Annotated in this window: 39 protein-coding genes, 1 other RNA gene and 2 pseudogenes (1 of these 42 cut by a window edge); 31 read left to right on the top strand and 11 right to left on the bottom strand. The window is 41.4% G+C overall.

Features of this window, described 5'->3' with window-relative positions; genetic code table 11:
- Positions 1–140 precede the first annotated feature (140 nt).
- The 4 genes from rpiA to ssrS all read right to left on the bottom strand — a co-directional run bounded on the left by rpiA (position 141) and on the right by ssrS (position 2,628).
- Positions 141–800, bottom strand: a complete 660-nt coding sequence (gene rpiA / locus HII16_RS01530) for a ribose-5-phosphate isomerase RpiA (RefSeq protein ID WP_169126824.1) — start codon at positions 798–800, stop codon at positions 141–143.
- Between the two features lie 81 nt (positions 801–881).
- On the bottom strand, positions 882–1,490 hold the full coding sequence (locus tag HII16_RS01525; RefSeq protein WP_169126822.1) for a 5-formyltetrahydrofolate cyclo-ligase: 609 nt from the start codon (positions 1,488–1,490) through the stop codon (positions 882–884).
- A 78-nt stretch (positions 1,491–1,568) separates the two neighbouring features.
- Complete coding sequence (gene elbB / locus HII16_RS01520; RefSeq protein ID WP_169126820.1) at positions 1,569–2,222, bottom strand: isoprenoid biosynthesis glyoxalase ElbB; 654 nt, start codon at positions 2,220–2,222, stop codon at positions 1,569–1,571.
- Between the two features lie 223 nt (positions 2,223–2,445).
- A non-coding RNA gene (gene ssrS, locus HII16_RS01515) (6S RNA) lies at positions 2,446–2,628 on the bottom strand.
- Between the two features lie 325 nt (positions 2,629–2,953).
- Here ssrS and HII16_RS01510 point away from each other — a divergent pair.
- From HII16_RS01510 to HII16_RS01460, 11 genes are all read left to right on the top strand, one after another.
- Positions 2,954–3,523: a UPF0149 family protein gene (locus HII16_RS01510; protein WP_169126818.1), complete on the top strand. Its 570-nt coding sequence runs from the start codon at positions 2,954–2,956 to the stop codon at positions 3,521–3,523.
- Positions 3,524–3,563: 40 nt separating this feature from the next.
- Positions 3,564–4,892 carry a Xaa-Pro aminopeptidase gene (pepP, locus tag HII16_RS01505; RefSeq protein WP_248289467.1) on the top strand — a complete coding sequence of 443 codons (1,329 nt, stop codon included), beginning with the start codon at positions 3,564–3,566 and terminating at the stop codon, positions 4,890–4,892.
- A 70-nt stretch (positions 4,893–4,962) separates the two neighbouring features.
- Positions 4,963–6,273, top strand: a complete 1,311-nt coding sequence (ubiH, locus tag HII16_RS01500) for a 2-octaprenyl-6-methoxyphenyl hydroxylase (protein ID WP_348981372.1) — start codon at positions 4,963–4,965, stop codon at positions 6,271–6,273.
- An 83-nt stretch (positions 6,274–6,356) separates the two neighbouring features.
- Entirely contained in the window at positions 6,357–7,586 is a 1,230-nt protein-coding gene (locus HII16_RS01495) for an FAD-dependent monooxygenase (protein ID WP_169126816.1), read from the top strand.
- A gap of 574 nt (positions 7,587–8,160) precedes the next feature.
- Positions 8,161–9,639 carry an efflux transporter outer membrane subunit gene (locus tag HII16_RS01490; RefSeq protein ID WP_169126814.1) on the top strand — a complete coding sequence of 493 codons (1,479 nt, stop codon included), beginning with the start codon at positions 8,161–8,163 and terminating at the stop codon, positions 9,637–9,639.
- Positions 9,640–9,661: 22 nt separating this feature from the next.
- The gene (locus HII16_RS01485) at positions 9,662–10,936 is read left to right on the top strand and encodes an efflux RND transporter periplasmic adaptor subunit (RefSeq protein ID WP_169126812.1); all 1,275 of its coding nucleotides are present in this window, start codon (positions 9,662–9,664) and stop codon (positions 10,934–10,936) included.
- 24 nt (positions 10,937–10,960) lie between these two features.
- Positions 10,961–14,059: an efflux RND transporter permease subunit gene (locus tag HII16_RS01480; protein WP_169126810.1), complete on the top strand. Its 3,099-nt coding sequence runs from the start codon at positions 10,961–10,963 to the stop codon at positions 14,057–14,059.
- A 336-nt stretch (positions 14,060–14,395) separates the two neighbouring features.
- Positions 14,396–15,481 carry a glycine cleavage system aminomethyltransferase GcvT gene (gene gcvT / locus HII16_RS01475; RefSeq protein WP_169126808.1) on the top strand — a complete coding sequence of 362 codons (1,086 nt, stop codon included), beginning with the start codon at positions 14,396–14,398 and terminating at the stop codon, positions 15,479–15,481.
- Positions 15,482–15,684: 203 nt separating this feature from the next.
- Positions 15,685–16,074 (top strand): glycine cleavage system protein GcvH, encoded by a 390-nt coding sequence (gene gcvH / locus HII16_RS01470; protein ID WP_169126806.1) that lies wholly within the window; start codon positions 15,685–15,687, stop codon positions 16,072–16,074.
- Positions 16,075–16,165: 91 nt separating this feature from the next.
- Positions 16,166–19,060: an aminomethyl-transferring glycine dehydrogenase gene (gene gcvP, locus HII16_RS01465; protein WP_169126804.1), complete on the top strand. Its 2,895-nt coding sequence runs from the start codon at positions 16,166–16,168 to the stop codon at positions 19,058–19,060.
- Between the two features lie 145 nt (positions 19,061–19,205).
- Entirely contained in the window at positions 19,206–20,477 is a 1,272-nt protein-coding gene (locus tag HII16_RS01460; protein WP_169126802.1) for an NADH:flavin oxidoreductase/NADH oxidase family protein, read from the top strand.
- A gap of 80 nt (positions 20,478–20,557) precedes the next feature.
- Here the strand turns inward: HII16_RS01460 and HII16_RS01455 are convergent, their stop codons facing one another.
- The 4 genes and pseudogenes from HII16_RS01455 to HII16_RS01440 form a co-directional block, all read right to left on the bottom strand.
- Positions 20,558–22,639 (bottom strand): S9 family peptidase, encoded by a 2,082-nt coding sequence (locus tag HII16_RS01455; RefSeq protein ID WP_169127261.1) that lies wholly within the window; start codon positions 22,637–22,639, stop codon positions 20,558–20,560.
- A gap of 167 nt (positions 22,640–22,806) precedes the next feature.
- A pseudogene (locus tag HII16_RS01450) lies at positions 22,807–23,415 on the bottom strand (MarC family protein).
- A gap of 191 nt (positions 23,416–23,606) precedes the next feature.
- The gene (locus tag HII16_RS01445) at positions 23,607–24,755 is read right to left on the bottom strand and encodes an iron-containing alcohol dehydrogenase (RefSeq protein WP_169126800.1); all 1,149 of its coding nucleotides are present in this window, start codon (positions 24,753–24,755) and stop codon (positions 23,607–23,609) included.
- Positions 24,756–24,857: 102 nt separating this feature from the next.
- A complete protein-coding gene (locus HII16_RS01440) occupies positions 24,858–25,280 on the bottom strand; it encodes a DUF4174 domain-containing protein (RefSeq protein WP_169126798.1) in 423 nt (140 codons plus the stop codon).
- A 157-nt stretch (positions 25,281–25,437) separates the two neighbouring features.
- On the opposite strand from HII16_RS01440, the gene HII16_RS01435 reads away from it, so the two are divergent.
- Both HII16_RS01435 and HII16_RS01430 read left to right on the top strand, forming a co-directional pair.
- Positions 25,438–27,516, top strand: coding sequence for a thioredoxin family protein (locus HII16_RS01435; protein WP_169126786.1), 2,079 nt, complete (start codon positions 25,438–25,440; stop codon positions 27,514–27,516).
- Positions 27,503–28,111, top strand: coding sequence for a redoxin domain-containing protein (locus HII16_RS01430; protein WP_169126784.1), 609 nt, complete (start codon positions 27,503–27,505; stop codon positions 28,109–28,111). Before HII16_RS01435 ends, HII16_RS01430 begins: the two co-directional genes overlap by 14 nt.
- 84 nt (positions 28,112–28,195) lie before the next feature.
- Here the strand turns inward: HII16_RS01430 and HII16_RS01425 are convergent, their stop codons facing one another.
- The 3 genes and pseudogenes from HII16_RS01425 to HII16_RS01415 all read right to left on the bottom strand — a co-directional run bounded on the left by HII16_RS01425 (position 28,196) and on the right by HII16_RS01415 (position 32,694).
- A complete protein-coding gene (locus HII16_RS01425; protein WP_169126782.1) occupies positions 28,196–29,272 on the bottom strand; it encodes an alkene reductase in 1,077 nt (358 codons plus the stop codon).
- A 134-nt stretch (positions 29,273–29,406) separates the two neighbouring features.
- A pseudogene (locus tag HII16_RS01420) lies at positions 29,407–31,358 on the bottom strand (BCCT family transporter).
- 106 nt (positions 31,359–31,464) lie between these two features.
- The gene (locus HII16_RS01415) at positions 31,465–32,694 is read right to left on the bottom strand and encodes a low temperature requirement protein A (protein WP_169126780.1); all 1,230 of its coding nucleotides are present in this window, start codon (positions 32,692–32,694) and stop codon (positions 31,465–31,467) included.
- A 181-nt stretch (positions 32,695–32,875) separates the two neighbouring features.
- Here HII16_RS01415 and arsB point away from each other — a divergent pair, with 181 nt between their 5' ends.
- From arsB to galU, 18 genes are all read left to right on the top strand, one after another.
- Entirely contained in the window at positions 32,876–33,892 is a 1,017-nt protein-coding gene (gene arsB / locus HII16_RS01410; RefSeq protein WP_169126778.1) for an ACR3 family arsenite efflux transporter, read from the top strand.
- A 986-nt stretch (positions 33,893–34,878) separates the two neighbouring features.
- Positions 34,879–35,676, top strand: a complete 798-nt coding sequence (locus tag HII16_RS01405; RefSeq protein WP_169126776.1) for an ABC transporter permease — start codon at positions 34,879–34,881, stop codon at positions 35,674–35,676.
- Positions 35,673–36,344, top strand: coding sequence for an ABC transporter ATP-binding protein (locus HII16_RS01400; RefSeq protein WP_169126774.1), 672 nt, complete (start codon positions 35,673–35,675; stop codon positions 36,342–36,344). The genes HII16_RS01405 and HII16_RS01400 overlap by 4 nt, the downstream gene beginning before the upstream one ends.
- Positions 36,328–37,527, top strand: coding sequence for a lipopolysaccharide biosynthesis protein (locus HII16_RS01395; RefSeq protein WP_169126772.1), 1,200 nt, complete (start codon positions 36,328–36,330; stop codon positions 37,525–37,527). Before HII16_RS01400 ends, HII16_RS01395 begins: the two co-directional genes overlap by 17 nt.
- A complete protein-coding gene (locus tag HII16_RS01390) occupies positions 37,524–39,173 on the top strand; it encodes a polysaccharide biosynthesis/export family protein (RefSeq protein ID WP_169126770.1) in 1,650 nt (549 codons plus the stop codon). Before HII16_RS01395 ends, HII16_RS01390 begins: the two co-directional genes overlap by 4 nt.
- Before the next feature lie 17 nt (positions 39,174–39,190).
- A complete protein-coding gene (locus HII16_RS01385; RefSeq protein WP_169126768.1) occupies positions 39,191–40,528 on the top strand; it encodes a hypothetical protein in 1,338 nt (445 codons plus the stop codon).
- Between the two features lie 11 nt (positions 40,529–40,539).
- The gene (locus tag HII16_RS01380; protein WP_169126766.1) at positions 40,540–42,600 is read left to right on the top strand and encodes a hypothetical protein; all 2,061 of its coding nucleotides are present in this window, start codon (positions 40,540–40,542) and stop codon (positions 42,598–42,600) included.
- Between the two features lie 54 nt (positions 42,601–42,654).
- Entirely contained in the window at positions 42,655–44,823 is a 2,169-nt protein-coding gene (locus HII16_RS01375) for a glycosyltransferase (RefSeq protein ID WP_169126765.1), read from the top strand.
- An 8-nt stretch (positions 44,824–44,831) separates the two neighbouring features.
- On the top strand, positions 44,832–46,724 hold the full coding sequence (locus HII16_RS01370) for a hypothetical protein (protein ID WP_169126764.1): 1,893 nt from the start codon (positions 44,832–44,834) through the stop codon (positions 46,722–46,724).
- A 27-nt stretch (positions 46,725–46,751) separates the two neighbouring features.
- A complete protein-coding gene (locus tag HII16_RS01365) occupies positions 46,752–47,129 on the top strand; it encodes a capsular biosynthesis protein (protein WP_169126763.1) in 378 nt (125 codons plus the stop codon).
- A 30-nt stretch (positions 47,130–47,159) separates the two neighbouring features.
- Positions 47,160–48,737 carry a hypothetical protein gene (locus tag HII16_RS01360; protein WP_169126762.1) on the top strand — a complete coding sequence of 526 codons (1,578 nt, stop codon included), beginning with the start codon at positions 47,160–47,162 and terminating at the stop codon, positions 48,735–48,737.
- Positions 48,738–49,493 carry a capsular biosynthesis protein gene (locus tag HII16_RS01355; protein WP_169126761.1) on the top strand — a complete coding sequence of 252 codons (756 nt, stop codon included), beginning with the start codon at positions 48,738–48,740 and terminating at the stop codon, positions 49,491–49,493. It begins immediately after the preceding gene.
- An 8-nt stretch (positions 49,494–49,501) separates the two neighbouring features.
- Entirely contained in the window at positions 49,502–50,668 is a 1,167-nt protein-coding gene (locus HII16_RS01350) for a nucleotide sugar dehydrogenase (protein ID WP_169126760.1), read from the top strand.
- A 53-nt stretch (positions 50,669–50,721) separates the two neighbouring features.
- Positions 50,722–52,140 carry a glycosyltransferase family 2 protein gene (locus HII16_RS01345; protein WP_169126751.1) on the top strand — a complete coding sequence of 473 codons (1,419 nt, stop codon included), beginning with the start codon at positions 50,722–50,724 and terminating at the stop codon, positions 52,138–52,140.
- A gap of 14 nt (positions 52,141–52,154) precedes the next feature.
- The gene (locus tag HII16_RS01340) at positions 52,155–54,173 is read left to right on the top strand and encodes a glycosyltransferase (protein ID WP_169126749.1); all 2,019 of its coding nucleotides are present in this window, start codon (positions 52,155–52,157) and stop codon (positions 54,171–54,173) included.
- Between the two features lie 85 nt (positions 54,174–54,258).
- Complete coding sequence (locus HII16_RS01335; protein ID WP_169126747.1) at positions 54,259–56,208, top strand: capsular polysaccharide biosynthesis protein; 1,950 nt, start codon at positions 54,259–54,261, stop codon at positions 56,206–56,208.
- A 10-nt stretch (positions 56,209–56,218) separates the two neighbouring features.
- Positions 56,219–57,436, top strand: a complete 1,218-nt coding sequence (locus HII16_RS01330) for a capsular biosynthesis protein (RefSeq protein WP_169126745.1) — start codon at positions 56,219–56,221, stop codon at positions 57,434–57,436.
- A gap of 16 nt (positions 57,437–57,452) precedes the next feature.
- A protein-coding gene (gene galU / locus HII16_RS01325) for a UTP--glucose-1-phosphate uridylyltransferase GalU (RefSeq protein ID WP_169126743.1) crosses the window boundary here: on the top strand, positions 57,453–57,671 show its beginning. 693 nt of this gene lie beyond the right edge of the window; the window shows 219 of its 912 coding nt (coding positions 1–219); the start codon lies at positions 57,453–57,455; the stop codon falls past the right edge of the window.

Below are 57,671 nucleotides of genomic sequence, written 5' to 3'. Positions count from 1 at the left end.
AATTAAATTCGATTTTGTTCGCTATCTGTTTATTCTTATTGTGTTTGTTAATCACCGCTAAGGCCCACTAGCAAAATCATATTTGGCCATAAAAAAGGTCGACATAGTCGACCTTAACACCTTAGCAACGCTGTAAGAGCTTAGTATTTGACGACTTTGGCGCCTTCGCTTGTACCAAGCACTAAGATATCCGCGGCTCGATGGGCAAACAAACCATTGGTTACGACACCTACAATGGCGTTAATGCTTTGCTCTAATCCTTTAGGATCGACGATGCTCATATTATGGACATCAAGGATGACATTGCCGTTATCAGTGACAACCCCTTGGCGATACACCGGATCGCCACCTAATTTAACCAATTCACGGGCAACATAACTGCGCGCCATTGGAATCACTTCAACCGGTAACGGGAAATCGCCTAACACACCAACTTGTTTTGATTCGTCACAAATACAGACAAATGTTTTGGCGACGGCAGCAACTATTTTTTCTCGGGTGAGGGCGGCGCCGCCCCCTTTGATCATGTGCATGTGCTCATTGATTTCGTCGGCACCATCAACGTAAACCGATAAATCGTCAACACTGTTGAGGTCAAACACGTCAATGCCATACTCGCGCATACGCTGGGTTGATGCTTCTGAACTCGAAACAGCACCTTTGATAGTGTTCTTGATTGTCGCCAGAGCGTCGATAAAGTGGTTAACGGTTGAACCTGTACCAACGCCAACAATCGAATCTGCTTCAACAAAGTCTAGGGCTTTAATCGCTGCGGCTTTTTTCATTTCATCTTGAGTCATCTGCTTTCCCAACTAGCATTATGTTTTATGGCCTAAATTATAACCTTGGTGTTCGCCAGCGTCATTAAAAAACTGTCAGGGTTATACATAAATGATTTCTGGTAACGGGATATCCCAATGTTCGCTTGGCACAGACTCTATTTGTTGGCATTGATGGGCAACACCAATTGGGTAGGGGCGACAAGCGTTTTGCTGTGTTTCGCCATTAGCCTGCTGCCATTGTTGGTGCCAGTTCTGCAACGTACGATCATAAAAGCCGCCCCCCATGCCCATGCGATTACCGGACAAATCGAACGCCACTAATGGCGTCAAAATAATGTCTAACTGGCTAATCGGTAACACGGCGTTTACCGCCAGTTTTGGCTCTGGGATTTGGTATTTATTATTCACCAGTGTGGTGTTTGGCCGATAATGCAAAAACAATAAATGCCCTTCAGAGAAAGGGTGCAATACGGGTAAATACAATTGCTTACCTTGTTGCCAACACCATTTAATAAAATCGTCTAAATTTAATTCGCCGTCAGCGGCAAGGTAAAGGGCGATGCTATCGGCTTGCTTGATACGGGGGTGTTGTTTGAGTGTATCGGCAATTGTTGCCTGCGCAATCGCTTGCTGCGCCGTGCTTAACGCTTGACGACGAGCCCGAATGAGACGTCTTATCTGTTGCCTGTCATTAGTCGTACTGGTCATCGATTCAATTGATCTCAATTCAACGGGTTATTCAATCTAGGGCATTGCTTCTGGTTTATATAAGCTGGCGTTATAACACTAGCTTAGCTCAAACACTTTCTTGACCAGTTTACTAATGCCTGCATTGGCTTGTGTGATACTTCCGGCCAACATGTACGCTGGTGTCGATACTACCTTGTGTCGTTCATCGACAATAAACTCATCAACCGGGCAATTAACATGCTCACCGCCCATGCTGTTAATAGCGGACGCGGTGTCCTCGTCATTACCTATGGTTAATTTTGTACCTTGTTGGTATATTTTCGGGATCAGGGCCGGTGAAATACAAATATAACCAACCGCTTTGCCGGCGTTAGCAAAGGCTTTACAGGCGCTTTTGACATCATCATTTAAGCGACATTCTGCGCCAGTAACGGCAAAATCAGATAGGTTTTTTGCCGCGCCAAAGCCGCCGGGTAAAATAAGCGCATCAAAGTCATTTGCATCTAACTCGGCTAAATCTTTGATTTCTCCACGGGTAATGCGGGCGGCTTCGGTCAATACATTGCGAGACTCATTCTCTGCGACCTCACCTGTTCGGTGATTAATGACATGCATTTGCGCAATGTTTGGTGCGAAACACTGGTATTTACCGCCTTGTAATTCGACATGCAATAGGGTTAAAACCGCCTCATGAATTTCGGCGCCGTCAAATACGCCACAGCCACTTAATATGATCGCGATATGTTTCATCGTTTGCCTCTTTTATTCATCTGTGTTGACTTTAACTAACGTCAGCTTAGCTAAATTAACTCTATCTTAGGGGATTTCGCGTTATTGATTATGGCTTATATTACACCGAATAACTGAGATGGTAACCGTAAATTTAGTCGCAATAATCGGGCCGCTTTGGCGCAGGCACGCCGCCTGTTGGTTGTGATTGAATTTATAAAAGATTGTCTTAGATAAGAGGTGGAAGCTCCCCAAGATGCCGTTTCCAACGTCAGCCCTTGAACACCGTGTGCTCAAGGCGGAGACCGTGTATTCACCGTAGGCTTCCCAATCGAAATGGGCATGCTCAATAGCAAGTACGGGGCCCCCTTAGGTAAGAATTATCGGCTCAGGGACATAGTTGAATTAACCAACACCCCAGGGAACATAACATCACCTGTAACCCTACAGCTGATATATTTAATTATACACAGACCGGAAGGTTTCCCAACCCATCCGTTGTATAAAAATGTAATGCGCGAGCATTTCATAAAAAACCGGCAGCCAATGGATAAATCAAGTTGATTGCAGACGGCGCGAACTTTACGGAAAATCATATTAACTTTCAATAGCTTTTTGCTATAAGTAATTAATTATTGGTGATATGGAGGAAAACGTGGTCAACACTGGTCGAAATGCAGCGCAAGTGGTAGTATTTGCCTACATTGCAATATTTTTCGGAATCCCACGGGTTGGGTGATAAGCACAAATATATGAGTGACAGCAATTCCTTAGATTTTCCTTCTGTTCAAAACGCACTTGGTGGTGAGAACTTTTCTGCGCATGCCTCAGAAATTCACGGTTTATTGACCGGTGTTATTGCCGCTGGCTTTGCTTATGAAGACGACAGTTACCTAACGTTTGTTAGTGACTTTTTCAATAATGGTGAAGGGTTGGGCAAAACCTTAAAAGACCTAATCAAGACCATGTACAGTGATATCTGGCAAGCGGTATTAGATGACAATTTTGGCTTTCAGTTATTGATCCCCGATGATGACGAATCGTTAATTGAACGTGGTCAGGCGTTAGGCCATTGGGTGCAAGGCTTTAACTTAGGCTTTGGTTTACAGCAAAAAGACAATAAAACCTTCTCTGAAGATGTGAAAGAAATCATTAACGATTTTGCCAACATTGCTAACTTGTCCACTGATTTGGAAGAGGACGAAGATACTGAAAACGCCTATTTTGAATTGATGGAATACGTGCGTATTTCAAGTCTGTTGTGCTTTGCTGAACTTGGTGCCAAACCGTCTCAGCGTAGCCCAAATAAAACATTACATTAGTTCGAGTCATTCGAACCAAAGAGTCAAACGAGATTTCCTGATGATGAAACATACACGCATTGAGGTGACGGAATTTGTTGAACGTCGCCAACGTGTTTTGGCAAAAATGCCAGACAATTCAGTCGCCGTTATTCCTGCCAACAAAGAAGTCACCCGTTCTCGAGATACAGAGTTTTTATTCTGTCAGGACAAAGACTTTTATTACTTAACTGGTTTCCATGAGCCTGACGCGTTATTGGTGTTAGTCAAAGGTGATGAGACTGAGTCGATTTTATTTTGTCGAGATAAAGATCCAGCGCAAGAGGTGTGGCATGGTCGTCGCGTCGGTGCGGAAAAAGCACAAGAAGCATTTAAACTCGATCATACCTATACGCTCGATGAGCTTGAGCAAGTGTTGCCTATGTATATTAATGGCACAGAGTATTTGTTGTTCGCACAGGGCGCTGACAAAGAGTTCGATAGCATGGTATTTGCCATTCTAGACATTTTACGCGCTGGCTTTAAACAAGGCTTTAGCGCACCGGGTACGTTGATTGATATTCGCCCAATCATACATGAAATGCGTTTATTCAAATCAGCCGCTGAAATCAACATCATGCGCGAAGCCAATGTTATTTCCGGTAATGCCCACAGCAGAGCAATGACATTTGCTAAACACGGTACCTTTGAGTATCAGGTTGAAGCCGAAATTCTTCATGAATTTGCTAGCAATGGTGCCCGCGCAGCGGCCTATGGTTCGATTGTCGGCGGTGGAGAAAATGCAACGATTTTGCACTATACCGACAACGATGAAGTGTTGATTGATGAAGAGCTGTTATTGATTGACGCTGGCGCCGAACTAAGTGGCTATGCTGCTGATATTACTCGTACTTTCCCTGTAAGTGGTAAGTTTACGGCAGAGCAAAAAGCTTTGTATAATGTCGTACTTGAGGCACAAAATGCAACCATCGCGGCGATAAAACCAGGCAATAACTTTGCGCAACTGAATAACATCGCTTGTGAGGTATTAACCCGTGGTTTGTATGATTTAGGTTTATTGTCAGGCGACTTGCAGCAACTTATCGAAGAGAAAGCGTGTAAACAATACTTTATCCATGGCCTTGGCCATTGGCTTGGACTTGATGTGCACGATGTTGGCGACTACCAAATGGATGAACACAAGAATCAATTACGTGCATTTGAACCGGGTATGGTTATGACCATTGAACCAGGCTTGTACATTGATGCTGAAGCTGAGGTTGGTGAGAATTATCAAGGCTTGGGTATTCGTATTGAAGATAATATTTTAGTGACCGCAGATGGTCACGAGAACCTAACCGTTAATGTTCCTAAAACGGTGGACGAAATCGAAGCACTCATGGCTGGTTAGTGAGTCAATGGCAAACATTATTGGCTATGAAACAATCGTGCCTGTGAATCAAGCAAAGGGATAAAGCATAGTGCAACAAAGCGAACACTTTGATGTAATTATTTCCGGTGGTGGTTTAGCTGGTGCCAGTATGGCACTGGCCTTGGCTGGTTTGCGTAATAGCCAAGGTGAGCCGTTGTCGATAGCGGTTATTGAAGCTGGTCGCATTGTAGAAAACCTCCTCAGTAGCTTTGATGCCAGAGTCATCGCATTAGCCAATGGCAGCGCTGCGTATTTACAGCAACTCGATGCATGGCCAGAAATAAAGCCACATGCAATGGCGATCAATAATATCCATATTTCAGATCGTGGCCATTATGGTAAAGCTCGATTATACAGTGATGATTACGACACCGACGCATTGGGTTTTGTGGTTGAGATGCAAGCCATAGGTAATGGCTTATATAAAGCCTTACGCCCTTATAACAATGTGCGCTTTATCGCCGAACACCGCATCACCGAAATAACTTGGCAAAAAAATCAAGTGGATGTTGAGCTACAACATCAAGCGGTTGCCGAACAGCTCGATAAATCGCAAAGTAGCAACACGCTATCTAAATCACAATATTCTAACGCTGATTGTTTGAACGATGCTTCAGCGACACAGACGCTAGGTCAACATATCAGCGCTCACCTATTGCTTGCTTGTGACGGGGGGCAATCCGTATGTCGACGAAAAGCGGCGATAGACTCAAGCCAATATGATTACCAACAAGTGGCAATTATTGCCAATGTCAAGTGTGATAAACCTCATAATGGTAGGGCATTTGAGCGATTTACCGACAGCGGACCATTAGCTATGTTGCCAATGACCGAAGACCGCTGTTCTTTGGTTTGGACGGTAAAACCTGATCAGGTTGAACAATTTCTGGCGTTAGATGACAACGGCTTTGCCGCACAATTACAGCAACATTTTGGTGGCTGGCTAGGCAGTATTGGTAAAGTGGGTAAACGCTTTAGCTTTCCGTTAAAACTTATCCGCGCTAATTCATCAATATATCATCGCATGGCCTTGGTGGGCAATGCTTCTCATACCTTGCACCCTATTGCAGGACAAGGGTTTAACCTTGGTGTACGTGACGTTAAACAGATGGCGTCATTAATTGCAAAGGCACTGGCAGCGGGGCAGGATATTGGTAACTTTGCCCTGTTGCAAGAATATTCACAGCACAGGCAAAAAGACCATGATCAAGTGATTTCCCTGACCGACTCAATGGTGCATTTGTTTTCCAATGATTATTTACCGTTAGCCATTGGTCGTGGCATTGGCTTGAAAGTATTGAATTACCTGTCGCCATTGAAGCAACAGCTGGCAAGAAAAACCATGGGACATATTGATTAAACTCGATATAGGCGCCATTGCAAGCCAACGAATTTTATTGGCTATTTAACAAACTAAACGATAACAAGGGGCTTGAGCAATAGATGCAACATTTTGATATCACCATCGTCGGCGGTGGAATGGTTGGTTTAAGTGCCGCTTTGGCTATTCGTAAAGTTTGCCGCTTAAGTGTTGCTGTTATTGATCCAAGTCCATTGGCTGATATTGGAGACGAACCTGGCTTACGAGTCAGTGCGATAAACGATGCCAGTGAAAATTTATTGCGTCAACTCGATGTGTGGCCACTGATCAAGCAGCAACGCCATCAAGCCTATAATCATATGCATGTTTGGGACAAAGATGGTTACGGTCATCTCGATTTTGATGTCAGCGATATGCCTGCGTTGGCAAAAGATAAGACCGATATCGGTCATATTATTGAAAACGATATTATTCGTCAGGCACTGTGGCAAAAAGTATCGCAAGACTCAGGTATCGCGATCATAGAAGATCGTATCAGCAGCATGGGAATGGGCGAGTCTGAGGTATTCCTTAGCCTAGAGAAGCAAGGACCACTACTTAGTAAATTGCTGATTGCCGCTGATGGCGCTAATTCTTGGGTGCGTAAACAACTCGATATTGCCGTCACGTTTCGTGATTATGATCATCACGCACTAGTGGCGACGGTGTCTGTAGAGCAAGGTCATCAAAATACCGCTTGGCAAGTATTTTTAGATTCCGGTCCATTGGCCTTTTTGCCTTTATATGAACAAACCATGTGTTCGATTGTTTGGTCGTTACCGCCTGAAAAAGCTAAGCAATTTACAGAATGTGATCGGGATAGTTTCAACAAGGCGATAACCGCCGCAAGCGATGGCAAATTAGGTCGAGTCAAACTTTTAAGCGAGCGTATTTTTTTCCCGTTAACCATGCGATTAGCGCGAGAATTTGTTAAACAACGAGCCATTTTTATTGGCGATGCGGCGCATACCATCCACCCATTGGCAGGACAAGGGGTTAACTTGGGGTTAGTTGATGTCGCTGCGTTGGCGCAAACTTTAGAGCAGATCTTAGCCCAAGGAAAGGATCTTGATGACAACAAGCTGTGGCAAGCATTTAGTCGCTGGCGCAAATCTGATGCCAGTGAAATGATGGCGGCAATGGAAGCGATAAAGCAAGGCTTTGCGGTACAAGACAAACTGCCAAAGATAATCCGCGGTGTGGGCATGTCGCTATTAAACCAGTTTGCACCGGTGAAACAACAGATGATAAAACACGCTATGGGACAACGCAGTGACTTGCCGAATTTGTGCCGGTACAAGCAGGATCTATAAACTAAGATGGGACGCGCTGTCGATAACTTGGCAGACAAATATAGCCACCCGTCAGCCTTACCAATAAAGCGCTACGGATACCCAAGTCTTCTCTAATGCACATCAGCCCGCATAAATGCACATAAACCCTCTTGAGTTCATTAGAACCCAACTGATTCTGCTGATTAATATCACCTCTGGCTTAGTGCCAGAAAGGATTAGTTGTAGCCGCGTACTGCGACTGAATCGTCTTCGTCTGTATAGAACATTGTCAATACCTCGCTATAAATAGCGTTATACATTTGAAAAATTTTACCAAGTCATTCGGCTGCTAATTAACGTCTCGATATAGAAGCTTACTGGCCGCCAAAGAATCACGTCGGTATAAAGCAAATAATAGGTCATAATCGGGGTCAATGCATTGTTGATTAAGTGTTAATTTGTTATTGATTGTAACCGGCTAAAATGATGGTGATCCAAGGTCTAATGCTGAGCGTTTATTGGCTACTGTAAAGCTGTGTAAATATCTTTGTTTATTTGTCACAGCGTCGTAAAATACATATTGAAAATAACTTAGCGCTGATCTTATAAATACATGTTAAAAACAAAAAACAGCCTGCTTCGCACTGGCGTCAGTGCCGCGTTGCTAATAATGGTAGCCGGGTGTCAGACGCCTAGTGCGATAGATCAGAGTAGTGAACAACTCGACTTACCTGAACAGTATTATTTTTACCAAAATACGGCGGTTGAACAGGCTGAACAAGAAAGCCTGCTGACTTTAAATTACTGGCTGGCAGAGCTTGATAATCAAACGATTGACGAGATGATTAATAAAGCGATTGCAAATAATCGCCAATTACAAATACGTCGCTTTGAGTTGGCTAAGGCAGAACAACAACTGATCATCAGTGGTGCCAGCGATTGGCCAGAATTGTCGCTAAATGTTGCTCAGTCGCGCAGTAAAAATATTATCAATGATAACAGCAGCATTAATAACAATGCCGAAATAAGCCTAGATTTTAGTTATGAGCTAGACGTCTGGGGCAAGTTGTCGGATCAACAAAAGCAAAGTCAGCTTAATTTTAAAATTGCCCAGGCCAACTATTCGCAAGCGTTAGCGGATCTCAGTGCAGAGATCGTTGCCGGTTGGTACCGCTTAGCCGAAGCGCAACAATTGCTTGAGTTATACGCTGAACGAGCTCAAAATCTAAAGAATAATCTAGAGCAAATTAAATCGTCCTACCGCTTGGGCCTAAACCAAGCACTGGATGTGTATTTGACGCAAAACGATGTGAGCAGTGAGTTGGCTCGTTTGGCTGAGCAAAACCAACAAGTGACTGAGGCCAGTAGGACTTTGCAATTGTTACTGGGTGAATACCCATCAGCGGCACTGAGCTCAGATGTGCAACTGCCGTCGGTGCAAATTTCCGCATACGCTGGCGTACCGTCAGAGCTTATCTCTCGTCGTCATGATTTAAACGCCAGATGGTATAGTTTATTGGCCGCCGATGCAGGACTTGCTGTGGCACATAAAAACCGGTTTCCACGTATCGCATTAACCGCCAGTACGGGTGATAGCTCTGATCAATTGGATAATCTACTCGACGGAGGCTCTCTAGCGTGGTCTATTATCGGGAATATCAGTCAACCAATATTTAATGCTGGTCGCTTAGAAGCACTAGAAGAGCAAGCCTTGTTAGATGTTAAGATCACCGAACAACAATACTTAGACGACGTGTTTCAAGCGTTCAGCGATATTGAAAACGGTGTGCATCGTCATCAAACCTTGTTATCTCGATTTGATCATTTTCAATATGCTCGCGAAAATGCGGTGGCTGCTGAAAAGCTGGCATTTGATCAATACCTCAAAGGTATCGTCGACTACACCACGGTATTGGAATCACAACGCCGAGCGTTTGATGCACAAACTCAGTTAATCCAGTTGAAAGCGCAACTGTTACAAAACCAGGTTGCATTAGCGCTGTCACTGGGCGGGTATGACGCCGAACAAATTACTAATGAACGGCCAAGCCCAGGCAGTAATGCCGTCGTAACCAATAGCAACGCAAACTAAATTTTACGCCGAGAATGCACAAATGAAAAAGATTGTTTTACCCCTTATGATTCTGATTGGTTTTATTGCTATCGCGGTTATGGTGCTCAGTAATCCACCGGGTTCGCAACGCTCAGGCAAGCCCCAGGTGGCGCAACTTAAGGTTGAGGCTCGTCAACTTCAAGCACAAGATTATGCCATTAGTGTGAGCAGCTACGGTGTGGTGAAACCGCGCACACAAAGCATGTTGTTTCCGCAAGTGTCAGGGCAAATAGTTGCTATAGATGACAGTTTTCGTGATGGTGGCTTTTTTGAAAAGGGCGACGTCTTAGTGCGCATTGATGATAGAGATTATCGCGCTGAAATGAAAATAGCTGAGTCGAATCTGCTGTCGGCGGAACAGGCGTTAAGCGAAGAAAAGGCTCGGGTGCAACAAGCGGAGCAAGATTGGACTCGCTTAGGTAACAGTGATCAAGCGCCTGATTTGGTCTTGCGTAAACCACAATTAATGGCGGCAGAAGCACAAGTCTATGCAGCCAAAGCCAGCTTAGATAAAGCTCGCTTAGCCCTCGAGCGTACTCGTATTATCGCTCCTTATACTGGGCGAATATTGAAAAAACAGGTCGATATTGGCCAAGTCGTCTCCTCTGGCAGCCAATTGGCAGAAATGTATGCTGTTGATTACGTTGAAATTAGATTGCCTATCAAGAACAGTGATTTGCAATATATGGTCCTTCCTGAAAGCAGTCGCTTGCAAAGTGCGTCGTTAAAAGACCAGCCACTGGTGCATTTTACCTCTGACCTTGTTGCCCAAAGTCAGTGGCAGGGTAAAGTCGTTCGAACCGAAGGCGCGTTTGATAGCCAGTCGCAGCAGCTTTTTGTCGTTGCCCAAATAGATGATCCTTACGGCCGTCGAATGGACGACAGTTTGCCAATTAAAATTGGTCAATATGTATCGGCAAGCATCGCCGGAAAAACCATAAAAGAGGCGCTGGTGATCCCTAATCGCGCCATTTATCAAGGCAGTTATGTGTATTTAGTGGAGCAGGGTAAACTAAAACGTCAGACAGTAAGCATTGCATGGCAAAACGATCAACAAGCGGTGATTGCATCAGGCTTGCGTGCAGGGCAAATGTTAGTGACGACGCCATTAGGGCAAGTAAACTCAGGCACCTTGGTTTCGATACTAAACAAACAGCCAGATACACAACAGCCGTTAGAATCGATTGCCAAAGGCAATGGTGATGCAATGCAAAAAACAGCTAAAGATAAAAAGGGCAACGTCATCGATGGTCTACAAGATGACTTTGGCACTTAGGGTACAAGGTAAGGAGTTTATATTATGATAGCCTGGTTTGCCCGTAATCATGTCGCCGCTAATTTGTTGATGCTGTCCATTTTGCTGGCCGGTATATTGTCGATCAATACCCGTATCCCATTAGAGGTATTCCCGTCATTTGAATTTGACGTGGTTAATGTTCAAGTGTCTTTGCGAGGTTCAACACCAGAGGATGTTGAACAGGGGGTTGCGATACGTATTGAAGAGGCTGTGCAAGATCTTGACGGTATTGAAAAGATCAGCAGTACATCTACTGAAGGTCACGCTGCTGTGCGTATTGAAGCACAAAATGGTTATGATGTGCGGGAATTACTCGCTGATGTAAAGTCTCGCGTCGATGCCATTAATACTTTTCCAGTCGATGCGGAAAAAGCCGTCGTATCCATGCTGCAACGCAAACGTGAAGTCATTGCGGTTACTGTCGCCTCCGAATATGGCGAACGAGAAATTCGTGAATTTGCTGAAACGGTGCGCGATGAGTTGTTGCGATTGCCGCAAGTCACCCAGCTATCGCTAGATGCGGTGCGTAATTATGAAATCTCTATTAGTGTTAATCAAAGCAAGCTGCAACAGTATCAATTGACCTTGTCGGAAATCTCCAGCGCTATCAGTAACAGTTCTGTTGATATGTCTGCCGGCAACATACGCACCGATGGTGGTGATGTGTTAGTACGCAGTAAGAATCAAGCCTATCGTAAAGATGACTTTGAAAACATCGTTATACGCACCAATACCGATGGCACACGTTTGCTGGTAAAAGACATCGCTATTGTTAACGATGGCTTTGATGAAAAGCCGATTCGAGCGCGTTTTAATGGTCAACAAGGAGCCTTGATTGAAATTTATCGAATTGGTAATCAAAGTGCCATTGATGTGGCCGACGCGGTAAAAAACTATATTGAGGTTAAGCAACAAAGCTTACCTGAAGGGTTTAGCATCAGTTATTGGGATGATGACTCGCAGATCGTAAAAAACCGATTAAACACCTTGATTAGCAACGCCCTACAAGGTGGTTTCCTAGTGTTGTTATTGTTGACGTTATTTTTACGTCCAACCATCGCGTTTTGGGTATCGCTTGGCATTCCTATTAGTTTTATGGGCGCGTTTATCTTCATGCCGTTTTTGGGCGTGACCCTTAATGTGATGAGTCTGTTTGGCTTTATTGTGGTGCTTGGCATTGTTGTAGATGATGCGATTGTTACCGGAGAAAATATTTACCGTCACAGTCAATCTGGAGCTAAGTCAGGTATTGAAGCGGCGATTAAAGGCACACAAGAAGTCGCGACGCCAGTTACCTTTGGTATCTTAACCACGGTTGCCGCGTTTTTACCGTTAGCGTTTGTTGATGGTATGCGTGGCGCTATTTTCGCGCAAATTCCAGCGATAGTTATCCCGGTATTACTGTTTTCTTTAATCGAGTCAAAGTTTGTGTTACCGGCGCATTTATCAAAATTGCGTTTGCGTCATGAAAAACAAGGTCAGTCGCGCTTTAGCGTATGGCAACAAAAGTTCGCCGATGGCTTTGAGAATGCAATTTTGCGTTACTACAAACCGGTTTTAGCAAAAGCACTCAACAATAAAGGTGTCACCTTGTCGTTGTTTGTGGGCGGTTTTGTATTGATTTTGTCTTTCATCGTCAGCGGTTGGATGAAGTTTGTATTCTTCCCTCGCATTCCGAGCGAAACGGTTCGAGCGAATGTAAACATGCCAATCGGCAGCAGTTTTGATGTGGTGGATAACTATACCGTGCGTATGGCAGATGCTGCGAAACAATTGCAAGACACGTACCGTGATGAAAATGGTGACAGCCTGATCCTGAATATTTTAGCCATTACCAAAGGCAGTGAATCACGAGTTCGTTTTGAAACCATTCCCGCTGAAAAGAACCAAACCGGTGTCGATTCACGTCAGTTACTGGCTGAATGGCGTGGTTTGATTGGTGAGTTACCAGGTGCAGAAAGTTCAACGTTTCGTGCTGAGATTGGCCGTGGTGGTGATCCTATAGATATTCAAATCAGTGCAACCGATTTGACTCTGCTTGAACAGGCTTCAGAAGATATAAAGAAGAATTTGGCGAACTACCCGACGGTGTTTGAAATCAGTGATACCCTGTCTAATGGTAAACAAGAATTGCAGTTGGAATTAACCAAGCAAGGACACGCATTAGGCATGTCAGTATCACAATTGACTCGTCAAGTTCGTAATGCGTTTTTTGGTGCTGAAGTACAACGTATTCAACGCGGTCGTGATGACATTCGCGTCATGTTGCGATTTCCATTAGAGGAACGCGCATCGGTTGCTAATCTTGCTGATATGCTGGTTAGCACGCCGGTGGGCGATAAAGTGCCATTGTCACATGTGGCCCGATTAATACCAGGTAAGAGCCCATCATCAATTAATCGCATTGATCGATATCGTACCGTGAATGTTACTGCTGATGTCGAAAAAGATAACACCAATATGACAGTATTAAACGCTGAGTTAAAACTGTTTTTAGACAATCTGGTACAGCAATATCCCGGTTTGAACTATACCCTTGAAGGTGAAGCTCGTGAGCAATCCGATTCGTTTGGTAGCTTGTTTTGGGGGCTGATCTTAGTGTTCTTTGCCATTTATTGCTTATTGGCGATCCCGTTTAAGTCTTACTTGCAGCCAATTATAGTTATGTCAGTGATACCGTTTGGAGCCATTGGCGCTATTATTGGCCACTGGATTATGGGCATGCAATTGACCATGATGAGCTTGCTTGGTTTGATGGCGTTAATTGGCGTGGTAGTCAATGACTCCTTAGTGTTGGTGGACTTTATCAACAAACGCCGCACCGAAGTGGGCAATGTGATGCAGGCGGTATTAGAAGCAGGTCAAGCCCGTTTTAGACCCGTTATGCTAACCTCATTGACGACCTTTATTGGCTTGATGCCATTATTGTTTGAAACCCAAACCCAAGCTCAATTCCTTATCCCTATGGCTGTGTCACTTGGTTTTGGCATTATTTTTGCGACCTTTATCACCTTAGTATTGGTGCCGGTAAATTATCTTATCGTCGAGGGGTTAAAGCGTCGTTTAGGTATTAAACCACTGATGCTGAATCAACCCGCTTAGCATTAGTGGTGTTAAACCAATATATAACGGTGTTCAGTCTAACTGAGCACCGTTTTTTTATGTTGATAATCATAACATCGGAAAATTACGATTAATCTGAATTAAATGTTGCATAGTTGTGCTTGGTAAAATTTAATTCGGGTGGTGTGGTTATTGTTGTGTTTTGTTTTAACTTTGACCATTTTAAAATTGATCGCACAGCTACTTTTGCGTATAATTTGCGACAAAATTTTTTAATGCTTTGGTAGCTGTAAGTTACCTGCTTCGTTTGTGTGGTGAGGCGTCACTTTAAAAACTTTATAAGACGCTTGTAACCTCTTGATAAAAGTGAATATTATGACAAACAAAACCGTTCTTCATGCCAAGCACCTTGAAGCTGGCGCCAAAATGGTGGATTTCCACGGTTGGGAAATGCCTATCAACTACGGCTCTCAAATCGAAGAGCATCATGCTGTTCGTAACGATGCTGGTATGTTCGATGTATCGCACATGACCATCGTTGATGTTAACGGTGCCGACGCTAAGGCGTTCTTGCGTCGTTTAGTTATTAACGACGTTGCAAAACTTGAAGTTGCTGGTAAAGCGCTATACACCGGTATGTGTAATCATCAAGGCGGTGTTATTGATGACTTGATCATCTACTTCTTCACCGATACCGATTACCGTTTGGTTGTTAATTCGGCGACTCGTGAAAAAGATTTGGCATGGATCAACGAACAAGCTAACGGTTTTGATGTTAGCATCACTGAGCGTCCTGAATACGCGATGATCGCGGTTCAAGGCCCACAAGCAAAAGCAAAAGTTGCAACCTTATTGAATGCTGAACAAACCGCCGCAGTGGATGGCATGAAGCCATTCTTCTCAGCTCAGGCTGGTGATTTGTTTATCGCCACCACAGGTTACACCGGTGAGTCTGGTTACGAAATTGCATTACCAACGGAGATGGCAGCTGATTTCTGGCAGCAATTGGTTGATGCTGGTGTTGCTCCATGTGGTTTAGGTGCTCGTGATACTTTGCGCTTAGAAGCGGGTATGAATTTGTACGGTCTAGATATGGACGAAACAGTAACGCCACTTGCTGCCAACATGGCTTGGACCATCGTTTGGGATGAAGAACGTGACTTTATCGGTAAAGAAGCACTTGCGGCTCTGCGCGAAGCGGGCAGCGAACCAAAGCTTGTTGGTTTGGTGATGGAGCAAAAAGGTGTTCTTCGTACCGGTCTTAAAGTGATCTCTGAGCATGGTGAAGGTGTTATTACATCAGGCACTTTCTCACCAACATTGGGGCATTCAATTGCCATGGCACGTGTGCCTCGCGCGGTTAAAATCGGCGATACAGTGCAAGTTGAGATGCGCAAGAAGTTGGTTGAAGTACAGGTTATTAAGCCAAGTTTTGCCCGTAACGGTAAAAAAGCGTTTTAAGCCTGTTTCGAACACGGTTTAACGTCAACAAAAGAATTGATTAAGCCTTTAACTATTATTTGTTTTAAAGGCTTTTCATCTGAAATTATTTGGCTAAAATGTAGTCAATCTGGCAAGTGCAATTTAATGCTCATGTCAAGGTATAATAGATTTCAGATAAACAAGAATTAACCATTTTTAAAAAACATTTTAGGAACAAGAAAATGAGCAACATTCCTTCTGAGTTAAAATATGCTTCTTCTCACGAGTGGGTTCGCGTTGAAGGCGACGGTACGGCAACTGTTGGTATCACAGAGCACGCACAAGAGCTTTTAGGTGATATGGTTTTTGTTGAATTGCCAGAAGTTGGTGATGAAATTGAAGCTGGTGACGACGTAGCCGTTGCAGAATCTGTAAAAGCAGCTTCTGACATCTATGCACCAATTGGTGGTGAAGTCGTTGAAATCAACGAAGAACTTGAAGATTCTCCAGAGCTTGTAAACTCTGATGCATTTGGCGACGGTTGGATGTTCAAAGTTAAGCTTAGCGATACTGGTGAGCTTGAATCATTACTAGATGCTGAAGGCTACCAAAACGTAGTTGACGAAGAATAATTTAGTATTATCAATAGATTATAAACCCTGAGTGATAACTCGGGGTTTATTGTTTTTAGTAATTTGCTGTTTGAAAAGTTAAGTGAAATCTATGTCTACCCATACCTTGAACCAGTTGGAACAAACTGAAGATTTTATCCGTCGTCATATTGGCCCGGATGCAGAGCAAACCGAAGCGATGTTGAGCGAAATTGGTGCTGACTCTGTTGAAGCATTAATTGATGAAATTGTTCCTGCCAATATCCGTCGTGACGGTTTGCCAAACATTGGTGAGAGCAAAACAGAAGTGAAGGCACTAAGTGACCTGAAAGCTGTTGCTGCTAAGAACCAAGTTTTCCAATCAAATATCGGTTTGGGTTATTACCCAACTCATACCCCAAACGTTATTTTACGTAACGTGTTGGAAAATCCAGGGTGGTATACCGCTTACACGCCGTACCAGCCTGAGATTGCTCAAGGTCGTCTTGAGTCACTGCTTAACTATCAGCAAATGTGTATGGACTTAACCGGTCTTGATCTTGCCAGTGCGTCGCTTCTTGATGAAGGTACCGCGGCGGCTGAAGCCATGGCACTTGCCAAGCGTGTTTCTAAAAACAAGAAGTGCAATAACTTCTTTATTGCCAATAGCGTTTACCCTCAAACCATCGACGTTGTGAAGCAACGTGCTGAGATGTTTGGTTTCGATATTATCGAAGGTGATGCGGCTGATGTTGTTAACCACGATGTCTTTGGTGCACTGTTACAGTACCCAGGCAGCGATGGTGAGATTGTTGATATCGAGCCACTAATCGACGCGGTTCAAGCGAAGAAAGGCGTTGTTGCCGTTGCTGCTGACATTATGGCCTTAACACTATTGAAAGCACCAGGTGAGCTAGGCGCTGATGTGGTTATCGGTTCATCACAACGTTTTGGTGTACCTATGGGCTACGGTGGTCCACATGCGGCATTCTTCACCACAAAAGAAAAGCACAAGCGTTCACTGCCTGGTCGTATTATCGGTGTATCAAAAGATACCCGCGGAAAAGACGCATTGCGCATGGCGATGCAGACTCGTGAACAGCACATCCGTCGTGAGAAAGCGAACTCGAACATCTGTACCGCACAGGTATTGCTAGCCAACATGGCAGCGTTTTACGCGATTTACCACGGCCCGCAAGGTTTGAAAAACATTGCTAACCGCATTCACCGTTTAGCTGACATCCTTTGTTTAGGTACTGCGCAAAAAGGCGTACAAGCAGTTCACGCTAACTATTTCGACACATTAACGTTCGCGGTAGACAACAAAGATGAAATCGTTGCTCGTGCTATCGCGGCTAACGTAAACTTGCGCACCGACGTTGCAGGTAAAGTGTCTGTTTCTTTAGATGAAACAACTACTCGTGAGCACGTTGCAACTCTATTTGATATCTTACTAGGTGAAGGCCACGGTCTTGATGTGGCTGAGTTAGATGCAGCAATCATCGATTGTGGTCACTCTTCAATTCCAGCTGAATTGCTACGTGAGTCTGACATTCTTACTCACCCAGTATTTAACTCGTACCACTCAGAAACTGAGATGCTGCGTTATATCAAAAAGCTTGAGAACAAAGACCTTGCATTAAATCACTCAATGATTTCTTTGGGTTCTTGTACCATGAAGCTAAATGCAACAGCACAAATGATCCCAGTATCATGGCCTGAATTTGCCAATATGCACCCATTTGCACCGCTTGATCAAGCCCAAGGTTACTCGGAAATGATCAACGAGCTAGGTGACTGGTTGGTTGAGCTTACCGGCTACGACAACATCTCAATGCAGCCAAACTCTGGTGCACAAGGTGAGTACGCAGGTCTTATCGCGATTCATAAATACCACGAGAGTCGTGGTGAAGCGCACCGTAACATCTGTTTGATCCCATCTTCTGCGCACGGCACTAATCCGGCGTCTGCGCAAATGGTTGGTATGAAAGTTGTTGTAACAGCGTGTGATAAAGACGGTAACGTTGACCTTGACGATTTACGCGCAAAAGCTGAAGAGCACAGCGAGAACTTGTCTTGTATCATGATCACTTACCCATCAACACACGGTGTGTATGAAGAAACGATCAAAGAAGTATGTGACATCATACACGCCAACGGCGGTCAGGTTTACCTTGATGGTGCCAACATGAATGCTCAGGTTGGTATCACCAGTCCAGGTTTCATTGGCGCTGACGTATCACACCTTAACTTGCACAAGACCTTCGCTATCCCGCACGGTGGTGGTGGTCCAGGTATGGGGCCAATCGGTGTGAAATCTCACTTAGCACCATTCTTACCAGGTCACGCGTTGATTGAGTTCAACTCAGATCTTAAAGACAATGGCGCGGTATCGGCGGCACCGTTCGGTTCAGCTGGTATCTTGTGTATCTCTTACATGTACGTTGCCATGCTAGGCAAAAAAGGTGTAACTGATTCAACCAAATACGCTATCACTAACGCAAACTACTTGGCGCACAAACTAAGCGCAGATTACCCTATCCTTTACACGGGTAACAATGGTCGTGTAGCGCACGAGTGTATCGTTGATTTACGTCCACTTAAAGAAGCGTCGGGCATCACCGAAATGGATGTTGCTAAGCGTTTGATGGATTACGGTTTTCACGCACCGACAATGTCATTCCCGGTAGCTGGCACGCTAATGATCGAGCCAACTGAATCGGAAAGCAAAGTCGAACTTGATCGTTTCGTTGAAGCAATGACGTCAATCCGCGCTGAGATTGCCAAAGTTGAATCTGGCGAGTGGACCTTGGAAGATAACCCTCTGCACAATGCACCACACACGCTAGCTGATATTACTGATGCTAACTGGAATCGTGCATACACCACAGCACAAGCGGTATTCCCAGTGCCTGCAGCGGCAGCAAACAAGTTCTGGCCAACTGTTAACCGTATCGATGACGTATACGGCGACCGTAACCTGATTTGTTCATGTCCAGCGGTTTCAACATACGCTGACGCTGAATAATTAAGATTACAACGTTAATCTAAGCAATCACTAAAAAAAGCGAGCCTCAGGGTTCGCTTTTTTGTTTTCTGCGGCCTTGTAATTATTAAAATTGCATCAATATATAGAAGTCTGCATACAGACTTTATTACCTAAGACGTAGATTATGACCGCACTAAACTTGACCAACAGCTTTTCTCTTGCGAATGGCGCTAACATTAAAAACCGTTTGTTTAAATCCGCAATGAGTGAACAGCTTGGCGATAAATATCACAATCCTAAACAAGGTTTGGCTAAACTGTATGGTCGTTGGGCCAAGGGCGGTATAGGTTTGGCTATCACCGGTAATATCATGATAGATAGAAACGCGTTAGGTGAACCGAAAAATGTGGTGTTAGACGAGCAAAGTGATTTGGCTAAGTTTAAGTGTTGGGCCGAAGCTGGTAAGCAAAATAACACTCATATTTGGCCACAACTGAATCACCCGGGTAAACAAATCCCCAGTTTTTTGTGTGAACAACCGGTTGCGCCATCAGCAATATCATTAGGTCGTGGCTTAGAAAAAGCCTTTAATCAACCACGCGCGTTAAACGAAAATGAAATCCTCGACATCATTAATAAATTTGCGCTTAGTGCCAAATTGGCAAAACAGGCAGGTTTTACCGGCGTGCAAATTCATGGAGCACACGGTTATTTGGTGAGCCAATTTTTATCGTCTCGCCATAATCAACGCGATGATAAATGGGGTGGCAATCTCGAGAACCGTATGCGCTTTGTATTGGAAGTTTATAAAGCCATGCGTGCCCAAGTTGGCGACGATTTTCCTATTGGCATCAAGTTAAACAGCGCTGACTTTATGAAAGGTGGATTCACCGAAGATGAGTCGATGCAAGTGGTACAGGCATTATCGAATGCCGGCATTGATTTGATTGAAATCTCCGGTGGTACTTATGAAAGCCCATCAATGATGGGGGCTGATAAATCAGCCAAGCCAAAAAATGCAGAGCTAAAACATACCGAACAAAAGCAAAGTACCATCAAACGTGAAGCTTACTTTTTAGATTATATGGAAAAAGTGCGTAAATTAGTAAATACGCCGTTAGTGGTAACCGGTGGCTTTCGCAGTGGTGCGGCGATGAATCATGCCATTGCATCTGGTGCAACCGACTTTGTTGGTATCGCCAGAACGACGGTTGTTGATCCTGAGTTCCCCAATAAACTTATTGCCGACAATAACCATGCGATGCCCCTAACTGTGCCAACAACCGGCAAACCGAAGTTAGATAGGGCCGCCATGGTGGGATTGGTTTGGTATGAACATCAAATGTGGCGCATCGCTAAAGGTAAAGATCCCAAGCCCGATTTAAGTGCCATGGGCGTGGTGTTAAAAACCATGTTATCCGCGGGGCTACATTCATTTAGAAAACGCAGAGCTTAAAACCTGTTTTAGCGATTAGTGAACATAAAAAAGCGGATCAAGATGATCCGCTTTTTATTCTTAATAACAGAAGGCTAGTGTTAGTGTTTCGCTGTTTTTCCAGCATCTTTATCAGCGTCTTTATATTTATCAAACCAGGCCAAGATATAACCTACTTTTCGCGCCAGATTTGATGGTTTGGCGGCAATGCCATGGTAAGCGCCTTGAATACGAACTAAGGCACTTTCAACCCCTTGTAAACGCAATGCACCATAGTACTGCTCACTTTCACCCATAGGTGTGCGCACATCTAACTCACCGGTTAATACCATGGTTGGGGTGGTAACGTTGCCAACCAATGACAGTGGTGAACGATTCCAGTATTGCTCGTAATCATTCCAAGGTAAGTCACTAAACCAGTATTTAGTCATAAAGGTATAAATGTCAGATGTACCTATCATGCTGGTCCAATTAATGACTGGCTTGGCAACTACCGACGCTTTGAATCGGTTGGTGTTACCAATGATCCAAGAGGTTAGGGTACCACCACCTGAGCCGCCAGTAACAAACAAGTTAGACTCATCGATATAGCCTTTGTTGATAACTCCATCAACCATGTCCATCAAATCATTGTAATCTTGAGACGGATAGTTTTTATCGATAAGGTTAGCAAACTCTTCGCCCTGAGAGGTAGAACCGCGTGGATTACCATAAATCACCACGTAACCGGCAGCCGCAAACATTTGCACTTCGGCAGAAAAGCCTGACCCGTAAGCTGTATGAGGACCACCGTGGATTTCCAATATGAGTGGGTACTTTTTACTGGCATCGAAGTTAGGTGGCGTGACAATCCAAGCCTGTAAATCGCGATCATCAACGCTGCTTTTTAGCTCCATTAATTCAGGTTTGTTTACCGTCTTGTGATCAAACACATCGGCGTTTAAATCGGTAAGTTGTTTCACTTTGCCTTTTTTGTTGACGATGGCCAGATCAGCCGGACGATCACCGGTAGATGCGGTGTAGACAATAGCGCCTTTATCGCTGACATCGAATTGACCTGAGGTGTATGGGCGACCAAGACTCATGCCGCCTAAATCGTCAGTTTTACGCGACATCTTGCCCGACGTGCTGACATAAGCAACATGCTTTTTACCCATGTCATCGAAGCTAAAATACACACCTTTACTGTTATCTGCCCATTGAATGCCACCAACAGAACGGTCAAGTTTTGCGGTTAGACTTTCAATATCTGAACCATCGGTGTTCATGATATACAGCTGGTTTAACTGGTTTGATTTGCCGTTATCGTCAAAACCGACGAAAGCAATTTTTTTACCGTTTGGACTCATTTTTGGGCTGTTTTCAGGGCCCGATGCATCGGTTAATTTCGTAACTTTTGAGGTGGCAATATCAACGGACAATACATCGGTGTTAAACACATCAAAATCAGCATCATCACGCGTATTAGCGGAGACAATTAATTGCTTACCTGATTTACTCCATGCTATAGAGCCTGCGTAATCATGCTCGCCAGAGGTTATTTGACGAGGGGTGCCACCGATTGCTGGCACCACATAGACTTGCATATTACCAGGACGCTTCATGCCCGCACCATCGCGTTGGAATAAGGTCTGATCTATATAATGCGCATCTTCGGCCCATTTAGCGCCTTTCGGTTTAAAGCCAAGATTAAATAATGGTTTCGCTTTCGTCGGCGTGAACATGGCAAAGGCTAGTTGTTTGCCATCTGGAGAAAAACTCATGCTGCTAGGGCTTATTGCCACATCGGTTACGCGGGCGGTATTACCGCTAGTCAAATCACGAAGATAAATCTGTACCTTACCTTCTTTGCTCGATAAATAAGCCATCTTTGTGCCATCTGGCGAGAACACCGGATTGAAGTGGTTTTTAGCATCTGATAATAACGGCATATGAGTTTTACCGTCTAAGGATACCGTCCACAGGTTGCGACGCATTGAGTCGGTCATAATGTCCATGCTTCGGCGTTCATAAACCACATGATCGCCGTCAGGCATCACCACAGGATTTGCTGCATATTCGAGGTTAAATAAGTCTTTGAGCGCTAGGGTGTTATCTTGTTGGTCCTCGCTGGCACTTGCGGTACCCGCGAAAAACACACTCATCACCAACAACGCAGATTTTGAAAGATGTTTACGAATCATCACAGATATATCTCTATATTATTGTTTTAAAGTAAAAATGTTGTAGATAACATAGCGCAGGTGTAGAACTAAATACCAGAGATATTATGTGAGTGGTTTATTTTCTGAGATGAGTTAAAAAATCGTTGTTTCACGTTGTCGACGGTTCTAGCAATAGATAGCTTGAGTTACAGACCAAAATATAGCTTGATACCGGCAAGGGTGTTAGTGGTGGCAACGGCGGCTAATATTAACCCCATGACTCGGCTGATAACGCCAGCGCCACTCGAACCAATGAGTTTGATTATCCGGCCTGACAACAGCATTAAAATATAAGCAACGAGAAGCACTGCAAAAATCATCGATACAGTTTGTGCTTGCTCCCATGCGCTAAACTGACTGTTATCGGTTAACAATACAGCGGCAAGCATGGCACCAGGACTGGCAATGGAAGGCACAGCAAGGGGAAAGGTTGCGGTATCTCTGTGGTTCTTAACCATCTGTATTTCTTCTTCGGGCTTACTTTCGCCAAAAATCATGGTTAACGCAAACAAGAATAAAACGATGCCACCAGCGATTTGAAACGCAGGTAAAGGGATCGACATTGCGTTTAGGATATGCTCACCAATCAATACGAAAAATAACAGAATGCCGGCGGCGATTTAGGTGGCAAATAACGCAATCTTTTTCCTTGCTTGAGCATCATATTGCGACGTTACGGCAATAAATACTGGCACTGTCCCTATCGGGTCGATGACAGCAAAAAAAGCGATAAAGGTGGCGACAAAATCAATCAAATTGTTGTCCTGTGGTTCATTGCTTTATTAAAGCAGGATTGTTATTTGCTTAATAGATAGTTTAGGACATCTGCCGAATCGCACATTATCGGTGTGCTTTTGCTTGATGATTTTGGCAAGGAATGAGAAAAACAAAAAGGCGAGTAGGAAACTCGCCTTTTTCTAAGCTAAAGCTATTGAGTAACAGTCGATTAGGCGACGGCGTTAGTTAAAATTTGACGCACTTCTACCGGAGTAACCGTGCCGTTTTCAGACAGGGATACAAAGTTCAGCCCTTCCAATCGACTTACTACGGCATCAATGGCACCTTGTTTGTCATCGCCGTGCTCGGTAAGTTGAGTAGCAACATTAAGGCTGTTGTAAAACGCTTCAATGGCGTCAATAGTGCGCTCTGCCAAATCATCTGATTGCTCAAGACCAAACACGTTACGACCCATTTGCTCTAGTTTGCCACGTTTATGGTCAATTTGATTGCGAAGTAACGATGGCTGCACAATTGCCAATGAGCGAGCGTGGTCAACATGCCATAACGCAGTTAGCTCATGGCCAATCATATGGGTTGACCAGTCTTGCTCTACTCCGCTACCAATCAAACCATTTAGGGCTTGGTTTGCGGCCCACATTAGGTTGGCACGCCATAGGTCGTTGTCGCGATCGTTAAAGTCATTACCGAGAGAAATCAGGCTGCGCAGAAGCGCTTCTGAAAACCCATCTTGCACCATGGCACCGGCATTTTTAGTGATGTATTGCTCGCAAACGTGAACGAATGCATCAACGATACCATTTGCTAATTGCTTTTCAGGTAGTGTCTTCATCACGTCCGGGTCCATAATTGCGAAAATTGGTAGTACACATTGCGCCGCGAAGGCCATTTTTTGTTGAGTACCAACATTTGTGATTACAGAATTACCATTAGATTCAGAGCCGGTTGCCGGGATGGTTAAAATAGCGCCAATTGGTAATGCCTTTTCTGGCGTGTATTTACCTATAAGGATATCCCAGGCGTCGCCATCATAAAGCGCACCAGCCGCAACATATTTGGCGCCATCAATGACCGAGCCACCGCCGACAGCAAGAATAAAATCGATATTTTCTTGCTTACAAACGGCGATTGCCTTGTCTAACGTTTCTTTTGTCGGGTTCGGCTCAACACCTGAAAACTCAACCCAGTTGTGACCTTCAAGTGCTTGTACGGTTTGATCGTACACACCATTTTTCTTAATTGAACCACCACCGTATAAAAATAACACCTTAGCGTCGGTGCCGATGGCATCGCTGATTTTGCTGATTTGACCTTGGCCAAAGAAAATTTGTGTAGCGTTTTGATACGTAAAATTCATGATGCGAAATCTCTAGTTTGGTAAATAGAAAGAGAGAAAATGTCCACTCAATCATAGTCGCCCTGTTTTGGTTTGGGCAAATGATGATATGGGGTTTCTGTACTACTGATTCAACTCCCACTGCCGCATGGGCATGGTGTTTATAAAGGCTGCGACTTTCTCCATGTCAAAATTCTCGATGGAGTAGTTAGCTTTGATGCCACCATCGAGACCAATTAGCCAAACCTGTTGCTTTTGCGCATATCGTTCACTTAAAGCTCGATATTGGCTGTCAGGTAATGGCGTTAAGGTTGTGTCATCATCCAAGCGATAAGTCTTGCCCTCGAATATGGCGAATACGGTGAGTTTAAATTCGTCTCGTATGTCTTTCTCAATGCTGGGTAATTGCTGCTTTTTATCTATGTTGAAAACGAGAACTCTTTGTTGCCACTGCAAATCTTCAGGTGATGTGTCTTCTGCCAGCAGAGGGGGACTCTGGCAAAGAGTAAATAAAGGCAACAATGCAATTAAGGCTGACGTTTTCATGACAATGAGCGATGGATTGAAAATTCTTGTTGCGTTATACGCAGTGAGTTCGTCTCAAGATTAGTGCAATCTGTCGGTTTATTTTGATCTATTCGATGTTTTTTAGTGTAGGCTAAGATGGTTAATAAATTGTTAAATGATGTCCATCTAATTAAAAATGAAACGATTTTTGTTTTTCATAGGCTTGTATTTTTTCGCGTTGTTGCATGTCGTAGCAGCGGAAAGTAGTGATTCCAGTCGCGCCACAGGTCCTCACATCGAAGTGGCGTTATTATCTGAAAATAGCGCCTTGGTGCCAGGCGAGCGTCAGTATCTTGGGATTTTATTAACTCCCGAAAAAGAGTGGCATACCTATTGGCGCAATGCCGGAGATTCTGGTGAAGCGCCCACAGTGAGTTGGTCTGCGCCTCAAAACATGGAGTTTGGCGACATCCTTTGGCCACTGCCGGAGTCTATCCCGGTCGCGCATTTAGTTAACTACGGTTATAGCGGTGCCAATTTGCTGATGGTGCCTGTAACGTTGAGTGAGCAAAATACAGCGGCCTCAAGCGTCAAAATAGTTGCTGATCTTTCCTGGTTGGTATGTAAAGAAGACTGCATTCCAGGCTGGGCGACCTTGTCGATCGAATTACCAGTTAACCCTGAGGGCAATCCTAGCGAACAGTTAAGCGAAGATGCCACTTGGTTTGCCAATACCCGTGAGCAGCTTCCGCAATCACAAATACTTAGTGGCAAGCATGAATTTACCGAAACACACCTGGCTCTTTCGGTGTCCATGCCAGAATCTGTTAGCGCGAATAACTGGCAACTATTGCCGTTTCGTGCCGATGTCATTCAACATAATGCCGTACAGCAACCTGTATTGGATAATGGCCAGTTAAACTTCCTGTTGCCAAAATCAGATTATTTCTCATTGACTAATGAAGACGTTCAGTTTTTGTTGACTGATGGTGAGCAAGGCTACTATTTAACATCAGGCCTTAACAGCGCTGCTGCATCGGCGATAAGCTCGGGAGCTGAATCACAAAGTCTTTTATGGTTGATGCTGCTCGCTTTTGTCGGTGGCTTAATCCTTAATGTCATGCCTTGTGTCTTACCTGTTTTGTCTATTAAAGCGATGTCGATGAGTCACAGCCGTGATTACAATCAGAACCAGCAAAGCTTTTTCAATAAAGCCGGCTTTGCCATTGGTGTGCTGACTAGCTTTTGGTTATTTGCCGCCATTATTTTGGCTGTTAAAGCCAGTGGTAGCGCGGTCGGTTGGGGCTTTCATTTGCAAGAGCCTTTGGTTATTGCCGCCTTGGCGTTCTTATTTGTATTCATTGCTTTGATGTTATTGGACGTAGCGCCAACAGGTGGTCGACTTGCAGGCATGGGACAATCATTAACTCAAGGCAAAGGCTTTAAAAGTCAATTTTTTACCGGCGTATTGGCCGTGGTGGTTGCATCCCCTTGTACTGCGCCATTTATGGCGACGGCGCTAGGCGTGGCTATGGTTAGTCCAGCAATAACCACATTGATGATATTTACCGCTTTGGCGGTTGGTTTTGCTTTACCTATGACTTTGCTTGGCCTTAGTCGAAAGTTTGCCAACTTAATACCTAAACCTGGTGCCTGGATGGATACCTTTAAGCAGTTTTTAGCGTTTCCCATGCTGGCAACGGTTGTTTGGTTGGTTTGGGTCTATCAAGGACAAACCGGCAGCTTAGGTCAGCTATGGTTGTTGTCCGGGTTGTTGATGTTTGCGTTGTTTATTTGGATGAGCAGTAAAAGCTCCGCGCGCTTGTCACCTTTGTTTTTATTGGTTGCTCTGTTAGCGGGAGGCTATACCAGTCATCAAGGCAGTGCGCTTATTAAGCAAGCTGAAGTGCAAACAGCGGCAACGTTCAGTGATACAAAATTAGATATGTTACGTAAGCAGAACCAGGTTGTTTTGGTCAATATGACCGCTGATTGGTGCATTACCTGTAAAGTGAATGAACAGGTAGCTTTTAATGATGAGGCTTTTGACGCCGTTATCGCTGATGAGCAGGTACATTATATGGTTGGTGACTGGACCAACAAAAACCAACAGATTTTTGATTTTTTGACGCGATACCAACGTTCTGGAGTGCCGCTGTATGTGGTTTACGCAGGCGAGCACTATGAACAGGTTTTACCGCAAGTTTTGACAACAGAAATAGTTATTAACGCAATAGAAAAAGCACAACAGGAGATAGAAAATGGGACACTTTAAAAAGCTTATTGTTAGCGTGTTATTAATGCTACCTATGAGTGTGATGGCAGGTGCAAAAGTTGACGCGCCAGCGCCGGATTTTAAATTGGTTAACAGTAAAGGCGAGCAAGTCAGTCTGACTGATTATAAAGGCAAGTACGTAGTCTTAGAATGGACCAATCATTTGTGTCCATATGTGCAGAAGCACTACGACAGTGACAACATGCAAACCTTGCAACGTAAATATACCGAACAAGACGTTGTCTGGTTATCAATTATCTCTTCAGCCGAAGGCAAGCAAGGTCATGTTAGCCCAACTAAAGCTGATGAATTAACCTCGTCACGCAATGCCGTACCAAGTCATGTATTATTTGATGAAGGTGGTGATGTGGGCAAACTGTATGGTGCGAAAACTACTCCGCACATGTACATCATCGATCCTGAGGGTAATTTGCGTTACGCCGGTGCTATTGACAGTATTAAGTCTGCGAACCAGGCCGATATTCCGAAAGCAGAGAACTACCTGGATTTAGGAATGCAAAGCTTGATGACTGGACAAGATGTCGCGAAAAAAGTGACACCACCTTACGGATGTTCAGTCAAATATAAGAGTTAGCCCCACACACTATATTTTGGGTTCATTTGAAACGAAAAAGCCTGATCCATGATCAGGCTTTTTCAATGGTTTGAACAAAGTTAGTTATTTGTTCATAAACGGGTAGTCGGTATAACCCTTTTCACCACCTAAGTAGAAGGTATTCGGGTCTGCTTCATTTAACTCGACGTTAACGGCCAAGCGTTCTACCAAATCAGGGTTGGCGATAAATGGCACACCAAAGGCAACCGCATCTAATTGCTGGTTAGCAACCGCTTGTTCCGCTTCATCTGCGCTGTAGCCCATATTACCTATTAAATTACCTTGATAAATCTTACGCGCCGGGGTTACTACGTCACCGCTTTGTTGCTGCAAGAAATCAGCGCGCATTAGGTGCCAGTAGGCGAGGTTATAGTCGTTAAGGCGCTTAGCCAAATACTTGGTATGGCCTACCGGATCGCTATCGAGCATGCTATTAAAGCTATTAAGTGGTGAGGTACGAAGACCGACTTTGCCGGCGCCCCAGACATCGATAACCGCATCCAGTACTTCAAATAATAAGCGTGCACGGTTTTCGATTGAACCACCGTATTGGTCCTCACGTTGATTGCTACCGTCGCGTAAAAAATTATCCAGTAAATAACCATTTGCCGCATGTACTTCAACGCCATCAAAACCGGCTTGTTTGGCGTATATCGCGCCTTGTTTGAAAGCGTCGACAATCGTTGGAATTTCTTCGGTTTCTAATGCACGCGGTACGGTATAGGCTTTTTTACCTTCCGCGGTATGGACTTCATCGTTGGTTATTGCTAAGGCACTAGCAGCAACGGGAACAACACCACCATTTAAGTCAGGGTGACTGGCGCGACCACCATGCCAAATTTGCAAAAAGATCTTACCGCCTTTAGCGTGCACCGCATCGGTAACTTTTTTCCAGCCTTCTACATGTTCATCAGAATAAATGCCTGGGCCATTTAAAAAGGCCACCGTGTCTTTCATTACTGCGGTAGCTTCGGCAATTAGCAAACCAGCGCTGGCGCGTTGGCTATAGTGCTCTGCCATTAATTCGTTTGCAACATCACCGTTGGCACGAGTGCGAGTTAACGGCGCCATGATAATGCGGTTATTCAGGGTGATATCACCAAGTTGAATTTGCTTGTGTAGGGCAGATGTCTGCGTCATAAGGTACTCCAAAAAATGACCTTGCTATTGGGAATAACATGGATATGGAGGCGAAACAAAAATTCACAATGCTTGCGATTATGGCAATCTGCGCTAGCTTATTCCGTTTTGATAGGGGCTTGCGAGAGGTATTGTTATTCTCTTAGTAAGTGTAAGAAGTGCATGTGCTTTTGGTACTGGTCAATGACATCCATGATCACCGCCGTCTCAGACCAGCCCATGATGTCGTAATCTTGGCCGCCCTGACTAAGGTGTACCTCGGCGCGATAATAGCTATCGTCATCATTACCTTCCTCGTTGGTAAATTCTGGTTGTGATTGCTTGTTTTTATGAACGCCATAAATGAAGTCGTGCTCTTCACCATGAAACACCTTAAAAGCGAGCCCATTCTTTTTCTCAATGATTTCAGCTTCAATGTTGTTTGACTCAAACTGTTGCTTGAGTTTATCGAAGGCGCGTCGCACGGTTTTGTTGATAAATACTCCCGCGTTCTTTTTATCTGGTGTGGCAATGATGTTGTCGAGTTTTTCCTGCCAGGTTTTGGCATCTTTATGTTGGCTATTGGGCATGGCATTGTGCAACAAACTGTCTTGCTTCGCCGCTTCTATTCTTAATGCGCGCATTAAGCCATAACAGGAGCAAAGCAGCACCAGAGCAAATGGCAGGGCGCTGGCAATGGTCATGGTTTGCAGTGCGTCCAGGCCGCCCACCAAACTTAATGTCGCGGCGACAACGCCAACACTGATTGCCCAGAATAAGCGCTGCCAAATCGGCGTATCGTTATGGCCATTTGAACAGAGCATGTCAATAACCATGGCACCCGAGTCGCAGGAGGTGACAAAGAAAATCACGATCATGATAATTGATAACCCGGTGAGTGCCGTGGTAAATGGGAAGTTTTCCAAGAAAACAAACAAGCCAACGGAAGAATTGCTGCTTATCATATCGGCCAGTTTGGTAAAGTGTTCTTCAGCGATCAGTGAGATAGCGGTATTACCAAAAATTGTCATCCACAGCAGGGTAAACGCCGTTGGTACCAGCATTACGCCAAACACAAACTCGCGTATTGAGCGGCCTTTTGAAATACGAGCTATGAATAAGCCGACAAAAGGTGCCCAGGCAAGCCACCAGCCCCAATAGAATATAGTCCAGCCACCAATCCAATCTTTTTTCTCGTAGGCATACAAGTTAAGTGTTGCGTGAACAAGATCTGATAAGTAGGCACCGACATTTTGCACATAAGCTTGCAGTAAAAATACGGTTGGCCCTAACACAAAAATTAACGCCAACAGAGCAATAGCAAGTACCATGTTGGTTTGCGATAAAATCTTAATGCCTCGGTCTAAGCCTGTTGCTACGGAAATTGATGCAAAAAAGGTGATCACCAACATGACGTCACTTGATTAATTTGGCTAACGTCAATATCGAAAAGGTAATTTAGGCCGGAGTTTACTTGGGCTGCGCCCAATCCTAGCGAAGTCGCGACACCAAAGACGGTGCTGACCACCGCAAAAATATCAACGATGTGTCCGGGCCAACCGTAAATGCGATCACCAATAATAGGGTGTAAGGCAGATCGTAACGTTAACGGCAGTTTATGGCGATAACTGAAATAGGCGAGAATTAAGGCGACGATGGCGTAGATGCCCCAGGCATGTAGTCCCCAATGAAAAAAGGTTATCTTCATCGCTTCTCGCGCAGCTTCTAATGTACCCACTTTCGCTGTCGGCGGTGCGAGATAATGCATAATAGGTTCAGCCACGCCAAAAAACATCAGGCCAATACCCATACCTGCGGCGAATAGCATGGATAGCCAGGTGGTTAAGGAATAATCTGGGCTTGAATGATCTGGACCGAGTTTAATGTCGGCAAAGCGCGATAAGCTGAGGTAAATAACAAAGCCGAGAATAATGGTTACGGTGAGCACATAAAACCAACTACCATTACCTATAATGCGCGCCTGGATATGAGAGAAAAAGGATTTTGCACCCTCAGGTGAGGCAACGGTAAAGAACAGCAAAGCAAGGATGGTTAATGCAGATATTAAAAATACCTGACGATTAATTTTAGAAATATCTAATTTCATATCAGAGTATTTTTAACCTAACGTGGGGTTTCAATCAGTATAGGTTATAAAGGTTTTTGGTGCTTTGTAAGTCCCTGTTTTTATGAAAAACAGGTGTTCAATCACGTTAATCTTGCTGCTGTTTTTTTGTTTCTTGTTCGATTTGCTCCTCTTTTAACAAGGTGAAATAAGCCTTACTGACCGGAAATAAAATTTGTGAAAATAGAGCACTTCCCCAAAGAAGGTTACCGACCCAAGATGGAACGTACGGTATCGTGACTAAAGTAAACAGGGCTAAGGTAATGCCAACTATACGGATGCGTGCGGTACCAAAACGATGGGCGACACGTTTTTCGATTAAGTTTTGTATCCATAACAGACTTGCCAGGTAAGCTGCCAATCCCGTACAACCAATGACCGCATATTTTAATGGGTAAGGCTCCCAGATGCGCACTTTCACTTCACCGGTTAACGCGACTCCGATCATCACACCGGCGAGCATCAAAACCAGGTGCGCTAGCCACCATTGCACTAAGGTGGACTTTTCAATGTTCTTAGGTTTGCCATTGCCGACAAAATCGAAATAAATCCAACAAAGGGCAAATACCGAGAACCCACCAAACACATAGTTAATGAAAACATCAAAACTGACATTGGCGATGCCGATTTGCGCCAAAGTAATGACCAGTTTGAAAAAGCCCTCACCGACGACGATTAGCACCAACAGAGCAAATCGTTCTGACATGTGGCCGAGGCGCGGTACAAAACGCTCACACTCGAGAATACCAACTTTGGGTAACATATAAAGTAGCTGAATGCCGACAATACCTGAGGCGAACAGCAAGTAACTGTAGGGGGCTGGTAAGAAGGCACTGATTGCAAACATCACCCCAAATACGAAAAAGCTAATCCCCATCTTGTGGGCAAGGATGCTTTCTTCCGCACCTTTTTGTTTGGTACGTATGTAAAAGTAAGCGGTTAATATTCGATTGGTAGAAAACGCCAGAGCGAAAAACAGCCAGCCAGAACCATCAATACTTGGAATAGCGGCTGCCATAATCATCGCTACGACAATTTGTGTCGCCATCAGGAAACGGTGTTTTATGTCTGTACTGACATAAAGAGAATTAAACAAGCTGGTATCTGCCCAGGAATACCAAACAGCGATAAATAGACCGACAAAGTAAACAAAACCTGTTGGCGTTAGGTGGTTACCCAAGAAATTGCCAAGCAAAAAAATGATCACAACATGGATAAGATCATAGAACAGCTCTATCCAGTGCACGTGATTCGAAGCTTGATCGACATCCATATGATGTTGTGGCGCTCGCCACATTGGGTGTTTTTCTAATGCCATATTGTTTTCATATTGTCATGGTGACGTAAGTATAGATGTAACTGATGGGCAATCGAAAGAGAAGTGTTATCAGTACAAAAGTTTAAAAATTTGTAAACACAGTGATTATTTGATTGACTGCATCTCACTTACATACGAAAATTCATATATTCGAATTTTCGTATGTTTATTAGGGCATGTTATGGGCTTGTTTGAACGTTATTTATCGGTTTGGGTTGGATTGGCAATTATCGTAGGTATTGTCATGGGCAGCATGGTACCTAATGTTTTTGAGCAAATCGCCGCTTATGAGTATGCGCAAGTAAACTTGCTAATCGCCGTACTGATTTGGTTGATGATATACCCAATGATGGTGCAAATAGATTTTTCTTCTATCAAGGATGTTGGCAAGAAACCGAAAGGCTTGATCTTAACATTAGTGATTAACTGGCTCGTCAAACCGTTTAGTATGGCGTTACTGGGTTGGTTGTTTTTCAAAGGTTTGTTTGCAGACTGGGTAGACCCGCAAACAGCGAGCGAATACATCGCCGGTATGATATTGCTCGGTGTTGCACCGTGTACCGCTATGGTTTTTGTCTGGAGTCAGCTGACTAAAGGTGATGCTAACTATACCTTGGTACAGGTATCGGTGAACGATGTCATCATGATTTTTGCGTTTGCGCCAATAGCAGGGTTTTTATTGGGGGTATCGGATATTAGTGTCCCTTGGGATACATTGCTGTTATCGGTTGTTCTTTATGTATTAGTACCATTGTTAGCGGGTGCTTACACCCGTAAAAAGCTAGATAAAAAGGATGACCACGGTAAACTTGATAGCTTTCTTGCGACTTTGAAACCTTGGTCTATTATCGGCCTATTGTTGACCGTTGTGGTGTTATTTGGTTTGCAATCACAGATCATATTGGAAAAACCGCAGGCAATTGTACTCATTGCCATTCCATTGTTAATACAAACCTATGGTATTTTTGCTATCGCCTACTGGGCAGCAAAGCGGATGAAATTGGCTCACAACATAGCAGCCCCTGCTTGTATGATAGGTACATCTAATTTCTTTGAATTAGCGGTTGCCGTCGCTATATCTTTATTTGGTTTGCATTCTGGCGCCGCGTTGGCGACCGTTGTTGGCGTATTGGTCGAAGTGCCAGTTATGTTGTCATTGGTTTGGTTTGTAAATCGCACCCGCCATTGGTTTGACTAATATCTGAAAATTTTTCCTCATTATCTTCAATAAATTTCCCTCGAAAATGATATTTGCCTGTTTAACAGGCAAATATGTATGAAAGAAACTTTCATTATTTATGAATACTCAAAAGCCTTGATAGCGCTGTCAAAGAGTGGCTACCCCCCCCTTAATTGCTGATTCTTTGACTGTTTTTTGGCCGGTTTTAAGTCTGGTCGGATGTGGTAATTATGTTGCTAAAATGCATGAAAATTAAACTAAAGTGCAACAAAGTGGTCGAAGTGCTTGATAACGTTACACTTGGTCACAAAAGCTAAAGATCCATTGACAATTATGGCCTATTAAAGTAAATTTTATGCGCTTTTAGAGCATATGTTCAATATGTGAATTAGATTCGAAAATAAAAGAATATTACAACAAAAACTTAATAAAAGATTCTAACGCATCCTCATCAAAACTATGAGGGAGCTGCAGTACTAGTAAGAAGTAAAACAGGAAGTTTAATACTATTTAGCTACCTTCATAACCTCAAAAAATTGCGGTTATGACAAATGGAATTGTCAACGTCTGCATAACAAAAATAAAAATGCAGTGTTCATTGATGCGAGCGACGTTTGATTTGTGTCAAATGTGAAATTATGTGCTCACAATGTAAACACCGCCAGACCTGACGTAAAAGTAAACAAGTAAGAATAACGGGCTGAAAATCATAATCTTAGCCGATTTAGTTAAAAAAACGACCAGTTTGGCCGTTACATTTGCGCAATAGATTTATTTAAAACAGTTCGTAAAATGCAATGAAAATTCATTAAATGACGTGTTGTTGCACGTATTGATGGGTTTTTGTGCGAGTTTGTATGTGTTCATTTTTGCCTTAGGGAGCCAATCCTTCGGGCGGAAGCGTGCCCAAACATCAAATTACATAATAATCAACAAATTATACCTGCTTTGAGGAGCCAGTCCTTCGGGCGGAAGCGTACCTAAACGCAAATTTAAAACGAAAAATGAACCCTACTTACCAAACTCACAAACGTAGCTCTTGGCAGATTATGTGCGACAGCGTACATGCTTTGTTATTGCGTGAAGTGAAAACACGTTTTGGTGCTAACCGCTTAGGTTATTTTTGGGCTCTTTTTGATCCTATTACTCAGGTAGCATTCTTTGCAGCTATTTTTACTTTAATCGGTCGTGAAAGCATCACAGGCGTACCTATTTCAATTTTTCTGGTAGTGGCAATTATGCCTTATAAACTTTTTTCAAAGTTGCTACCCCAATTATCTGCTGCAGTGATCGCTAATAAAGCGCTTTTTGGCTATCGCCAGGTACAACCTATCACGCCAGTCGTAACCCGTTTAGTTATCGAACTCGTTACTTTTGTTGTCGTTTATATAATTGTACTCATAGGCATGGCTTGGCTCGGAATTGACGCATTGCCTGACGATTTATTAAAGCTTTTTGCGATAACACTGCTCCTTATTGGTATGTGTTTAGGACTGGGGCTTCTGCTTTGTTCAGCTACTCTATATTGGGAAGATACGCCTAAATTACTTGGTATTATTCTTATGCCAATGTTTTTCATTTCAGGTATAGCATTTTGCGCAACAATGATACCGGTAAAATATTGGTTCTTATTTGATTGGAATCCAATATTCCACATTACGGAACTAAGTCGAGAAGCTTTTTTTGAAAGTTATCAGACGCCCTTAGGTGAATGGGGCTATGTGTCTTTGGTTTCGATTATCTGTTTGGCGATAGGCTTGATAAGTTTTCAAATTAATAGAGTTCGGTTTATCACACTATGATCCGGTTTGAAAATGTCAGCAAGTTTTATAGGACTAAACAAGGGCGTCATTACATTTTAAAAGATGTAAATATTGAACTGCCAACGGATAGAAATATAGCTATCTTAGGGCCCAATGGTGTTGGTAAATCAACTCTTATTCGCATGATGGGGGGAGCGGATCTACCTAATAGAGGACAAATAACTTCACCAAAAAGAATCTCCTGGCCATTGGGACTTCAAGGCGGCTTACAGGGCTCTATGACAGGCCGCGAAAATGTGCGCTTTGTCGCGCGAATTCATGGTTACAAAAATACGCGTGAAATCGAAAATAAAGTGGGCGAATTTGCTGAAATAGGTAAGTTTTTTGATGAGCCCGTAAAAAACTATTCTAGCGGTATGCGCTCGAGAGTAACTTTTGGTCTTACTATGGGCTTCGATTTTAACTTTGATGTACTGCTAATTGATGAACTCTCTGCCGTTGGCGATGCAAATTTTAAGAAGAAAAGTGAAGCGTTGATGAAAGAGAAATACGCTCAAACAAAATTAATTATGGTTAACCATTCAATGGGTGAACTACGTAAATTTTGTGATGCTGGTTTGGTCATTATCGATCGGCAACTACATTATTTTGACTCGCTTGATGATGCGATACAACAATACGAAACAAGATATGTCTCAAACAGTTAGAAATTTAAGTCCGTTACAACGAAAAGTTAGAAAACTAAAACGCGATCCTAAATTATTTGTCGCGGATTCCAAAGCTTTCGTCCAAACAAGAAAAACCATATACCTAACCTGGGCAAAGCTAGGGTCATTTGCCTTGGTTGTATTAGCCTCCCTTTTGGTAATTGTTTATTACGCGTTTGTTGCAAGCCCTAGATTTGTAAGTGAGTCACAATTCGTTGTTAAAGAAGCCGGTTCTAATGATATCGCATTAGGGGGCTTAGCTGCATTAGGTGGCTCGTCACCGTCAATGCGGGATGCTTTGATATTACAGACGTTTATTGAATCTCGTGAAATGGCGATGAAATTGGACGCCGCAGTGCAACTTAAAGCCCATTACGAAAGTAAAGACTGGGACTTTTTCTCAAGACTTTATTCTGAAAGCTCAAAAGAAGAATACATTCAATATTATCAAAATCACGTGAAAGTATTTCACGATGAAATGTCCGATGTTTTGTTTGTGGAAGTACAAACCTTCGATGAAGATTACTCTCTTAAAGTGGCTAATGAATTACTAAGTATCAGTGAAGAATTTATTAATCAACTAAGCGACAAAATGGTTCTTCAACAACTTGATTATGCCCAACAAGAAGTTACACGCGCTTATGACGAATTGAGCCAACAACAAACAAATCTTGTGCAATTTCAAGACGATTTCAAACTGTATAGCCCTGAGATTCAAGGCGGTGCTTTAGTTGAAGCTATTAACCAATTAGAAATGGAGCTTATAACGGCAGAAGCGGAATTAAAATCTTTGCTTGTTGTTATGCGTGAAGATTCGGTTGATGTAATAAATAAGCAAATTCGCATAGATTCATTAAAAGCTCAAATTGCGCAAGAGCAAGCGAGATTGACGCAAAAAGATCAAGTATCGTTAAACAAGGTACATCGCGAATTTAAAGAAATTCAATTAAAAAGTGAGTTGGCCGCCGATTTATATACTTCAGCATTGGTAAATCTGGAAACAGTACGAGCAGACGCTTATGGCAAGGTTAAGCATCTTCTCGTTATTGAATATCCAGCATTAGCCGAAGATCAAAAATATCCACGACGTCTGTATAGTATCTTTACTTGGTTTGTTTCCTTGTTATTGATTTATGCAGTGGGGCGTATGGTTTACACAATAATAAAGGAACATCAAGAATGATAAAGTCGTTATTACTTTCAACAGGCTTACTATTGTTCTCCGCTGCAGTACAGGGCAGTATCTCGATTGCACAAAGCGCGTCAGATGAAAATCAACAAACTATCGACCAAACAAATCTGAAAAACCTTTACGGTGATTGGGTCTTTAAGGGGGGCTTTAAAGACACGTCATTTTCAGCCATAAACCCAGCGTACAAAATTTCTCAAGGCGATACTCTTCTTGTTCAGCTTTGGGGTGGGGTTAATTTTCAAGAGACGATTGTCGTTGATCCGCGCGGTAATATTTTCATTCCTAAAGTTGGACCTATTAATGTGTTGGGTGTTAGCAATAGCGATCTTAACGAGGTAATTAATAAGAGTATTCAGCGTGTTTATAAAGCCAACGTTGAAGCCTATGTCAGTTTGATATCGAGTCAAAAGGTAAAAGTTTTTCTTTCTGGTTTAGTTACTAATCCTGGTTTGTATGAAGGCCAAAGTGCCGATAGTATTTTTCGCTTTATTGACCTAGCAGGCGGTGTCCGTCGTGATATTGGTAGTATGCGTCATATCAAAGTAAAGCGTAATAATCAGATCAAGTATGACATCGATCTTTACGCGTTCTTACAACGTGGTGAATTGCCTGTTATGCAGTTGCAAGATGGGGACGTAATATTTGTTGGACCTAAACGTGGTGAAGTTGAGGTTGAAGGCGAAGTTGGCTTTGAAGGCAAATATGAAATTAAAGATTCAACGGCTAACCTAAACAACATTATGTCTGCTGTTATCACGAATGATAAAGCCACTCACATTACTATCATCGAACCACAACACAATAAAGTTCAAAACGGCGCGGTAAAAGAAATCACCGCACAACAGTATCCAATCAATAGTACAGATCTAAACGGTATTGAAGTAGAAGCCGGGGCGTTGATAAAAGTGTCTTCTCAGCTCAAACCAACCAGCATCAGCGTCGATGTGTTGGGAGAACACGACAGTGAATTTGAAATGGTTTTGCCATGGGGATCAAGCCTTGAAGATCTCTTAAATCGTGTTGAATACAACAAACTTTCAAATGATAAAGCAATCCAACTGTTTCGAAAATCTGTCGCTAAACGTCAAAAAGAGATGCTTGATGCGTCCTTATCTTCTCTCGAGCAAACAGTATTAACGACTCGTTCAGACTCAACAGAAGCCGCTCAACTGAGAGAAGCAGAGGCAGGTATTATTTTACAGTGGATTGAAAAAGCCAGACAGGTACAACCGAAAGGGCAAGTACTGCTGTCGGAAGGTTATGACCCTACAAAAATAATTTTGCAACAAGGCGACCAAGTCGTTATCCCAAGCAAGCGCAACCTGGTAATGGTTCACGGAGAAGTCTTATTTCCAACGGCAATTGCGTTTAAAGAGCAAATGAGCGTCAAAGAATTCATCGGTAAAGCCGGCGGTGCTACAGCTGATTGGGAAGAAATGAACATATTGCTGCAAAAGCCAAATGGAGACTTCGTCAAAATTGATGAAGATAACCTTAAAGAAAAAGATTTAGTTAAAGCAGGAGATGAAATTTTTGTATTGGCCAAACCTGACATGAAGGAATGGCAGCTTACCAAAGACATCTTCCAAGTCATATATCAAATTGCAGTATCAGCTGCTGTAGTGGTTGGTTTATAAAAATTAAGAATCAAACTATGAAAAAAATAATAGTCACAGGCATGGAACAGCCTGAATTTAAAGAAATATCCTCCTCCTTAAAAGCAATTTTTAATCTTGAAGAGCAGATTGAAATTAAACAACAATTCTTTTCTAGTACTACATTAGAGAAAGATAAAGGTGAGCTTTTTTATGTATTTCTATATACCTCGATTGAATGTTTCTTAGCGCATAAATTTGAACACCAAGAGGTTGAACCAAATAGTTTACAAGAGGCGATCTATTTCTGGTTGGAGTGTAACTCTAGAATCTTACATTTTTACAATCGAAATTCAGAAAGAGCAATTTTAGTAAATTTAGAAACGATCGATAACGATGATAAGTTTGCGCAACTTATAGAAGTTAGTTGTTCTGCATTTGACTTGAGTAGGGAAACTAAAAAAGTTGAGACTGAATTCTGTTTAACGCATTACAACGAAGGTGAGCTATCACTAATTAAAAATATTGCGAACCAATACACGGATGAATCGACATCACTTTATGCTGATATGGAAGCGGTAGCGGATATCAATTTTGAGCATTTTTCGGAATATAATAGTCTGTTGTCTACTTGGAATTTTATTAATAAAAAGAAAGCTAATTCGCGAAAATCCGCTGAGCTTCAATCGCAAGTTAAAGACTTGACGATTACAAATAATAATCTTCAGCAAGTGTCGAGTGAGCAGCAACAGGAAAACGAAAATTTATACTCTAACTTGCATTCGTTGCAAGTTGAAATAGAAGATTTGAACATAAAACTTCATTCAGCCGCATCCAATTATCATTCAGTGCTTTTACAGAAAGACGATGAAATTAAATCCATCACAAACGATAAATTTAGAGCAGATAAACAAGTTAAGATCAAGTCAGAAGCTTTAGAGGAAACTCGAAAGGAACTGCGCCATTTTAAATGGTTAAGCAATAAGCTAGAAGAAGAATCCAAGGAATTAGTTTCAACAATTGATAAAGAAACTGAACAAAAAGTTCAGAAACAACTTAATGATGCTCAATCACAGGTTAGTATAAAATCTGACGCACTTGAAGAAACTCGAAAAGAACTAAGGCATTTTAAATGGCTTAGTAACAAATTAGAGCAAGAAAATGAAGACATACTAAAACAGCTCCTGGTGGTTCAAGAAAGATTTGAAGAGTTGTTTGATAAAAATCAGCAAACGGCGAATATGAATACCGAGCCCGATACTACGGTTGAAAATTCTAACGCAATAACTCCCTTAACTAGCAAGCAACGTAAACTACGTAAGTTGAGAAGTAGACCTGTGTTATTCGTTACAGATGCTTTTAAAAACAAAATCCAATCAAAGAAAGTTGCCAGTTAAAGAGCTCAGACGTGAAAGTACAATCAAGATTAGTAGATAAACTATCTATTTTAAAAGAAATTTTTCCAATTAATGGTGTCATACAAGTTGGTGTGAGTGATTCAATAACTAATCGTTATATCGATTGGGAAGTTGATAAAGTATTTTTTGTTGAAGCTGATGGTAAAGTTGTAGGTAAGCTGAAACAAGAATTGAAACATCGCAACTGGTTGTTCAGTGAAAGTGTAGTAGCACAAGCGGAACAAGAGCGATCCTTCTATTTCGCCAATAATCCTAAACAAAACGGTTTATTAAAATTAGATCCTCTAAAAAAATATTGGCGTAATTTAAAAACCGCCCATATTACAAGCGTTAAAACGGTTAGTTTACAGGAGTTAGTTTGTAATTATGATTACAAAGCAAACTGGTTATCTATTGATTGCATGCCTGCCGTTGAAGTATTGAAGGGGTATGCTGATAAGCTTTCAGAGTTAGACGTTATCACGATTAAAGCCATATTAGATGCGCCAGAAGATGACCTGCTAAATAGTACTCAAGCTGAAGCTGATGAATTCCTGTCTGCGTACGGATTTGAAAATATATCCGTGGAAGATGACTTAAACCCCCATGTCGGTAACTTAATCTATGCTAGAAACAATTTCAGCAAAGATTCAGGAGCGTTAGTGTCTCAAGATGTTTTTGATACTCTTGAAGAAAAGTACAATCAACTTGTCGAAGAAAACAAACTACTAATAGAAGCTAAGCAGGAGTTGGCGACTAGTTTGGAAGTTTTTAAATCTGATAGATTTGAAAAAGAACAGGACTCACGTAATTATTTAGAACAGATTTCGGAGTTAGGTAACTCTCAACAAGCGCTTGCGGAAGAAAATTCGCAACAATTTAAGCTAATTGATGAGCAAAAGAGTAAGATTTCGAAACTATTGGAATCAGAACAAAGACTGCAAACTGAGCTTCAAGAAACTAAAGCGACTTTAGAAGTAAAAGTTAAAGAGGCTTCTCAATTAGTTGATATCGAAAAATCCTACCTGGATAGCCAAAAAGAAATCAATTCCTTAAACGCTAAAACAAACTCTTTGGAAGAGAAAATATCTAGCCAAAGAAATCATCTTGCAGACATTGAAGCTGAAAGTAAGCGTAATCAAGTATTGATTTCTAATTATGAGAATGAAATTTCTACATTAAAACAGCAGCTTGAATCGAGCCAGAAACTATCTGAGCAAATGACTTTGCAAAATGAAACTTTAGCTCAAATGGCTGACAAACAGCAGAAACTATTTTCTTCGCTTGAAAGTAATATGGTTGCAAGATTTCAAACAGGTTTACTTAACTCAGTCAAGCAAATTGAATCTTACATTGGGGTTCAAAATTACCTCGAAACAGGTAATTTAGCTATGGATTATCACGGCTGGCCAATTAGTAGTGACCTTGCACTATTCCTGTTAAATAAAATAGAGCGTAATCAATACGATCTAATTATTGAATTTGGCAGTGGCACTTCAACGCAGTTGTTCGCGAAAGCCTTAAAAAATCAAGAACAAAATAAACTTGGGCAAAATGTATCTCGATTAGAGTCGATTGACTCTTCAAAAGATAATTTAGCCGCAACTTACTTAGACCTTCCTAAAAAAATTGTTACGTTCGAACATAATAAAAAATATTTCGACAAAACAATGGCTACTTTAACGGAAGCAGGAGTCGATGAACTTGTTGATCTGGTTCACGCACCTTTGGTTGATTGCAGGGTGAATGGCGAAGATTTCTTGTACTACTCATGTGAGCCAATGTTGCAACAGTTGAAGCATGTTTTTGCAGGTCGAGTTGCTAAGATTCTTGTTTTAATTGATGGACCACCTGCCAAAACAGGCCCTCTAGCGAGGCTACCTGGCGTGCCGTTAATGTTAAATCATTTAGCCAACCATCAACTTGATATTGTGCTTGATGATTATAATCGTCAAGAAGAAAAAGATATTGTTACCAATTGGAAAAAAGTATTCGAAGACCGTTTTATCAGTTATGAAGAAGAAGAGGTCATTTGCGAAAAAGGTGCTTATTTCTGTCGGATTAACCCTTAAACGAATTAACAATCCAATTACCCATACAACAAATTTATATCCCCAACAATTATTATGATAGAAAGTATTTTTTCCCAAGCAAATGACGCTTATTTAAAAGGTGATTATTTTAAAGCTAAGAGACTTTATGAAAAAGCCGGTAACAAATATGGCTCCGATTTTGTAAAGCTAAATATTCAACGTTGTGTAAAGCATTTATCTGAAGCAAAAAACAAAGCTACCGATATAAAAAAAGTTAATGATGTATTCGATCACGTATATATGGTTAATTTAAAACACAAAGTCGAAAATAGATTAAAAGTTGCAAAACATTTAAAGGATTCCGGAATCGACTTTGAGCTATTTGAAGCGACAAATGGTTATATTGGTGAGCCAGCTGAAGTATTTAAAAAATATCAAACTAGAAGTCTAGGTCAATTGACCAAATTTCCACAATTTAATGAACTAGAGCTGAAACGAGGTAAAGGGTTTATTGAATCAGCTGGAGCAGTTGGTTATATATTCACCTACTTACGTATCGTTAGAGATGCAAAACAAAAAGGTTACAAACGTATCCTTATTGTGGAAGATGACGTCATATTGTCAGAGTCGTTCGAGCAAGATTTTACTCGTTTTATCGACAATGTTGCCGATGACTGGAAGATTTTACAGCTCGGTGCTTCTCAATATAATTGGGATAGTGTCGACATCTCTAAAGCAACTAATCAGGGCTTTTACCTACCAAGACGCCTAGATACCTGTGGCTCTTTTGCTATAGCACTTGATTCAACTATTTTTGATGAGTTAATTGAAGTCCAAGAAGCATTTGAAGCGCCGTTCGATCATATTTCTTTGGGAGCCCTTTACGAAAAGTATTTAGGAAAGTGTTTTGTTGCTTTTCCAAATATCATAATGCCAGATGTTGAGGATAGCAGTATCAGAGGTGGCCGCTGCCAATCTGCTCATGGCGAAAAAATGAAATGGCAAGTGGAACAATTTGATTTTCCATTGAGTAAACCAACAGTCAATGTTGTTGTCGATTCAAAAGAAGCCTTAAGGTATATGCCAAGTTTCTCTGAACCAGCGAAACAAGCTTTTGAATTAAGAGTATTTATTAATACTGTTGATGGACCTAGGGCTATCCACAATATTGAGCTAATGGACCTTGATTATAATCAGTTGCAGCCTATTTCAGGCAAGATCATGCTACCAGAAGCTAACTATTCTTTGAAAGTTGCGCCACTCAAATACCTAGTAGAGTCAGATATAGCTGACTTTATTGAGTTTTCTACCGGTATGAGTGAAAAAAACGACACTAATCTCGAAATGTTAGATGTGGAATATCCTAGCATTGTTGAAGGACGCATATCAGTAATTATACCGACATATAAACGCCCGACCAACCTTGCAAATGCGCTCCGCTCTGCGGCCTCACAGTCATATTTTGACAAGGAAATCCTGGTTGTTAGCGATAACGGTGATGAAACTAAATACAACGATGAAACGAGTAAAATCGTTGAGCAAGTCAAGAGTGAATTCCCTCAAGTACGTATAAATTTACTTTTCCATAAGAAAAATAGGAATGGTGCTGCAGCAAGGAATACTGGCTTGTTTGCTTCTACAGGTGAATTTGTATGTTATTTAGATGATGATGATATTTATCTTCCTGGTCGTTTGGATAAGAGCATTGAAGCACTGCGCAATCAACCTAAAACTGTTGGTGGAGTATATGGTGGTTTTCTCGGCTGGAACTCACCAGTGAACGATGACAATCGATATGCAACCGGAGATTTAACCAAAGAAATTTTAACTTTGGACTATATGAAGCACTACCTTCACACTAATACGGCAACGTATAGAAGGAGCGCAGTTCTTGCCATAAATGGATTCGATGAATCATATCGACGTCATCAAGATTTAGAATTTAATTTACGTTACTTCGAGTTATTTAAAATTGGCGCCGTCAACCACTCTATGGTGCGCATGAACCCTGAGCCATCTGATGTAAGTAATAAAGTTTTTAATACAGGGATGTTAGATCTCAAGGCTAAGTTTTTAGGCCAATTTTCGAACACAATAAATAATTTGGGACCTGAAATTGCGGAAACAATTTATACAAAACATTGGCAGGAAGTAGTTCGATATACAGATGATAAACAAGCTATGCGTCAATATATTGGAAAACTAGTCTCAAATGGACCTGCGCAAATGGTACTGTTAACTGAAAGTGAAAACAAAGGATAGGAAAGTCAATGGAAAGACTAAAAAAACTTCTTAGCAAGGTTGATGAAAATAGTTTTAACCTAACTAAGCTAGCAATCGATCAAGTTAAGAGCTCAATCGAATTCGCTTCTATCGATAGTGTATATGTAAACTTATACCAAAATCATTATGAGACCGAAACATTTGCACAAGCTCTAGAATTACTGACAAGTTTACACTTTTCGCTCTACATCTCAGGAGAAATATCTGAAATCTCCATATCAAAAGATTTGAATGAGGATATAGCTAGAAAAGTCATTTATTCTTTATTCCAACTTGGTCTTTATGATGAGATATTCAAGCTTCATGAGATCTACAAAAATCAAAGTTTAAGAAAGTATGTTTATTCAGTTGCAGTAGATAGAAACCTTTATAAGTTTGATCGTTTGTATGCAAAAATCATTGAACTTAAAGCGTTCTTTAAAGATAGTACCGTAGACTTTGAAAACCTTCGGAACGAGTACTTAGTACAGACAAAAGAGTTCGTTAAAAATACCAATGTTGAAGATCTTTATGTACAACTTCAAACGGCTGACTTCAATAAAGATTTAAGTAAATATATCAACAAATACATATATTTATCTCAGCAAGGTGCAGCTTTGCCTAATTCGCAAAGCTTTTTCAGTCAACGAAAACCGCTTCCTGTTCTTATTCAAAACCATAAGTGGTTTATTGTTCAAGCTAATGAATACAAGCCGTCAACAGCGTATATAGATAGTGTCTCGGACATGAGTAGCTTGATTGGAGATATTTTATTTTTATCCCTGTTTGAGTCGAATCCAAAAGAGCTTTATAGCAAAATTTCTGTTGCAAAATTGCATAAGGCGATAAGAATTTTTGGGCTTAAAAATGTATTAAGCGTCTGGCGACGAGATTATTCCGCTTGTGTATCTTTGCCAATTGAACTTGCGAAACGAAATTATGAATTAACGGCGCATAATATACATATTAGGGAGGGACTCCCATCCAATTTGTCAGGTATCGAACAGCAAAATAAATATGCAGTTTGTATATCTGGACAATTGAGAGGTGCTGAAAAGTGTTTGCCATTTTGGCGAAAGCATTGTGAAGAAAATAAGGTCCCTCTATTTTTATCAACATGGGAAGCTGTTGGGTACCCTACAGGTTCTGAAGCTGGTCGCCTAGGGCGCATGCTACCTCCAAGACTTCGAAACAAAGTAAAAGGCATTTCTGACGACGAGTTTAATTCAGTATTTCCGTCAACATTCAATTCAATGATTCCGACCTACAATTCGCAAGATTTAATCGATAAGGTTTTTTCTGGAGTTGAGGGTTCATTTTCATTGAATGTTAATGTTGAAAGTGAAGAATACATCGAAACTTTAGTTGAAAAGCAAAGAGGTGCGGTTCAGAGAGTACATCTAAATCAAATAAAGATGTTTTATCAGATGTACCAAGTATTAGAAATGCTCGAAAAGTATGAGTCTCTGCAACGCTCAGGCATTACCCATATAATTTGGGCTAGACCAGATTATCAAGTATCGCATATTGGGCAAGAACTTATTCATCAACATTCATCCGATACCGTTTCTACATCAAACATCAGTGATGAAGGAAGGATGCTTGATTATTTGATGGTCATTCCAATCGAACATATTTCGGTATTGAAAGAGTGTTACCTGAATCTAATTTCTTCAAAACCTTCGCCTGTATTTGGTTATAACCATGGCCCTAGATTGATAACCGATATGTTTTTGTCGAAAGGTGTGATCATTAATGCTATTAACAACAGCCAATTAACAGCTCATGGTTTGCAGGCTTGGTCAATTGATGAACACTCTTTTGTCAGTAACTTTAAAAAAGAAGTTAGAGAAATAAATCCTGTCCCTCCTATTTTTCAAGACTTACTCGCTGCCTGTTAGTCTTAAATAAAATGATGGTAAATGAAAATGAAAAAACTTGTCGTTGATTTAGACAACACAATCTCTTTTACCCAGAAGGGTAATTATGAAAATTCGAAACCAAACTCTGAACTGATTGAAAAATTGCATCAGTATAAAGATATGGGGTTTGAAATTATTATCCAAACCGCCAGAAATATGCGTACTTATGAAGGAAATGTTGGCAAAATCAATGCTAATACGCTTCCTTTAGCTATCGATTGGCTTGAAAAACACAATGTGCCTTACGACGAAATTCATGTAGCTAAACCATGGTGTGGATTCGATGGCTTTTATATTGATGATAAAGCAATACGCCCATCTGAATTCGAAACACTTTCTTACGAACAAATCGTCGAACTTCTCTCGAAAGAAAAAACTTTATAAAATATGATCTTAATAACATCAGGTGCATATGTGACACAAGATTTTGTGTCTGAAGTAGGGTTATTGCCGCCTGCACTTTTACCCGTTGGTAACAAAAGGCTATATCAATATCAAATTGAGTCAATTGTAGATAGAGAAGCCGATATCTACTTAAGCCTGCCAGGAGATTACCAGCTAGAAAGCTTTGATAGACAATGGTTAGAAGCCAACAATGTTAAATTAATTTTTACACCTAATGGGTTATCACTTGGTGAATCAATTCTATATTGCTGGAACTCTACCGGTAAGAAGTATTCAAAATTATCGGTTTTGCATGGCGATACTCTTCTAAAGGACGCAAATCTAGATTTTGGGGATAACGTCTCTGTTCATAGAAACCGTGGTTACTATCATCGAGCAGTGGTAAATATTGACAATATTTTAGACAGTGAAATTATTGATGATTGGGCCGGAGATGATGATTGGGTTTTATCAGGGTACTTTTCATTTTCTAACCCTCAACTATTGATGAAAGGAATCGTTGAAACTCGAGGTGATTTCGTCACATCAGTACAGTTTTACAGTAAACAACAAGGCCTTGAAATAGACAAGTCGGGTGAATGGCTTGATTTTGGACACATCAATAGCTTTTTCCGATCGCGCACAACAATAACGACGCAAAGGGCATTTAATGAAATGTCAATGACACCTCGTGTTGTGTCAAAAAAGAGTCAGAAAAAGGAAAAAATAGCTGCCGAAGCCAATTGGTTTAAAGAAATTCCTAGCTCTTTAAAAATCCACATTCCATCTTTGCTCGATTCTGAAATACATGAGGATAGTTCTCAATATAAATTAGAATACCTCTATTTATTGCCGTTAGCGGATCTTTTTGTATTTGGTAATCTAAATCCTAAGTCTTGGAAACAAATATTTAAATCATCCTTTGGTGTTCTGGGGGAGTTTTCTGATTACACTGACAATAGTACGTGTACTAAAAGTCTTGACGCAATGTATGCGCAGAAAACTCTGAGTAGGTTAGATGAATTTCATCAGCAGACCGGCTTTGACGTAAATCGAAAATTATTTGCAAGCATTGAAGATGAGAGCCCGATTTCGTTAGTCGAAATGGCATTTGAAGCACAAAAATATATTTCAGAAACGAACCAGCAACACATAGGTGTTTCTCATGGCGATTTCTGTTTTAGCAATATCTTATTTGATAGCCGCACTCAAGCGATAAAAGTTATCGATCCAAGAGGTATTAACAACTCAGGAGCTTTTACTATATACGGTGATAGAAGATACGATGTAGCTAAATATTATCATTCGGTCGTAGGATTCTATGATTACGTTATAGCTGGACGTTACATTTTAAATGTAAACCAAGATAAAGATATCTATGAAATTGGCTTTAATGGCACAAAGAACTATAAACATATCGAATTAATGTTTAAAGATGTCTTCTTTAATGACGATGCGTTTAATGAAGAAGAAATATTAGCGATTACGATTCATCTATTCCTCTCAATGCTGCCCCTTCATTTTGATCGTCCGGATCGACAAGAAGCGATGATTGCTAATGCCATTCGTTTGTATAAAAAACTAAAAAATACTGTAAAGGATGCCTAAATGATTATTATCCCTATGGCAGGATTATCGAGTCGTTTTACCAAAGCTGGCTTTAAGAAGCCAAAATATATGCTTGAAGCAAAAGGCGCAACACTCTTTGAACACTCAGTAAAAAGCTTTGAGACTTATTTCACTCAAGAGAAGTTTTTATTTATTGCGCTAGATGTACAAAATACTAAAGGTTTTATTATAGATAACTGTCAAAAGCTTGGAATTTTGGATTTTGACGTTGTAATTTTGGATGAACCAACTCGAGGCCAAGCTGAAACAGTTTATCTAGGATTGCAAAAAGCTAGTTGCAATGACGATGAGCATATAACTATATTCAATATCGATACATTTCGCCCTAATTTTAAATACCCTAACTCTTTCGACTTCAAGAATAGTGACGGCTATTTAGAAACATTTATTGGCAGTGGCGCTAATTGGAGCAATGTTGTACCAGAATCTGCAGAGACTCAAACCGTTAAGCTTACAGCAGAAAAACAAGAGCTATCTGAATACTGTTGTACAGGCCTTTATTATTGGAAGAGAGCGGCTGACTTTAATAGGCTATATCAAAAGCTTCAAAACACACCGATTAGTGAAGTGCAAGGTAACGAATACTACATTGCACCAATGTATAACGACATAATCTCTGAAGGTAAAACTATCAACTTCAGTGTTATCGAAGAAAATGAGGTTATTTTTTGCGGTGTTCCAGCGGAATATTATGACTTCATAGAGAATGACATTAGTGCTGAACTTCAGCAATAAGGTATAAAATGAATATCACAATCGCAGGTACAGGCTATGTCGGCCTGTCCAGTGCTGTATTGCTCGCACAGCACAACGACGTTATCGCTTTAGATATCGTCACAGAAAAAGTTGAGTTAATAAATAATCGCAAATCTCCAATTGTTGATGCAGAAATCGAACAATTTTTAATGCGTGATGATTTGAGTTTATTAGCAACAACAGATAAAGAAAAAGCATATATGCATGCTGATTATGTGTTGATTGCAACGCCGACGGATTATGATCCAGAAACTAATTACTTTAATACCAAATCGGTTGAAGCGGTAATCAGAGATGTCATGGCTATTAATCCTGAAGCCGTGATGATCATCAAGTCGACGGTGCCGGTAGGTTTCACCGCAAAGATGAGAGAAGAATTGGGTTGTGAAAATGTGATTTTCTCTCCTGAATTCTTGAGAGAAGGGAAGGCATTGCATGACAACTTATATCCGTCTCGCATCATCGTTGGTGAGGAATCAGAGCGTGCGTCTGTGTACACTGAATTACTAATTCAGGGTGCGATTAAAGAAGATATTGAAGTTTTATTTACAAACTCGACTGAAGCTGAAGCCATTAAATTGTTTTCTAATACGTATTTGGCTATGCGTGTTGCCTACTTTAATGAGCTAGACAGTTATGCAGAATCACACGGTTTAGACACTCGTCAAATCATTGAAGGAGTTAGTTTAGATTCTCGTATTGGCAATCATTACAATAACCCGTCATTTGGCTACGGCGGTTACTGCTTACCTAAAGATACCAAACAATTACTGGCGAACTATCAAGATGTGCCAAACAACATGATTCAAGCGATTGTTGACGCTAATGTTACTCGTAAAGATTTTATCGCCGACTCTATTATTAAGCGTAATCCAACTGTCGTTGGTATCTATCGTTTAGTTATGAAATCGGGCTCTGATAACTTCCGTGCATCTTCAATTCAAGGTGTTATGAAACGCATTAAGGCTAAAGGTATTGAGGTTGTTATCTATGAACCGGTGATGGAAGAAGATGAGTTTTTCCACTCAAAAGTTATTAAAGACTTAAATGAGTTTAAACAAATGTCTGACGTCATTATCGCGAACCGTAAAACTGACAATCTAAGCGATGTTGTTGACAAGGTTTATACCAGAGATTTATTCGGTAACGATTAATTGTGTTTACTGGAGCGTATGATGACTAAATCGTGCGCTACCTCGTTTTTGTGATGCAAAATTTATTTAAACAAGCTGCAACGAAGTATCAACTAGGGGATTATCACGGTGCCCTACAGCTCTATCGACAAGCTGGTGCTAAGTTTGGTGAAGATTTGGTCTGGCATAATTTAAGTTTATGTCAAAGACAAATTCACAAAAATAATGAGGGCAATAAAGAAAGCCATGAATGTTGCTTCAAGACTTTAATAAGTGATGGTTCAACTAAACCTGCTTTGGCTGTGTTGATAAATGATATAGGAAGTTTACGCTATTTATCAGAGTTTGATTGTCTCTCTAAGTTGCAATGTACAGTCAAGTTTTACGCAAACACCGCACTTGGCCTAATTCCTGTTCATAATATGGATGTGGCTGAAAAGTATGCTGCTGATTTTCAACCCGTCAAAGGCAATGTGGATTTGGCTGATTGCGATATGTATGCATCGATTGCTTGCGAGCAAGTGTTGACTGAGTCGGATATCATAAACTTTATTAGTAACAAGTTTGCCAATAATAACGACAAATACACCCAGTTGTGTGATTTGAATGTTACAGAGACTAAAATTGTTGATGGTCGTGTTTCTGTTATTGTCCCGACATATGGTCGCGCAGAATCGTTAAAACGAGCGCTAGAAAGTGTTGCTAGTCAGTGTTATGCGAATAAAGAAATTATTGTTATCGATGATAATGGTTTAAATACAGATAACCAGTTGTACGTCGCGCAAATCGTACAGAACGTAAAATTCAACTACCCTGAATTGAATCTGCGTTATATCCCTCATCAGTACAATCGTAATGGCTCCGCAGCAAGAAATACTGGCTTTTTAGCCTCTCGCGGCGAGTACTTATGTTTTCTCGATGATGACGATGTATATTTGCCTGGTCGTTTGACCAAGAGCGTTGAGAAACTCGAATCGACTAGCACAGAAATTGGCGCTGTTTATTGCGGTTACATTAATGGTAATGAAAGCGGACGCAATAAAAAGCGCTATATCGCTGGAAATCTCAGTGAAGAAATATTGCTGTTAGATTATCAAAAACACTATATTCATACGAATACTGTTACCTATAAAAGGGCTGCTGTAGCGCATTTAAACGGTTTTGATGAGTCGTATATTCGCCATCAGGATTTAGAGTTTAATTTACGCTTTTTCCAGTCTTTTAAAACTGATGTGGTAACAGAGCCTTTGGTGCATATTCGCCCTTTACAGGTAACTCACGAAAACAAGGTTTACGATGAGGCCATGATGGCAATTAAACATAAGTTTTTAAGCCAGTTTGCTTCACTAATCGCATCATATGGTGAAAAGGTTCAGCGAAAAATATATCTGCATCATTGGAATGAACTTATTGAGTTCAGTTCGTCTAAAAAATTATTAAAAAAGAAATTAAAACATAATAATCACCAATTTGATTTAAACCTATTTAAGTAAAAAGTTTCACTATTTTGGCTCTAATTCATTTACCTAATTATCTGCTTAGCGTTATCGTTCCCGTTCGTTTGATTGACGAGCGTATTGATATCTTAGACAGACTCGCGTTTTGTAAGACATCCTATCAAGGTACTAATGTCGAATTTATTGTCGTAGATGATGGTTCTGAAGACGATAAAGCACAACTACTGAGCAGTAAATGTCTTCTGTTAGGGATCAATTATTACGCTACGGGAGCGGATTCTGAATCGCCTTTTAATCTAGCGCGGGCAAGAAACTATGGTGCCAAAGTCGCTAAAGCCGAACTCATCATGTTTATGGATGCAGATTTAATTCCGTATCCTGGCTTTTATGATGACTTATTAGTAGAAGCCGAACTACTCGATATGCGCACCACCGTGGACCATTTATTGATGTGTCCTGTCATTTATCTGACAGAAGAAGGTTATAGGTTATATAACAAAACTGAGCAACGCTTGCGCAAGTCTTTTTGTATAAATCAGATGATTGAGTCCAATAAACAGTATGTCGCAAAGTATTCGCATGGCACTTCCGTTGTATTGGTAAATCGCTATTTTTATTTGAGTTGTGGCGGCCAAAACGAAAACTTTGAAGGGTGGGGTTATGAAGATTACGAGTTTACCACTCGTATGATTCGTAAAAATATGCGCTATCCACAGCCTCGGAACTGGCATTCTATGAAGGGTAACTTCATGAATATTCGTAAATACCGAGGTTGGAAATCAATCTATCGCTTGTATGGTGATTGGCTGGGCTCTAAAGGCATATATTTGGTGCATGCGCCACATGATATTGATGGCGATTACCATCAATTTAAGCGCAAAAATGAGAACATTCTTAAAGCGCAATTGGAACGTGATATCAATATTATTGAGCCTAAACCAATTTGTGTTGCCGAGGGGATTACTACAGCGATATGCAAGCACAACCGCTATAGTGAAAATCGCTATTTACATAACTTTTTGGGAAGTTGTGTAACATATGGTGATGTTCAGTTTGATTCACAAAAGGCTATTGAACATTGGATTGAAGAAAATGGTATAACGCAATTTTTATTCGAATTACCTTTGCAACATGATAACTCGGTCCTATTGCACAAATGGTGTGATAACAACGATTTTGATTATATCTGTTGTGGCCGCGGTGCTTTGCCAAACTCGGTCTTTTTTGAAAGAAATAACTCTATAAGATTACAGAAACACTTGCCGGAAGAGTGGTGGAATAAGCCTCTATCGGTTGATGAAATACTCGATGTTTCTAAATACGTAGAGCACAAAGAAGCTAAACGTAAACAAAAATTGGAAAAACTAGCCAGTGGTTTGTTTGCCAATTTAGGTAAAAAAATACTTTTAATCAGCCTATGTGATGAATACTGTACGCTAACTGACGATAAGCTTTCAGAGGTGATAATGTATTTGTCGCAACGTTTGGGAAGCGAGTGGTTAATTGTTTATCCGCAAGGTCGTCAACTTAATATTGAAATTACCGGTCGTATTCTTTCTGTTGATGAAGCAGACCTATTTGAGGCTGAAGAGTTAGCCGATGCGATAATTGCTTTGAATGCTGGCTCTGCAGTACATGGCGTGATCTGCAATAAACCTGTATATCTTTTGGGACAAACTTGGTTTTCTCACCCACTGTTGAATGTTTCGATTCAATCTAATGAGCAGCTTGTCGCCGCTATCAAGAAAGGCTTTAGACCAAGTACCACGCATATGATGCGCTTTGTTCACTTTTTGCGTTTTAAGCTGTATTCCTTTACTCAATATCCACTTAAGTATATTGAATATATGGACCCGAATAACCTAGTAGCAGATAAATTTATCGAGATACGTGGCCTCAGTGAGGACACCATTCACTTCAATCGCGGCAGAGACGTTATTCCGTTTAGCAGCCCTCAATTTGATCGCTATTGGAGCGATAAATATCAGCGCCTAAATTACCTCAAGAAGTTTGCTTCTCGTAAAAATTTGAAAAACTTAGTCGCTAAATTATTCAAGAAAACCGCCTAAACCTATTACTAATTACAACAAATCAATGACTCTTTGGACCTCTTCAAAAGGGATTTTTCAGCGACGCGCTTTAATAGAAGCTAGTTTGCATGAAAAGCTCGCGTTATTAAAACCGTTAAGCAAACCCGATTTAACTGACAAAGTTGTAGGTTGGGGCTTAAAAAAAAATACTCATAAAGCTAAGCGCTTTGCTGCGGTAAATAAACTTGAATATATCTATCTCGAAGACGGCTTTATTGGGTATGTAGGCCACCCAGCACAAAAAGGCCATAGTGTATCCCTAATAGCTGATTCAAATGGACTATATTACGATGCTTCTTCACCTTCAGATTTAGAGCTTCTAATTTCTCAAGAAAAGTCTGTTGAGCAGTTAGAGCGTAGCCAAAAACTAATCGAAAAAATCTGTGAAAAAGGTATAACAAAATATAACTGTTATTCTACAGTTAAGCTTCCAGAATCTCTTAGTCGTAAGCTATCAAATTGCGAAAGCGAAAAGGTATTGGTTGTTGATCAAGTTGCTGGCGATTTATCAATTTCAGGGGCACTAGCAAGTGAACAAAGCTTCATTGATATGCTGGAATCTGCTCGTAAAAATCACCCTAATGCGACTATTTATGTGCGCGTTCACCCAGACACCAAACTAGGGAAAAAGAAAGGCGTCTTAGCTAGTAAGGACCTTGCTAACGTTAAGGTGATAGATGACATCTGCCATCCACACTCATTAATAAAATCAGTCGACTATGTGTATACGGTTTCTTCACAAATGGGGTTTGAAGCTCTGCTATTAAACAAGCCCGTGTATTGTTTTGGAATGCCATTCTACGCAGGTTGGGGACTGACTATCGACGCTTTAATAAGCAATCGTCGTAAAGGTGTTAGTTTAGCTACTTTGGCTTATGCGTCGTTAATAGAATATCCCCGTTATGTAAATCCTATTACCAAGCAAGCATGTCAAGTTGAAGATGTTGTCGAAATTATCTCTGCGCAGTATGTGCAACCAAAATGGCAAACTTTGTACGCAGTAAACTTTTCAGCATGGAAACGAGCTTTTATCAAATCATTCTGTCGCCAGTATGCAGCAGATATTCGCTATGTAAGCAAAGTGCCAGAGTCGTTAAAAAGTGATGAGCAAGTATTGCTTTGGGGAATGAAAGAGCCACATGTTAGCAATTGTTTGCGAGTAGAAGATGGTTTCATTCGCTCTGCTGGTTTAGGCTCTAACTTATGTCGACCATCGTCACTGGCGTTTGATGACCTGGGCATGTATTTTGATAGTTCCAAACACAGTCGTCTCGAACAATTAATTAATGACATATCCCTGTCCGCAGACGAGTTTGTGCGAGCAAAAGAGTTGCTGACGACACTACAGCAAAATCAGGTGAGCAAATACAACGTCGGTAAAGTTGGCGAATATCAACGCGCAACTGACAAAACGCCCGTTTTGCTTGTTGTCGGGCAAGTAGACGGTGATGCATCACTTGCTCAAGGCAGTCCTTTTGTTAAATCTAACGAGGAGCTGTTATGGGCGGTACGGGATGCAAACCCAAATGCTCACATTATTTACAAACCACACCCTGATGTTGTTGCGGGAAATCGAGAGGGTAAAATCTCGTCAGATTGTAACCTGACATGTGTCGATGAAGAAATCACCGAATTAACGTTAACCAGCTTGTACAAGCACGTTGATGAGCTGCATACCATGACCTCTTTAAGTGGCTTTGAAGCTTTGATTCAAGGCGTTAATGTTGTCACCTGGGGGCAGCCTTTTTATTCGGGCTGGGGATTAACCAAAGACATGAACCCACTTGTCAGACGCGATAAAAACAAAACCCTCGAAGAGCTTATTTTTGCGACCTTGATTCAATATCCAGTTTACATCGATTGGAGCACAGGTTTGTTTACTTCCGCAGAAAGCGTCGTACAACAAATTCAACAGCAACATTCAAATCAGAAGATTTCGTTATCTCCTATGCAAAGAATTTTTACCAAGCTTGGCTTTTTATGGCAGGCACTCACTATGCGTTTATCATTTTAATGGAGTAGTAATGAAACACGTATTATTTTTACAAAGTCCATTAGGCACCTTTTTCAAACACCTTGCCAATCACTTTTCAGTGCAAGGGCATAAAACCTTTAAAATTAATTTAAACGGTGGTGACAGAGTGTATGCCGGCGCTGATCACCAATTTGACTATCAAGGAAAGTCTGCAGATTGGGGCCGCTATTTGATGGCGTTTATTGAGCAACACAAAATCACCGATTTGGCCTTGTACGGTGATTGTCGCTTTTATCACAGAATTGCGATTACCGTGGCCAAAGCTAAAGGTGTACGAGTTTGGTGCTTCGAAGAAGGCTATTTACGCGCTGGTTTCGTGACGCTAGAGCAAGGTGGTTGTAACGCTTATTCATCATTAAATCGTTCGCTAGATTTGATTCAATCGACTGTTGCCAAGCCGGTAAAGAGTAATGTGCAAGTAGGGCCAACTTTTAGAAAAAGACTCTGGTATGCGGTACGTTATTACGTCAATACCACTTTGACTAAAAAAGAGTTTCCACATTACGAGCATCATAGACCATGGACAAGTTGGCAAGAGTGTGGCTTTTGGTTAAATAACTTTAAGCAAAAGATGTTGTCTCGCATAACCGATCCATTCGTTAAACGTAAAGTATTTAGCAAATTCAATAAGCGCTTTTTCTTACTGCCTTTGCAAGTGCAAGTTGATTACCAGCTACGTGAACATTCACCGTTCTCTTCGGTCGAAGAAGTGATAGAACACGTTATTATTTCTTTTGCAAAGCATGCAGATAATCAGGAAGCGCTATTAATAAAACATCACCCACAAGATAGAGGCTTCTTTAATTATCAAAAATTGATTAACAAACTTGCAGGTCAGCATAATTTGCAGGAACGTGTTTTTTACGTTCATGATGTTAACTTGCCGGATATTTATCGACATGCCAAAGGTGTTGTTACAGTCAATTCTACCGTTGGTATTTCTGCTTTAATTCATCACTTGCCTACGGTAACGCTTGGTAAGGCTTTATATGATATTGAAGGTATAACCTATCAAGGTGAATTGGATACATTTTGGAAGTCCGATTTCAAAGTTGATGAAGACTTTTTTGCAAAGTTTCATACATATGTTCAGCAACAGACTCAGATCCCTGGGGATTTTTATAAAGGTCGACGCCCGCTGATTAATCAAGTTTACGATTTAATTCAATCTTCATCAGAAATAACGGAAGTCCGCAAAGCGGGCTAATTCAAAGGATAATCTCATGGCTCAATTCGAGCAGATAAAAAAAGTAAAAAAAGCAGTTATTCCTGTAGCAGGCCTCGGGACGCGCATGCTGCCGGCAACGAAAGCCATTCCAAAAGAAATGTTGCCAGTTGTAGACAAACCGCTGATTCAATATATCGTCAATGAGTGTATTGCTGCTGGTATCAAAGAAATCGTTCTCGTTACTCACTCGTCAAAAAATGCCATCGAAAACCAC

The sequence above is a fragment of the Thalassotalea sp. Y01 genome, assembly GCF_012932945.1.
In the GTDB taxonomy this organism is placed as follows: Bacteria; Pseudomonadota; Gammaproteobacteria; order Enterobacterales; family Alteromonadaceae; genus Thalassotalea_A.
The sequence above is the reverse complement of the archived record's forward strand: the minus strand, read 5'-3'. Positions and strand labels throughout refer to the sequence as shown.

What these genes read in the sequence shown, in the direction of transcription:
- rpiA (WP_169126824.1), bottom strand. Translation starts at nt 800, where the DNA reads ATGACTCAAGATGAAATGAAAAAAGCCGCAGCGATTAAAGCCCTAGAC.
- HII16_RS01525 (WP_169126822.1), bottom strand. Translation starts at nt 1,490, where the DNA reads ATGACCAGTACGACTAATGACAGGCAACAGATAAGACGTCTCATTCGG.
- elbB (WP_169126820.1), bottom strand. Translation starts at nt 2,222, where the DNA reads ATGAAACATATCGCGATCATATTAAGTGGCTGTGGCGTATTTGACGGC.
- HII16_RS01510 (WP_169126818.1), top strand. Translation starts at nt 2,954, where the DNA reads ATGAGTGACAGCAATTCCTTAGATTTTCCTTCTGTTCAAAACGCACTT.
- pepP (WP_248289467.1), top strand. Translation starts at nt 3,564, where the DNA reads ATGATGAAACATACACGCATTGAGGTGACGGAATTTGTTGAACGTCGC.
- HII16_RS01495 (WP_169126816.1), top strand. Translation starts at nt 6,357, where the DNA reads ATGCAACATTTTGATATCACCATCGTCGGCGGTGGAATGGTTGGTTTA.
- HII16_RS01490 (WP_169126814.1), top strand. Translation starts at nt 8,161, where the DNA reads ATGTTAAAAACAAAAAACAGCCTGCTTCGCACTGGCGTCAGTGCCGCG.
- HII16_RS01485 (WP_169126812.1), top strand. Translation starts at nt 9,662, where the DNA reads ATGAAAAAGATTGTTTTACCCCTTATGATTCTGATTGGTTTTATTGCT.
- HII16_RS01480 (WP_169126810.1), top strand. Translation starts at nt 10,961, where the DNA reads ATGATAGCCTGGTTTGCCCGTAATCATGTCGCCGCTAATTTGTTGATG.
- gcvT (WP_169126808.1), top strand. Translation starts at nt 14,396, where the DNA reads ATGACAAACAAAACCGTTCTTCATGCCAAGCACCTTGAAGCTGGCGCC.
- gcvH (WP_169126806.1), top strand. Translation starts at nt 15,685, where the DNA reads ATGAGCAACATTCCTTCTGAGTTAAAATATGCTTCTTCTCACGAGTGG.
- gcvP (WP_169126804.1), top strand. Translation starts at nt 16,166, where the DNA reads ATGTCTACCCATACCTTGAACCAGTTGGAACAAACTGAAGATTTTATC.
- HII16_RS01460 (WP_169126802.1), top strand. Translation starts at nt 19,206, where the DNA reads ATGACCGCACTAAACTTGACCAACAGCTTTTCTCTTGCGAATGGCGCT.
- HII16_RS01455 (WP_169127261.1), bottom strand. Translation starts at nt 22,639, where the DNA reads ATGATTCGTAAACATCTTTCAAAATCTGCGTTGTTGGTGATGAGTGTG.
- HII16_RS01445 (WP_169126800.1), bottom strand. Translation starts at nt 24,755, where the DNA reads ATGAATTTTACGTATCAAAACGCTACACAAATTTTCTTTGGCCAAGGT.
- HII16_RS01440 (WP_169126798.1), bottom strand. Translation starts at nt 25,280, where the DNA reads ATGAAAACGTCAGCCTTAATTGCATTGTTGCCTTTATTTACTCTTTGC.
- HII16_RS01435 (WP_169126786.1), top strand. Translation starts at nt 25,438, where the DNA reads ATGAAACGATTTTTGTTTTTCATAGGCTTGTATTTTTTCGCGTTGTTG.
- HII16_RS01430 (WP_169126784.1), top strand. Translation starts at nt 27,503, where the DNA reads ATGGGACACTTTAAAAAGCTTATTGTTAGCGTGTTATTAATGCTACCT.
- HII16_RS01425 (WP_169126782.1), bottom strand. Translation starts at nt 29,272, where the DNA reads ATGACGCAGACATCTGCCCTACACAAGCAAATTCAACTTGGTGATATC.
- HII16_RS01415 (WP_169126780.1), bottom strand. Translation starts at nt 32,694, where the DNA reads ATGGCATTAGAAAAACACCCAATGTGGCGAGCGCCACAACATCATATG.
- arsB (WP_169126778.1), top strand. Translation starts at nt 32,876, where the DNA reads ATGGGCTTGTTTGAACGTTATTTATCGGTTTGGGTTGGATTGGCAATT.
- HII16_RS01405 (WP_169126776.1), top strand. Translation starts at nt 34,879, where the DNA reads ATGAACCCTACTTACCAAACTCACAAACGTAGCTCTTGGCAGATTATG.
- HII16_RS01400 (WP_169126774.1), top strand. Translation starts at nt 35,673, where the DNA reads ATGATCCGGTTTGAAAATGTCAGCAAGTTTTATAGGACTAAACAAGGG.
- HII16_RS01395 (WP_169126772.1), top strand. Translation starts at nt 36,328, where the DNA reads ATGTCTCAAACAGTTAGAAATTTAAGTCCGTTACAACGAAAAGTTAGA.
- HII16_RS01390 (WP_169126770.1), top strand. Translation starts at nt 37,524, where the DNA reads ATGATAAAGTCGTTATTACTTTCAACAGGCTTACTATTGTTCTCCGCT.
- HII16_RS01385 (WP_169126768.1), top strand. Translation starts at nt 39,191, where the DNA reads ATGAAAAAAATAATAGTCACAGGCATGGAACAGCCTGAATTTAAAGAA.
- HII16_RS01375 (WP_169126765.1), top strand. Translation starts at nt 42,655, where the DNA reads ATGATAGAAAGTATTTTTTCCCAAGCAAATGACGCTTATTTAAAAGGT.
- HII16_RS01370 (WP_169126764.1), top strand. Translation starts at nt 44,832, where the DNA reads ATGGAAAGACTAAAAAAACTTCTTAGCAAGGTTGATGAAAATAGTTTT.
- HII16_RS01365 (WP_169126763.1), top strand. Translation starts at nt 46,752, where the DNA reads ATGAAAAAACTTGTCGTTGATTTAGACAACACAATCTCTTTTACCCAG.
- HII16_RS01355 (WP_169126761.1), top strand. Translation starts at nt 48,738, where the DNA reads ATGATTATTATCCCTATGGCAGGATTATCGAGTCGTTTTACCAAAGCT.
- HII16_RS01350 (WP_169126760.1), top strand. Translation starts at nt 49,502, where the DNA reads ATGAATATCACAATCGCAGGTACAGGCTATGTCGGCCTGTCCAGTGCT.
- HII16_RS01345 (WP_169126751.1), top strand. Translation starts at nt 50,722, where the DNA reads ATGCAAAATTTATTTAAACAAGCTGCAACGAAGTATCAACTAGGGGAT.
- HII16_RS01330 (WP_169126745.1), top strand. Translation starts at nt 56,219, where the DNA reads ATGAAACACGTATTATTTTTACAAAGTCCATTAGGCACCTTTTTCAAA.